The organism is Pseudomonas sp. KK4 (assembly GCF_001984065.1).
GTDB lineage: Bacteria > Pseudomonadota > Gammaproteobacteria > Pseudomonadales > Pseudomonadaceae > Aquipseudomonas.
The window spans coordinates 1-51613 of the sequence record NZ_LYVP01000034.1; the positions used below are offsets into that span (position 1 = coordinate 1).

General features: G+C 61.0%; 44 protein-coding genes, 1 tRNA gene, 1 rRNA gene and 1 pseudogene. 12 read left to right on the plus strand and 35 right to left on the minus strand.

The genetic code is table 11. The features are described from left to right. Positions 1-131 precede the first annotated feature (131 nt). The 6 genes from B0W55_RS13735 to dibA all read right to left on the minus strand — a co-directional run bounded on the left by B0W55_RS13735 (position 132) and on the right by dibA (position 6489). On the minus strand, positions 132-1121 hold the full coding sequence (locus B0W55_RS13735) for a sulfate/molybdate ABC transporter ATP-binding protein (protein ID WP_077046521.1): 990 nt from the start codon (positions 1119-1121) through the stop codon (positions 132-134). 4 nt (positions 1122-1125) lie between these two features. Then, a complete protein-coding gene (cysW, locus tag B0W55_RS13740; RefSeq protein WP_077046522.1) occupies positions 1126-1998 on the minus strand; it encodes a sulfate ABC transporter permease subunit CysW in 873 nt (290 codons plus the stop codon). Positions 1999-2011: 13 nt separating this feature from the next. After that, on the minus strand, positions 2012-2830 hold the full coding sequence (cysT, locus tag B0W55_RS13745) for a sulfate ABC transporter permease subunit CysT (RefSeq protein WP_030131597.1): 819 nt from the start codon (positions 2828-2830) through the stop codon (positions 2012-2014). Positions 2831-3005: 175 nt separating this feature from the next. Next, the gene (locus tag B0W55_RS13750) at positions 3006-4019 is read right to left on the minus strand and encodes a sulfate ABC transporter substrate-binding protein (RefSeq protein WP_077046523.1); all 1014 of its coding nucleotides are present in this window, start codon (positions 4017-4019) and stop codon (positions 3006-3008) included. A gap of 86 nt (positions 4020-4105) precedes the next feature. After that, positions 4106-4288 carry a sulfur starvation response protein OscA gene (oscA, locus tag B0W55_RS13755; RefSeq protein ID WP_022643503.1) on the minus strand — a complete coding sequence of 61 codons (183 nt, stop codon included), beginning with the start codon at positions 4286-4288 and terminating at the stop codon, positions 4106-4108. A gap of 281 nt (positions 4289-4569) precedes the next feature. Next, positions 4570-6489: a phosphodiesterase DibA gene (dibA, locus tag B0W55_RS13760; RefSeq protein WP_077046524.1), complete on the minus strand. Its 1920-nt coding sequence runs from the start codon at positions 6487-6489 to the stop codon at positions 4570-4572. A gap of 147 nt (positions 6490-6636) precedes the next feature. Between dibA and desA the strand changes: the two genes are divergently transcribed. Then, a complete protein-coding gene (gene desA, locus B0W55_RS13765) occupies positions 6637-7818 on the plus strand; it encodes a delta-9 fatty acid desaturase DesA (protein ID WP_077046525.1) in 1182 nt (393 codons plus the stop codon). 229 nt (positions 7819-8047) lie between these two features. Continuing rightward, the gene (locus B0W55_RS13770) at positions 8048-9028 is read left to right on the plus strand and encodes a sensor domain-containing diguanylate cyclase (RefSeq protein ID WP_077046526.1); all 981 of its coding nucleotides are present in this window, start codon (positions 8048-8050) and stop codon (positions 9026-9028) included. Between the two features lie 121 nt (positions 9029-9149). Here B0W55_RS13770 and B0W55_RS13775 read toward each other — a convergent pair whose 3' ends face one another. From B0W55_RS13775 to gabD, 3 genes are all read right to left on the minus strand, one after another. Beyond that, positions 9150-10364, minus strand: coding sequence for a response regulator (locus tag B0W55_RS13775; RefSeq protein WP_077046527.1), 1215 nt, complete (start codon positions 10362-10364; stop codon positions 9150-9152). A gap of 136 nt (positions 10365-10500) precedes the next feature. Then, positions 10501-11778 (minus strand): 4-aminobutyrate--2-oxoglutarate transaminase, encoded by a 1278-nt coding sequence (gabT, locus tag B0W55_RS13780; protein WP_077046528.1) that lies wholly within the window; start codon positions 11776-11778, stop codon positions 10501-10503. Between the two features lie 189 nt (positions 11779-11967). Continuing rightward, positions 11968-13410, minus strand: coding sequence for an NADP-dependent succinate-semialdehyde dehydrogenase (gene gabD, locus B0W55_RS13785; RefSeq protein WP_077046529.1), 1443 nt, complete (start codon positions 13408-13410; stop codon positions 11968-11970). A 348-nt stretch (positions 13411-13758) separates the two neighbouring features. On the opposite strand from gabD, the gene B0W55_RS13790 reads away from it, so the two are divergent. Next, positions 13759-13835, plus strand: a tRNA-Arg gene (locus tag B0W55_RS13790). A 101-nt stretch (positions 13836-13936) separates the two neighbouring features. Here the strand turns inward: B0W55_RS13790 and B0W55_RS13795 are convergent. The 5 genes from B0W55_RS13795 to B0W55_RS13815 all read right to left on the minus strand — a co-directional run bounded on the left by B0W55_RS13795 (position 13937) and on the right by B0W55_RS13815 (position 17792). Continuing rightward, positions 13937-14143 carry a hypothetical protein gene (locus B0W55_RS13795; RefSeq protein ID WP_077046562.1) on the minus strand — a complete coding sequence of 69 codons (207 nt, stop codon included), beginning with the start codon at positions 14141-14143 and terminating at the stop codon, positions 13937-13939. A gap of 81 nt (positions 14144-14224) precedes the next feature. Continuing rightward, positions 14225-14824: a hypothetical protein gene (locus B0W55_RS13800; protein WP_077046530.1), complete on the minus strand. Its 600-nt coding sequence runs from the start codon at positions 14822-14824 to the stop codon at positions 14225-14227. Next, a complete protein-coding gene (locus B0W55_RS13805) occupies positions 14821-15402 on the minus strand; it encodes an RNA polymerase sigma factor (protein ID WP_175645506.1) in 582 nt (193 codons plus the stop codon). Before B0W55_RS13805 ends, B0W55_RS13800 begins: the two co-directional genes overlap by 4 nt. A gap of 29 nt (positions 15403-15431) precedes the next feature. Beyond that, entirely contained in the window at positions 15432-17141 is a 1710-nt protein-coding gene (locus B0W55_RS13810) for a VWA domain-containing protein (RefSeq protein ID WP_077046532.1), read from the minus strand. An 87-nt stretch (positions 17142-17228) separates the two neighbouring features. Continuing rightward, positions 17229-17792, minus strand: coding sequence for a YbhB/YbcL family Raf kinase inhibitor-like protein (locus B0W55_RS13815; protein ID WP_077046533.1), 564 nt, complete (start codon positions 17790-17792; stop codon positions 17229-17231). Between the two features lie 140 nt (positions 17793-17932). Here B0W55_RS13815 and B0W55_RS13820 point away from each other — a divergent pair, with 140 nt between their 5' ends. Continuing rightward, positions 17933-19456 (plus strand): apoptosis inducing factor family protein, encoded by a 1524-nt coding sequence (locus B0W55_RS13820; RefSeq protein WP_077046534.1) that lies wholly within the window; start codon positions 17933-17935, stop codon positions 19454-19456. A 167-nt stretch (positions 19457-19623) separates the two neighbouring features. On the opposite strand, the gene B0W55_RS13825 is transcribed toward B0W55_RS13820, so the two are convergent. The 9 genes from B0W55_RS13825 to B0W55_RS13865 all read right to left on the minus strand — a co-directional run bounded on the left by B0W55_RS13825 (position 19624) and on the right by B0W55_RS13865 (position 28194). After that, the gene (locus B0W55_RS13825) at positions 19624-21129 is read right to left on the minus strand and encodes a YdgA family protein (protein WP_077046535.1); all 1506 of its coding nucleotides are present in this window, start codon (positions 21127-21129) and stop codon (positions 19624-19626) included. Between the two features lie 238 nt (positions 21130-21367). Next, a complete protein-coding gene (locus B0W55_RS13830) occupies positions 21368-22003 on the minus strand; it encodes an NADH:ubiquinone oxidoreductase subunit N (protein WP_077046536.1) in 636 nt (211 codons plus the stop codon). Positions 22004-22096: 93 nt separating this feature from the next. After that, positions 22097-23545, minus strand: a complete 1449-nt coding sequence (locus B0W55_RS13835) for an efflux transporter outer membrane subunit (protein ID WP_077046537.1) — start codon at positions 23543-23545, stop codon at positions 22097-22099. Beyond that, positions 23542-24429, minus strand: coding sequence for an HlyD family secretion protein (locus tag B0W55_RS13840; protein ID WP_077046538.1), 888 nt, complete (start codon positions 24427-24429; stop codon positions 23542-23544). The genes B0W55_RS13835 and B0W55_RS13840 overlap by 4 nt, the downstream gene beginning before the upstream one ends. Continuing rightward, on the minus strand, positions 24426-24635 hold the full coding sequence (locus B0W55_RS13845; protein ID WP_077046539.1) for a DUF1656 domain-containing protein: 210 nt from the start codon (positions 24633-24635) through the stop codon (positions 24426-24428). The genes B0W55_RS13840 and B0W55_RS13845 overlap by 4 nt, the downstream gene beginning before the upstream one ends. Beyond that, positions 24632-26704, minus strand: coding sequence for an FUSC family protein (locus B0W55_RS13850; RefSeq protein WP_077046540.1), 2073 nt, complete (start codon positions 26702-26704; stop codon positions 24632-24634). Before B0W55_RS13850 ends, B0W55_RS13845 begins: the two co-directional genes overlap by 4 nt. After that, the gene (locus tag B0W55_RS13855) at positions 26701-27129 is read right to left on the minus strand and encodes a MarR family winged helix-turn-helix transcriptional regulator (RefSeq protein WP_077046541.1); all 429 of its coding nucleotides are present in this window, start codon (positions 27127-27129) and stop codon (positions 26701-26703) included. Before B0W55_RS13855 ends, B0W55_RS13850 begins: the two co-directional genes overlap by 4 nt. Before the next feature lie 226 nt (positions 27130-27355). After that, positions 27356-27601, minus strand: coding sequence for a DUF2789 domain-containing protein (locus B0W55_RS13860; RefSeq protein ID WP_077046542.1), 246 nt, complete (start codon positions 27599-27601; stop codon positions 27356-27358). Between the two features lie 131 nt (positions 27602-27732). Beyond that, positions 27733-28194 carry an aminoacyl-tRNA deacylase gene (locus B0W55_RS13865; RefSeq protein ID WP_077046543.1) on the minus strand — a complete coding sequence of 154 codons (462 nt, stop codon included), beginning with the start codon at positions 28192-28194 and terminating at the stop codon, positions 27733-27735. A gap of 195 nt (positions 28195-28389) precedes the next feature. Between B0W55_RS13865 and B0W55_RS13870 the strand changes: the two genes are divergently transcribed. Beyond that, positions 28390-28923, plus strand: a complete 534-nt coding sequence (locus B0W55_RS13870; protein ID WP_175645505.1) for an NfeD family protein — start codon at positions 28390-28392, stop codon at positions 28921-28923. 2 nt (positions 28924-28925) lie between these two features. After that, positions 28926-29684, plus strand: coding sequence for a slipin family protein (locus B0W55_RS13875; protein WP_077046545.1), 759 nt, complete (start codon positions 28926-28928; stop codon positions 29682-29684). 9 nt (positions 29685-29693) lie between these two features. On the opposite strand, the gene B0W55_RS13880 is transcribed toward B0W55_RS13875, so the two are convergent. From B0W55_RS13880 to B0W55_RS13920, 9 genes are all read right to left on the minus strand, one after another. Continuing rightward, the gene (locus B0W55_RS13880; RefSeq protein ID WP_077046546.1) at positions 29694-31277 is read right to left on the minus strand and encodes a glycosyltransferase family 39 protein; all 1584 of its coding nucleotides are present in this window, start codon (positions 31275-31277) and stop codon (positions 29694-29696) included. Between the two features lie 104 nt (positions 31278-31381). Further along, positions 31382-32944 (minus strand): efflux transporter outer membrane subunit, encoded by a 1563-nt coding sequence (locus tag B0W55_RS13885; RefSeq protein ID WP_077046547.1) that lies wholly within the window; start codon positions 32942-32944, stop codon positions 31382-31384. Further along, the gene (locus tag B0W55_RS13890; RefSeq protein WP_077046548.1) at positions 32941-34008 is read right to left on the minus strand and encodes an HlyD family secretion protein; all 1068 of its coding nucleotides are present in this window, start codon (positions 34006-34008) and stop codon (positions 32941-32943) included. Before B0W55_RS13890 ends, B0W55_RS13885 begins: the two co-directional genes overlap by 4 nt. Positions 34009-34035: 27 nt before the next feature. Further along, positions 34036-35568, minus strand: coding sequence for an MFS transporter (locus B0W55_RS13895; RefSeq protein WP_077046549.1), 1533 nt, complete (start codon positions 35566-35568; stop codon positions 34036-34038). Positions 35569-35897: 329 nt separating this feature from the next. Continuing rightward, positions 35898-36815, minus strand: a complete 918-nt coding sequence (locus B0W55_RS13900; protein ID WP_077046550.1) for a LysR family transcriptional regulator — start codon at positions 36813-36815, stop codon at positions 35898-35900. Between the two features lie 180 nt (positions 36816-36995). Next, positions 36996-37862, minus strand: coding sequence for an ABC transporter permease (locus B0W55_RS13905; protein WP_077046551.1), 867 nt, complete (start codon positions 37860-37862; stop codon positions 36996-36998). 22 nt (positions 37863-37884) lie between these two features. Then, on the minus strand, positions 37885-38745 hold the full coding sequence (locus B0W55_RS13910) for an ABC transporter ATP-binding protein (protein ID WP_077046552.1): 861 nt from the start codon (positions 38743-38745) through the stop codon (positions 37885-37887). A 5-nt stretch (positions 38746-38750) separates the two neighbouring features. Beyond that, the gene (locus B0W55_RS13915; RefSeq protein ID WP_077046553.1) at positions 38751-39776 is read right to left on the minus strand and encodes an ABC transporter substrate-binding protein; all 1026 of its coding nucleotides are present in this window, start codon (positions 39774-39776) and stop codon (positions 38751-38753) included. A gap of 18 nt (positions 39777-39794) precedes the next feature. After that, on the minus strand, positions 39795-40691 hold the full coding sequence (locus tag B0W55_RS13920) for a TauD/TfdA family dioxygenase (RefSeq protein ID WP_077046554.1): 897 nt from the start codon (positions 40689-40691) through the stop codon (positions 39795-39797). 227 nt (positions 40692-40918) lie between these two features. On the opposite strand from B0W55_RS13920, the gene B0W55_RS13925 reads away from it, so the two are divergent. After that, the gene (locus tag B0W55_RS13925; protein WP_077046555.1) at positions 40919-41284 is read left to right on the plus strand and encodes a tryptophan synthase subunit beta; all 366 of its coding nucleotides are present in this window, start codon (positions 40919-40921) and stop codon (positions 41282-41284) included. A 135-nt stretch (positions 41285-41419) separates the two neighbouring features. Here the strand turns inward: B0W55_RS13925 and lapD are convergent, their stop codons facing one another. Both lapD and lapG read right to left on the minus strand, forming a co-directional pair. Beyond that, positions 41420-43363 carry a cyclic di-GMP receptor LapD gene (gene lapD / locus B0W55_RS13930; RefSeq protein ID WP_077046556.1) on the minus strand — a complete coding sequence of 648 codons (1944 nt, stop codon included), beginning with the start codon at positions 43361-43363 and terminating at the stop codon, positions 41420-41422. A gap of 13 nt (positions 43364-43376) precedes the next feature. After that, positions 43377-44081 carry a cysteine protease LapG gene (gene lapG / locus B0W55_RS13935; protein ID WP_077046557.1) on the minus strand — a complete coding sequence of 235 codons (705 nt, stop codon included), beginning with the start codon at positions 44079-44081 and terminating at the stop codon, positions 43377-43379. 195 nt (positions 44082-44276) lie between these two features. Between lapG and B0W55_RS13940 the strand changes: the two genes are divergently transcribed. The 5 genes and pseudogenes from B0W55_RS13940 (at position 44277) to B0W55_RS13960 (ending at position 51274) form a co-directional block, all read left to right on the plus strand. Beyond that, positions 44277-44987 carry a GntR family transcriptional regulator gene (locus tag B0W55_RS13940; RefSeq protein ID WP_077046558.1) on the plus strand — a complete coding sequence of 237 codons (711 nt, stop codon included), beginning with the start codon at positions 44277-44279 and terminating at the stop codon, positions 44985-44987. A gap of 673 nt (positions 44988-45660) precedes the next feature. Next, positions 45661-46436 (plus strand): annotated as a pseudogene (locus B0W55_RS13945) (DUF3050 domain-containing protein). Beyond that, a complete protein-coding gene (locus B0W55_RS13950) occupies positions 46433-47362 on the plus strand; it encodes a diiron oxygenase (protein WP_077046559.1) in 930 nt (309 codons plus the stop codon). Before B0W55_RS13945 ends, B0W55_RS13950 begins: the two are co-directional and overlap by 4 nt. 10 nt (positions 47363-47372) lie before the next feature. After that, positions 47373-50789, plus strand: a complete 3417-nt coding sequence (locus B0W55_RS13955) for a non-ribosomal peptide synthetase (RefSeq protein ID WP_077046560.1) — start codon at positions 47373-47375, stop codon at positions 50787-50789. Between the two features lie 29 nt (positions 50790-50818). Continuing rightward, a complete protein-coding gene (locus B0W55_RS13960) occupies positions 50819-51274 on the plus strand; it encodes an SRPBCC family protein (RefSeq protein ID WP_077046561.1) in 456 nt (151 codons plus the stop codon). 116 nt (positions 51275-51390) lie between these two features. Here B0W55_RS13960 and rrf read toward each other — a convergent pair. Beyond that, a 5S ribosomal RNA gene (gene rrf, locus B0W55_RS13965) occupies positions 51391-51506 on the minus strand. Between the last annotated feature and the right edge of the window lie 107 nt (positions 51507-51613).

Here is a 51613-nt window from a genome sequence, read left to right on the forward strand (position 1 = left end):
TGGGTGGGGTGCGGGTCAATCCGAAGCGTGCGACTGCGTAAAACGCATTCGCGAGCAAGCCCGCTCCCACAGGGGATTTGTGTCGATCACAGATCCAATGTGGGAGCGGGCTTGCTCGTGAAGCGTTTGATTCAGAGGTTGGCGAGTTTCTGCCAGACCTTGGGCTTGAAGAACAGCGTCTCGCCCTTGGCCAGGCCGATCAGGCTGTCGTGATCCTTGACCACTTCGGCCTCGATCAGGTCGGTCTGGCCTTCTACCTTCAGCGTCACCCGGGTGGTCGCACCCAACGGACGGATGTCCCGCACTTCGGCCGCGTGGTGGTCTTCCAGCTCATGCTTGGACAGCGAGACTTCGTGCGGACGGAACAGCACATGATTGTCTTCGCCCAGGTGCAATCGGTTCGAATCACCCAGGAAGTGATAAACGAAATCGCTGGCCGGGTTTTCGTAGACGTCGCCCGGTGAGCCGATCTGTTCGATCACGCCCTTGTTCATCACCACGATGCGGTCGGCGACTTCCATGGCTTCTTCCTGGTCGTGGGTCACGAACACCGACGTCAGGTTGATGTCTTCGTGCAGGCGCGCCAGCCAGCGACGCAGCTCTTTGCGGACCTTGGCGTCGAGGGCGCCGAAGGGTTCGTCCAGCAGCAGCACTTTCGGCTCCACCGCCAGGGCGCGGGCCAGGGCGATACGCTGGCGCTGGCCACCGGACAGTTGCTCCGGGTAGCGATCGGACAGCCAGTCGAGCTGCACCATGTTCAACAGTTCGTGGACCTTGGTCGCGATCTGGCTTTCGCTCGGGCGCTGGTTTTTCGGCTTCATGCGCAGGCCGAACGCGACGTTGTCGAACACCGTCATGTGGCGGAACAGGGCGTAGTGCTGGAACACGAAACCGACGTTGCGATCACGCACATCGTGGCCGGACACGTCTTCGCCGTGGAACACGATGTTGCCCTGATCCGGGGTTTCCAGGCCGGCAATGATGCGCAGCAAGGTGGTCTTGCCGCAGCCGGACGGGCCGAGCAAAGCCACCAGTTCCCCGCTCTGGATGTCCAGGCTGATGTCATTGAGGGCCTTGAACGCATTGAAATTCTTGCTGACGTTACGCACTTCGATCGACATGAAATCATTCCTCCGCGGCGCTGGCGCGCAGGCGGTTAATACGGTTTTCGCTCCACTGCTTGAGCAGCAGGATGAAGAGCGCCAGGATCAGCAACAGGCTCGCCACGGCGAACGCGGCCACGTGGTTGTATTCGTTGTAGAGGATCTCGACGTGCAGCGGCAAGGTGTTGGTCACCCCGCGAATGTGCCCGGACACCACCGACACCGCACCGAACTCACCCATGGCCCGCGCAGTACAGAGCACCACGCCGTAGATCAGACCCCATTTGATGTTGGGTACGGTGACGTGCCAGAACATCTGCCAGCCATTGGCCCCCAGCAGGCGCGCGGCCTCTTCTTCCTGAGTGCCCTGCTCCTGCATCAACGGGATCAGTTCCCGCGCCACGAATGGCACGGTAACGAAGATCGTCGCCAGCACGATGCCCGGCAAGGCGAAGACGATCTGAATGTCGTGATCCTGCAGCCACGGGCCGAACAGCCCCTGGGCGCCGAACATCAGCACGTAGACCAGACCGGCGATCACCGGCGAGACCGAGAACGGCAGGTCGATCAGGGTCACCAGCATGCTCTTGCCGCGGAACGAGTACTTGCTCACGCACCAGGCGGCACTGACACCGAACACCAGGTTCAGCGGCACCGAAATCAGCACGGCGATCAGCGTGAGCTTCAACGCGGACAAGGCGTCCGGCTCGAAGATCGCCGTGAAGAACGCGCCCAGGCCGTTTTTCAGGCCCTGGGACACCACGATGAACAGCGGCAATACCAGAAACAGCGTGAACACCAGCCAGCACAGGCCGATCAGGATGCGTCGCGAAGTGGCGCTGCCACGGCGGGCAGCGTTGGCCGAAGAGGCGGCCGCAATAGACGATTGGGACATGACGGGCGCCTCCTTATGGGGTTTCGATGCGGCGTTGCAGCAGGTTGATCAGCAGCAACAGGACGAAGGAAACCACCAGCATCAGTACGCCGATGGACGTTGCGCCGGTGTAATCGTACTGGTCGAGCTTGACCATGATCAGCAACGGCAGAATCTCGGTTTTCATCGGCATGTTGCCGGCGATGAAAATCACCGAGCCGTACTCGCCGACGCCGCGGGCAAAGGCCAGTGCGAAGCCGGTCAGCCAGGCGGGCAACAGGGCCGGCACCAGGATATGGCGGAACACCTGCAGGGGTTTGGCCCCCAGGCACGCGGCCGCTTCTTCCACTTCACGAGGGATGTCGGCCAATACTGGCTGTACGGTACGTACCACGAATGGAAGGGTCACAAACGTCAGGGCCAGGGTGATACCCAGGGGGGTGTAGGCGATTTTGAACCCCAGGTCCGCTGCGAACTGGCCAACCAATCCGGTGGGGGTGTACAGCGCAGTCAGCGCGATACCGGCCACTGCGGTGGGGAGTGCGAAGGGCAAGTCGATCATCGCGTCGATGATTTTGCGTCCCGGGAAGGTGTAGCGCACCAGCACCCAGGCCAGCAGCGTGCCGATGATGCCGTTGATGATCGCGGCATACAGCGCGGTGCCGAAGCTGAGCTTCAACGCCGCCAGCACCCGTGGCGCCGAGATGATGGCCCAGAACTGATCCCAGGTGAGTTGAGCGGCATGCACGAACATCGCCGCCAGTGGTATGAGCACAATCAGGCTGAGGTACACCAAGGTGTAGCCCAGCGTCAGCCCGAAGCCGGGTATGACGGGGGAGATACGACGCGACATAAAAGTCCTTGGTTAAAAAAGCGATCCGCTGAACGCATCAATGTGGGAGCGGGCTTGCTCGCGAAGACGCTCTATCAGGCGACATTGACGTTGTCTGATACACCGCTTTCGCGAGCAAGCCCGCCCCCACACAGTACGCGCCCGGCATTAGGCCCGTGGTATGGCTTGAGTCAGATTACTGTGCCTGGTAGATTTGGTCGAATACGCCGCCATCGTTGAAGAATTTCGGCTGCGCGGTTTTCCAGCCGCCGAAGTCTTTGTCGATGGTCACCAGCTCCAGTTTCGGGAACTGATTGGCGTACTTGGCAGCGACGTCCTTGTCACGTGGACGATAGAAGTTCTTCGCCGCGATTTCCTGGCCGGCCGGGCTGTACAGGTGCTTGAGGTAGGCTTCGGCGATCTGCTCGTTGCCTTTTTTCTCGGCGTTCTTGTCGACCACGGCCACTGGCGGCTCGGCGAGGATCGACAGCGAAGGCACGACGATGTCGAACTTGTCAGCGCCGCCATCTTCTTTCAGGGCCAGGAACGCTTCGTTTTCCCAGGCCAGCAACACGTCACCCTGACCGTTGTTGACGAAGGTGATGGTCGAACCGCGAGCACCGGTGTCCAGCACAGGCACGTGCTTGAACAGGGTTTGTACGTATTCCTTGGCCTTGGCTTCGTCACCGCCGTTGGCTTTGAGGCCATAGGCCCAGGCCGCGAGGAAGTTCCAGCGCGCGCCGCCGGAGGTTTTCGGGTTCGGGGTGATCACCGAAACGTCATTCTTGACCAGATCACCCCAGTCCTTGATGCCCTTAGGGTTGCCCTTGCGCACCAGGAACACGATGGTCGAGGTGTACGGCGTGCTCGCTTCCGGCAGACGCTTCTGCCAGTCGGCGGGCAGGGTCTTGCCCAGCTTGGCGATTTCGTCGATGTCACCGGCCAGGGCCAGGGTCACTACGTCGGCGCGCAGGCCGTCGATCACCGCACGGCCCTGTTTGCCCGAACCACCATGGGACTGCTGGATCTTCACCGTGTCGCCGGCATGGTCCTTCTGCCAGAACTTCACGAATTCGGCGTTGTAGTCCTGATACAGCTCACGGGTCGGGTCGTACGACACGTTGAGCAGTTCGTAGTCCTTGGCAACCGCGGAACCCGCAAAAAGGGCGCTGGCCAGAGCGGCCAAAGCGAAATGGCGAATCGACGACATGGTGAAAGCTCCTGGAATTCTATTTTTGTGTTGGCGGGTTCTTATGGATTTCTGCAATCGCGGTGTCGGTTCAACGCTCTACGGCATCAGCTCGGCTTGTTTCCCGGCTGCTGCAGGCGGAATTTTTCCTTGCGTTCGATCTGGACCACCTGGGCGTTGTGCACAGTGATTTCCACGGCGCCAAACCGCAGATCGCGCAGGGCGCTCTGGATTTCACGCAGGATGGTTGCTTCGTCCTGGCCGTCAACGCTACGTAGGGATGCGCTCATGGTGCTGCTCCTTCGACTGTGTGGTTGCCTGGCAGTGGCGGCACTGCTTGCGGCGTGAAACCAATAGTAGAGAGGCGCGGATATTCTTAAAAAGACTATTTAAGAATGTTTATATAACCAGAAGAGATTATTTGGCAGGACAAGGGTTTGCGAGGAGTTGTCTGCCCGAGAAACACACGAAACTCCTGTAGGAGCGAGCTCGCTCGCGAGGGTCGAAGGTGCCCCGCGTTGCTTCAGGCAGCCCTCTTATCCGTTAGCGTCCATCGCGAGCGAGCTCGCTCCTACAGGATTTTTGGGGCATGTAACAAATCCAGCTGCTGCGCCGGCACCGGTCGACCGAACCAGTAGCCCTGGCCCAACTGGCTGCCGTGTTCAAGCAGGAACGCCGCCTGCTCGACCTGCTCGATCCCTTCGGCCTGCACCTGCATCCCCATGGTGTGCGCCAGAGCGATGATCACCTGAACGATCGCCGCATCGTCCTCGTCCCACGGCAACCCGGCGACGAAACCCTGATCGATCTTGAGCTTCTGCACCGGCAGGCGCTTGAGCCGCAGCAGGGAAGAATACCCTGTGCCGAAGTCATCGATAGCCAACTGCACACCCAGCTCACGCAGGCGATGCATCTGCTCCAGTGCCACTTCCGGGTCTTCCATGACTGCGCTTTCGGTGACCTCCAGCTCGAGCAAGGCCGGATTCAACCCGGTGTCGTACAGCACCTGCGCCACCTGCCGGTACAGCTCGCGGCGGGCGAACAAACGCGACGAGATGTTGACCGCGACAAACTCCAGCACCACACCGGATTGTTGCCACTGGCACATTTGCTGGCAGGCCTGGCGCATCACCCAGGCATCGATGTCGGCGATCAACCCGGTCCGCTCCGCAATCGGAATGAATTCGGCCGGCGACACCAGGCCCCGCTGCGGATGCTCCCAGCGCACCAGAGCCTCGACGCCGATCAAGCGGCTGGTCTTGAGCTCATGCACCGGCTGGTAGTAGACCCGCAGTTGCTGGCGCGCCAGTGCATGGCGCAATTGGAACGCGGTCTCGACCCGCTGCTGAGCGTGGGCGGTCAATTCTTCGGTATAGAAGGCGTAGCCATTGCGACCGACACTCTTGGCCTTGAACAGCGCCGAATCGGCATTGCGCAGCCATTGCTCGGCGCTCAGGGCATCGCTGGGGAACAGGCTGATGCCAATGCTGGTATTGATGTACAGCGAATGCCCCTCGATCGGGAACGCCTCCTTGAGCCCATCAAGGATGCGCTGGGCCAGCGCTGCGGCCTCCACCGATTGCGGGCAACTTTCGGCCAGCACGGCGAACTCATCGCCCCCCAGCCGGGCCAGGGTGATGCCCGGCCCGAACATGGCTTTCAGGCGCTCGGCGACTGCCTTGAGCAGTTGATCGCCGATGGTGTGGCCGAGGCTGTCGTTGATCATCTTGAAATGATCCAGGTCGACCAGCAGCAGCGCGCAACCACGCTTGTGAACCTGCGCCAATGCCAGGGCCTGTTCGGCGCGATCGGTGAACAACAGCCGGTTGGGCAGATCGGTCAATGGATCGTGGTGCGCCAAGTGCTTGAGCTCCTCTTCGGAGTTCTTGATGGCGCTGATATCGGAAAACACGGCAACGTAATGGCTGCGCTGCCCTGCATCGTCCTCAATGACGCGGATGGTCTGCCACTGCGGGAAGATCTCGCCGCTTTTGCGACGGTTCCAGATTTCCCCGCTCCACTGGCCTTCGTGGTCGAGGGTCGCGAACATCGCTTGGTAGAAGTCCGTCGAGTGGCGCCCGGATTTGAACAGATTGGGCCGTTTGCCCAGCACTTCTTCGCGCTGGTAACCGGTGATGCGCATGAAAGCCGGGTTGACGTGTACGATCAGGCCGGCGCGGTCGGTCACCAACACCCCTTCGCTCGTGCAATCGAAAACGGCAGCGGCCTGGCGCAATCGCTCACGATCGTCGCTGCGTTCCCGTAACTGGGCGCCGATTCCCAGGCAACGCAGCAATCGTGCACGAAAGATGAAGACATACCCGGCACTGAACAGCACCCAGACATAACCGTTGATCAGTTGCCACCGCGATCGCTCGACGGAGCCATCGAAGAAACTGTTCAATAAATGATCACTGAGCTGCAACCAGACAAGCGACAGCAACAGGTAAAGCAGTGCTGCACGCACGGCATCGCGATAGCTGGCAGGCATAAGACTGTCCATGTCCCTACGAAAGTGCCGGGATTATAGAGTAAAGACCCATCCAGCCACTCTTATCTGAAAGGGCGACTGGTTTTCTGTGTGGGCTTGGTGATAATGCAACGGCTGTTTTTTTCTTTATCGAGGGCCCTATAGCCTATGTGGTACGAAGGTTTTCTCGGCTTGTCGCCCTGGTCTCTGGTGGCGGTCACCCTGCTGATGACTCACGTGACGATTGTCGGTGTCACGGTCTATCTGCACCGTTATTCAGCCCATCGCTCGCTTGAGCTCAATGCCGGCCTGAAACATTTCTTCCGCTTCTGGCTGTGGCTGACCACGGCGCAGAACACCCGCGAGTGGACGGCCATCCACCGCAAGCATCACGCCAAATGCGAGACCGTCGATGACCCGCACAGCCCGGTCATCAAGGGCTTGTCCACCGTCCTGCGCAAAGGCGCCGAGCTGTACCGCGCCGAAGCGGAGAACGCCGAGACGCTGCGCATCTATGGCAAGAACTGCCCCGAAGACTGGATCGAGCGCAACCTCTACAGCCGCTTCCCGCTGCTGGGCGTGGCGATCATGGCCGTCATCGACCTGCTGCTGTTCGGCACCATCGGCATCACCATCTGGGCCATCCAGATGATGTGGATTCCGGTCTGGGCCGCCGGCGTGGTCAATGGCCTGGGCCATGCCGTCGGCTACCGCAACTTCGAGTGCCGCGATGCGGCGACCAATCTGGTGCCCTGGGGCATCCTGATCGGCGGTGAAGAACTGCATAACAACCATCACACCTACCCCAACTCGGCAAAACTGTCGGTGAAGAAGTGGGAGTTCGACCTGGGCTGGGCCTGGATTCAAGTGTTCAGCTTCCTGCGCCTGGCCAAGGTTCAGCGCGTCGCCCCGATTGCCCACCGCGTCGAGGGCAAGGGCAGCCTGGACATGGACACCGCCATGGCCATCCTCAACAACCGCTTCCAGATCATGGCCCAGTACCGCAAGTTGGTGATCGGGCCGCTGGTCAAGCAGGAGCTGGACAAGGTCGATCACTCGGTCCGCCACCAGTTCCGCCGCGCCAAGCGCCTGCTGTCGAGGGAAACCAGCCTGCTGGATGACAAACACCACCTGCGCATCCAGAGCATGCTTGAGCACAGTCAGGCGCTGAAGGTCATCTACGAAAAACGTCTGGCGTTGCAGCAGATTTGGGTCAAGACCAGTTCCAATGGTCACGACATGCTGGCTGCCATCAAGGACTGGGTCCATGAAGCTGAAGCCAGCGGGATTCAATCCCTGCGTGATTTCGCCGATCAGTTGAAGACCTACTCGCTGCGTCCAACCGCGTAAACCGTAAACCTGTGGGAGCGGGCTTGCTCGCGAAAGCGGTGCGTCAGTCACCTAATGTGCCGACTGACCAACCGCTTTCGCGAGCGAGCCCACTCCCACAGTTGCTTGTGACCGCCGCCCGGCGGGAGCAAGCTTCAACACCGCAGATAGCGGGAACTTCGCTGCAAATCCCCCCTCTCAAAGACACTTCGCCATCACGGCGGGCTTATGCCCTTTGAGATCTGTGCCGATGGTCAATAAACATCCGAACGACCCTAACCCTCCAGAAGCTGCACAAACCTTGCTGGCATTGATGCATGCCCAAGGCGAGGTAGCACGCCTGAGCGAGCGCGAGCAGTTGTTGAGCACCCTGCTGGTCAGCGTCAACGCCGTGCTCTGGGCCTTCAATTGGGAAACCCGGCAAGTGCTGTATGTCAGCCCGGCCTATGAACGGATTTTCGGTCGTTCGGCTGACCTGTTGCTGGCCGACTACAACCAGTGGCGAGACAGCATCTACCCCGAAGACATGGAATATGCCGAGCGCAGCCTGGCGCAGGTGCTGGTCGACGGCGCGGTGGAAGACCGCGAATACCGAATCATCGATGGCGCCGGCCAGTTGCGCTGGCTCAGTGACAAATGCTTCATCAACCGCCAGGCCGAACCGGGTCAACCGGTCATCATTGTCGGCATCGCCGAAGACATCACGGAAAAGAAAAGCATGGAAGCCCAACTGCAGCGACTGGCCACCACCGATGCCCTGACCCAGAGCAGCAACCGTCGGCACTTCTTCGAAGGCGCCCACGAAGAATTCGAACTGGCTCGGCAACACGGCACGCCGCTGTCGTTTCTGATGCTGGACATCGATGATTTCAAGGTGATCAACGACACCTATGGCCATCAGGAAGGCGACAACGTGCTGCAACGCATCGCCGACAGTGGTCGTGCAGCGTTGCGTCGCGGTGATCTGTTCGGGCGCATCGGCGGGGAGGAATTCGCCGCGGTGTTCCCGGGCTGCGCGCCAGACATGGCCCTGCAAGTGGCTGAGCGCCTGCAACGGGAGATCCAGCGCCTGAGCTTCAATCACGGCGGCCAGGTATTCGCCATCACCGTCAGCCAAGGCCTGACCAGCCTGACGGACGAGGACGAAAACGTGGAAAGCCTGTTCGCTCGCGCGGACGCGGCAATGTATGAGGCCAAACGCGCCGGCAAGAACCGGATAGTCACGGGCTGACAGAACACAAACCCTGTGGGAGCGGGCTTGCTCGCGAAAGCGTCGTGTCAGTCGACATTGATGTTGAATGAACGAATGCATTCGCGAGCAAGCCCGCTCCCACAGTTTTTTGTGCACGACCCTACTGTTTGCGCATCCGCATCAGCTCCGGCAGCCCGATCTTGAGCAGCCGCGCGGTCCGGCTCCGGGCCAGCTCCTCAACCCCTTCATGCTCGGTCAGGCGCGCCAGTTGCGCCGCCATGTTCATCACCAGCGCTTCGCGGGAATAAACACCGCCACCGAGCTGATAGGCCGCCGCAATCAGCTCTCGCAGTTCCAGCGGCAACCGCCAGCGGGTGCGCAACGCCGAACCGTAGGCGGCGCTGAATTCGGCGAGCGCTTCGCCCACTTCTTCCTGTTCGTCCAACTCGCCACCGGCCTGTTTCCATTCCTGCAGGCACCGCAACAACGCCAGATCCCCAAGACGATGCAGCATGCCGGCGCAATAGCAGCGCGCCTGATCCAGGTCGAGCAAGCGCGCCAGGGTTCGCGCGTATTCAGCGGTGTGCAGCGACAGGTCCCAGTAACGTTCGGCATAGTCCGCCAGATACGGGTCGCTGAGCCGCGCGCTGCGCTTGAGGGCCAGCCCCAGAATCAGGTTCATGCTTTGCCCGGTGCCCAGCCGATGCAATGCCTGGGACAGGGTTTGCACGGCGGCCCCGTGGTGTTGGGCTGCGCTGTTGGCGGCGGCGATCAGCACGGCGGTAATTTGAGGATCGGTGCGGATCTCGTCTTCCAGCTTGGTCAGATCCAGACCGTTGGGATTGAGGCTGCGCTTGACCGCCAGTTGCACGTCGGTCATCAACGGCGCACCTTCGGCCAGCTCACGGCGCCGCTCCAGGTACACCGACAACGTCATGCCCGGCGCCAGCGACGGCACGTCACACAGGACCTCCTCACCGGCATTGAGCAGCAAATCCTGCAAACGGTGGGTCAGGCCTTCCATGTTCAGGGGCTTGGTCAGGTACGCGGCAGGGGCCAGCGGCAGCGCTTCACGCACGCTGGCACTGTCGTTGCGGCTGCTCATCAGAATGAAAGGCAGCGGTGGATTGCGTTTACGCAGACGCACGTTGCGCAACACATTCAGGCCATCGATCCCGGGCAACTCCCAGTCGACGATCACCAGATCGTAAGGATTGGCCGCCAGCAGCTCCAATGCGTGTTGGCCGTCGGCGCACAGATCCAGTCGCGCATCGCAGCGCACGTTCAACAGCACTTCCTTGAGCAGATCACGGGACCATGGGTCTGCTTCAGCAATCAACACTCTTGGAACGGCGGGTAAAATGACAGTCGTCATACGGCTCTCCCTGGCAATGCCTGAACCTTAGCGAATGCTGGCCATTCGATACAGTACCAATACGTCGTATGTGTTTTGGCAGGCATGAAAAAACCCGCCGAAGCGGGTTTTTTGTCGATCAGGTCACACTTGGCAATCAGAGTTCAGCGAAGCACTCTTCGATGATCGCCAGGCCTTTGTCCAGTTGCTCGTCCGGCGAGGTCAGCGGTACCAGGACGCGCAGAACGTTGCCGTAGGTGCCACAGGACAGCAGGATCAGACCCTTGTCGCGAGCCTTGGCCACAACGGACGCCACGGCTGCAGCGTTCGGCTTGTGGCTGTCGCCGTTTTCGAACAGCTCGACCGCAATCATCGCGCCCAGGGCACGGACTTCGCCGATCACCGGGTACTTGGCCTGGATGGCCTTCAGGCCGGTGACCAGACGCTCGCCGACAGCCTTGCAGCGGTCCAGCAGGTGCTCTTCTTCGAACACTTCCATCACGGCCAGGGCCGCGGCGCAAGCGATCGGGCTACCGGCGTAGGTGCCGCCCAGGCCGCCTGGAGCGATGGCGTCCATGTACTCGGCCTTGCCGCACACACCGGCCAGGGGGAAGCCGCCAGCGATGGATTTGGCAAAGGTGGTCAGGTCGGCGGACACGCCCATCTGTTCCATGGCGAAGAAAGTACCGGTACGGCCAGCGCCAGTCTGCACTTCGTCAGCGATCAGCAGGATGCCGTGCTGGTCGCACAGGGCACGCAGGCGCTTCATGAATGCTTGAGGCGCGACGTAGAAACCACCTTCGCCCTGAACCGGCTCGATGATGATCGCGGCGATGTCTTTCGGCTCGGCGTCGTTCTTGAAGATGCGTTCGATGCTGGCGATCGAATCGTCGATGCTCACGCCATGCAGTTCGTTCGGGTACAGCGCGCGGAAGATGCCGCCTGGCATCAGGCCCATGCCGGCCGAGTAAGGCACGACCTTACCGGTCAGGCCCAGGGTCATCATGGTGCGGCCGTGGTAAGCGCCAGTGAAAGCGATCACGCCGGCACGGCCAGTGGCGGCCCGGGCGATTTTCACGGCGTTTTCAACGGCTTCGGAACCGGTGGTGACCAACAGGGTTTTCTTGGCGAAATCACCTGGCACCTTGGCGTTGATTTTTTCGCACAGCTCTACGTACGGCTCGTAGGCCAGTACCTGGAAGCAGGTGTGGGTCAGCTTGTTCAACTGCTCGGTCACGGCGGCGATGATTTTCGGGTGCACGTGGCCGGTGTTCAGTACGGCGATACCGCCGGCGAAGTCGATGAACTCGCGACCTTCAACGTCGGTCACGGTCGCGTTCTTGGCCGACTCGGCGAAGATCGGGTGAATCTGGCCAACACCACGTGGAACAGCAGCGGTACGGCGGGCCATCAAAGAAGCGTTAGTCTTGCTCATTACATTCCTCATTCGCCGCTCATCGGGCGGCGTGGTTCAAGGATTAAGCGGCGGGGAGTCAACGGTGGCAGCATGCGATGATCGACTGCCACGGCGTTCCCGGCCGCAAAGAAAATTCCCGTTTGAAGCGGCGCAAAGGGACAGCGCTCTCGTGCCCTTTGCGCTTGAAGCAATGCCTTGCCGGGCGGCTTAGATGCCCAGGCAGAGGTATTTGATTTCCAGGTAATCTTCGATGCCGTACTTGGAGCCTTCACGGCCCAGGCCCGAAGCCTTGATGCCGCCGAACGGCGCGACTTCGTTGGAGATCAGCCCGGTGTTGACGCCGACCATGCCGTATTCCAGGGCTTCGGCCACGCGGAACACACGGCCCAGGTCGCGAGCGTAGAAGTACGAGGCCAGACCGAACTCGGTGTCGTTGGACATCGCGATCACTTCGGCTTCGTCTTTGAAGCGGAACAGCGGCGCCAGAGGACCGAAGGTCTCTTCCTTGGCCACAGCAGCGTTCTTCGGCACGTTGGTCAGGATGGTCGGTTCGAAGAAGTTGCCTTCCATCGACTTGCCGCCGGACAGCACGGTGGCGCCTTTGGCAACGGCGTCAGCAATGTGCTCTTGCACCTTGGCCACGGCTTTTTCGTCGATCAGCGGGCCAGTGGTGGTGCCCTCTTCCAGACCGTTACCGATCTTGAGCTTGGCCACGGCCACTTTCAGCTTCTCGGCGAATGCGTCGTAGACCGAATCCTGAATGTACAGGCGGTTGGCGCAGACGCAGGTCTGGCCGTTGTTGCGGTACTTGGAGATGATCGCGCCTTCGACGGCCTTATCCAGGTCCGCGTCGTCGAACACGATGAACGGCGCGTTGCCGCCCAGTTCCAGGGAGACCTTCTTGATGTCCTTGGCGCATTCGGCCATCAGCTGACGACCGATTTCGGTCGAACCGGTGAAGGACAGCTTGCGCACGATCGGGTTGCTGGTCAGCTCGCTGCCGATGTCACCGGCGCTGCCGGACACGACGCTGAACACGCCCGCAGGGATGCCGGCACGCTGGGCCAGTTCGGCCAGGGCGAAGGCGGAGAACGGCGTTTGCGAGGCAGGCTTGAGCACCATGGTGCAACCAGCGGCCAGGGCCGGGCCTGCTTTACGGGTGATCATCGCGGCCGGGAAGTTCCACGGGGTAATGGCCGCGGTCACGCCGATCGGCTGCTTGATCACGATCAGGCGCTTGTCTGGCTGGTGGCCGGGAATCACGTCACCGTAGACACGCTTGGCTTCTTCGGCGAACCACTCGATAAAGGAAGCGGCGTAGACGATTTCGCCCTTGGCTTCGGCCAATGGCTTGCCCTGCTCCAGGGTCATCAGGCGAGCCAGGTCGTCCTGGTTCTCGATCATCAACTCGAACCAGCGACGCAGTTTGCCCGCACGTTCTTTGGCGGTCAGTGCACGCCAGGCCGGCAGCGCCTTGTCAGCGGCTTCGATCGCACGGCGGGTTTCAGCAGCGCCCATCTTCGGCACAGTGCCCAGAATTTCGCCCGTTGCCGGGTTGTTGACCTTGATCGTCTGACCATTGTCCGCATCGACCCAAGCGCCATCGATGAAGGCTTGCTGGCGGAACAACTGGGTGTCTTTAAGCTGCATGTCGGCTTTCCTTAACAGCACCGCGCACGCGCGGAGCAAATTATGATTGTAGAAAGGCGCCTCGGTAGGCTGCCGTCAGGGAAATCATTCACCGGGCTGAAGCACATAAATAGCGCACGGATTGAATTCGTGCGGTTCAGCACCCAGACAAGAGCGTTTGAAATCTCAAACGAATCCTAGGATCAAAGGGGGTAAAGGACAATAGGGCGTTCGAAAAAAAGAACGAAAAGCGCTTTTTTGCTACGGATTTCTGATCAACGTAGCCAATGCCCGTTACCGTTTAAAAAAAACGCAAGCGATTCAGCAGCATGGACGCCCGCGACGCATATGCGTATCATGGCGCCCGCTGCACCAGTAGCTCAGCTGGATAGAGTACTGCCCTCCGAAGGCAGGGGTCGTGGGTTCGAATCCCGCCTGGTGCACCATAGACAGAAACGAGAAAGCCCCGGATCGAAAGGTCTGGGGCTTTTTTGTGGATGCTTGGTTTATCCGAACGATGGCTGGTAAAAAACGCAAACGAGATTTTTCATTCTGTCGTCCAATCAAACTCGTCGTACCCATCCTCCTCGTCGTCCTCAAAAAAAGCCTCTTCAAGGTCGTCGTCTTCAGCAATCGCCTCTTCCGGCTGATTCAGCAGAAAATCCTTACGACTCTCGGTAATCGCGCGCCGCAGTTCTTCGCCCTTTTCCGGGCAGTTGAGCATTTGGGCGATGCGGTCGATTTTTTTTGCCACGGTTTTCTCCAACCCCATCGGCGAATGGCTTGATAGTGCGCGTTTTCGGGCGTGGATGCCAAATCGCCGGGGTGGGTGGGGTCAGTTTTTTTGCAGAGCTTTGAGTCGGGCGCTGAGGTTTTGGTCTGGATAGCGCTTGTGCAGATCGGCCAGCAGTTTGTCGGCCGCGTGGGCCTGTCCCGATTTCTGCAGATGAATGACCTCGCGCAGTTGTTCATCCAAGGCTTTAACCGGGACCGCTGCCCGCTTGCTGACTTTGGCCTCATCGGCCATGTCGGCGCTGAAGGATTCGCTTTGCATCGGCGCTGCCGATTCCGCCATGGGCGCTGCGGGTGCCGGGGCTGCCAGTGAACGGGCCGTCGAGGGTTCGGCTTCTTTCTTGGCGAGCGGTGCCGCGGCTTTTGGCGCAGGCGCAAAGTCGTAGCTCGGCAATTGCTCGGGCGTGCGCTGCACCAGTGTCAGCATCAGCGCGACACCGACGAGGCTGGCGAATGCGACTTGCCAGCGCGGTTGTTGGCAGGCGCGCAGCCAGCGTTGCCACAGGTTTGGCTTGGGCTTCGGGGCTTCGCGATGGGCGGCAGACAGGATCAGGGCGTCTAGATGGGCCGACGGCTCGCTTTGCGATTGCTCACGGAAGTGTTTAACCAGTGGGTCTTGCGGTGTAGGACGGGCGTCAGTCATGTCAGTACCTCCTCGGCCAGCAGCCGACGCAGTTTTTGCTGGGCGTAACGCAGGCGGCTCTTGACCGTTTCCAGCGGTGTTTCGGTAAGGGTGGCGATCTGCGCCAGGTCGAGATCGCTGTAGGCCCGCAGCAGGAACACTTCGCGCTGGTCGGCGGGCAAGGCTTGCAGGGCGGCTTCGAGGCGTTGGCTGTCGCGGCTCAAGCTCAGCAATTGTTCGGGGTCATTCTGTTCGTCGGTCAGCGCATGTGTTTGTTCGTCGTAGCTGTCGTGCATTGGTTGATGAATACCGTGCTTGCGCCAGTGATCGATGAGGCGATTGCGGGCAATCTGGAACAACCAGGTACGAAAAGTCGCCCGGCCTTGTGGCTGGCTGCCGCTGCGGATCAGGCTCAACCAGGTCTCCTGATAGACCTCTTCGGCGAGTTCGGTGCTGCCGCTCAGCCCCAGCAGAAACCGGTACAACCCTTGGCGATGGCGGGCGTACAAAATCTCGAACGCCGCGCCGTCACCCTCGCGATAACGGGCCAACAGCGACTCGTCGCTGTTGGTCTCAAGGCTGTTGGCGCCAGTAAACAGCTGGCTGATGAACCCCTTCAGTCCGCTCACTATTCGATCCGTCGCTCAGTGCCAGTTGGGTTCGACGCGGTGGTGGTGCGCAGGCTTTGCGCCAGTTCCACCAACTGCACGAACTCGCTGCGCAAGCCGAAGCGGTCATCGCCCCGTGCGCCACGGGCCAGGGCTTCGGTGTCTTTGAGGCTGAATTCACCGGTGTAACGACCGTCCTTGAGCTGCTGGGAAAACGCTGCCACGGCTGCTGCGAAGCGCAGGTCGTTACTGGCAACAGTCACGGCGTCAGTGATCGGCCGCTCGATCAGACGACTGTTCCCACCTTCCGGCAGCTGATATCGCACACGCAGCATTGCCAATTCCCCGTTATTCCCGGCATCGACAGTATCGGACCGGCGATAGCGCAGCTGCTCGAGCCAACCCTTCTCGCCCGTGGGGACAATTTCATACAACGCCGTCACCGTATGCCCTGCACCAATCTCACCGGCATCGACCTTGTCATTGCTGAAATCCTCACGTTTCAACGCACGGTTCTCATAACCCAACAGCCGATATTCACTGACCTGCGCCGGGTTGAACTCCACCTGCAGCTTCACGTTCTTGGCGACCACCGCCAGGGTCGAGCCAAGCTGATCCACCAGCACCTTGCGCGCCTCGCGCAGGTTGTCGATGTAGGCATAGTTGCCATCGCCGGCATCGGCCAGTTGCTCCATCAGGTGTTCATTGTAGTTATCCACACCAAAGCCCAACGTCGTCAGGGAAACGCCGGTCTTGCGTTTATCCACAGCCAATTGCTTGAGGCTGTCGAAGTCGCTGATGCCGACGTTGAAATCACCGTCGGTGGCCAGTAGTACGCGGTTGATGCCCTTGGGGATGAACGCCTGCTGCGCCTGTTGATAAGCCAGTTCGATGCCCGAAGCACCGGCGGTGGAGCCGCCAGCGGTCAATTGGTCGATGGCTGTACGAATCTTCGTTTTTTCCCGTCCGGAAGTGGGCTCCAGCACCACTCTGGATTCGCCGGCGTAGACCACCAGGGACACCCGGTCTTGCTCGCGCAGTTGATCGACCAACAATTTCAGCGTGCTTTTGACCAGGGGTAAGCCCTCGCGACGGTCCATCGAACCGGACACGTCCACCAGAAACACCAGGTTCGCCGGCGCCAGTTCCGCCACGGCGCGGTCCGAGGCCTTGATGCCGATGCGCAGCAGGCGGGTATGCGGGTTCCAGGGCGTCGCGGCCAGTTCGGTGGTTACGCCGAAGGGCGAGCCATCGGTGGGCAAGGCGTAGTCATAAGGAAAGTAATTGACCATTTCCTCCAGGCGCACCGCACCTTCTGGCGGCAGGCGGCCTTGGTTGAGCAAACGGCGGACGTTGGCGTAGGCCCCCGTATCGACATCGGCGCTGAAGGTCGAGACCGGCGTTTCGGCGACGCTGTGGATCGGGCTGTCCGCCAGGCCCTGATATTGCTCACGCCCCTCGTCACGATAACCCTGTGGATAAATTTCAGCGGCCGGCATCGGCGCGAAACGGGCCAAGGGTGCTGCGCGCACGCTTGGCTTGGCCATCGCCGTATCGGCCATGACGCTTTCGTGCTGTACCAACGCTTCGGTTTTCAACTCCGATTGAGCCGGTGGCGGTACCGCTGCCGACTCAGGTTTCGACGAAACGCCGCAGCCGGAAACGGCCAGCAACAACCCGGCAGCGAAACCCTGGGCGGCCGGACGATAAAAACTCAGCGGAACAAACATGGGGCTGACCTCAGGATGAAATTGACCTGTTCATCCGGTGAGACGGGCAGCCCTTTGGATTCGGGTTAACCCCGCGTGAAAAAATCTTCAGCGGTGATAACGCCGCACCACGCTGCTGTTTCGCAGCACGTGGCCTTTGATTTTTTCAAGGAACTGCGCGCGGGTCAGGCCGGCGGGCAAGGCGTCCGGGGCCAGGTCCAGGGCGTAGATCTGGATGATGTAGTGGTGCGCGCTATCGCCCACCGGCGGGCATGGGCCGATATAGCCCGTGGTGCCTTTGCTGTTGGTGCCGCCCATGCCTTCGAACGCGGATTTGGCGCCCACGCCGGCCGGGATCTGACGGGTGCTGGCCTTGATGCCGTAATGCAGCCAATGATCGACGCCCTGCCCTTTCTGGCCGTCCGGGTCGTGCATGACAATGGCGTAGCTGAGGGTGCCTGCGGGGCCGGCGTTCCAGCTCAGCGCTGGCGAAACGTTGTGCCCGCCGCATCCCTGGGCGTCACTGGCGGCGGCCGACGTGAACAGACGGTCATCCGAAACGCCCGGGATGTTCAGGGTGAAGCGCTCCTGGGCGGCCTGTGCTGGAAACTGCACGCAGAAAACAACGGCCATGGCTGCCAGCAAAGGGTTCAAAGAGGTCAATCGGGTCATACCGGAGCACCTTTGTGCGTGTGGGGCCGTCGTCGGCGTGCAAACTATAGCCGGACCGTTCGCGCCTTGGCAGTGGGATTTGGATGAACCTCACGATTAGCCCCGGACTCTCAAATGAAACGCCCGTCTGGAGAGCGATCATGACCTTGCATCGCGTCGCCCGTTTCACCGATGTCGCCGAAAACCGTGGCCTGGAAGTCCGCATCGCCGACAACAAAATCCTCTTGCTCAAAGTCGGCGATCAACTGCGTGCCTATCAGGGTGAATGCCCTCACGCCGGCGCTCCCTTGGCAGAGGGAGCGCTGTGCAATGGCCGCCTCACCTGCCCATGGCACAAGGCTCAGTTTCGTATCGAGGACGGCGCGTTGTGCCAGCCACCGGCCCTCGACAGCCTCAAGCGTTACCCGCTCGAAGTACGTAACGGGGAAGTCTGGGTCGATGATCAACCGCTGTCGGATGCACACACCCCACCCGCCGATGACCCGCGCACATTCGTGATTGTCGGCGCCGGCGCCGCAGGCACCGCAGCGGCATCGGCGTTGCGAGAGAAAGGTTTCGGCGGCCGGGTGCTGTTGATCGATCGGGAGCCCCAGGCTGGTTACGACCGCACGGTATTGAGCAAATTCGTGATTGCCGGAGAAACGCCGCCGGATGAAATCCCACCGCTGCGTGAGGAAGATTTTTACCGCGAGCAACGCATCGAACGCATGAATGCCGAAGTCGCAAGCCTCGACATCGCCAGCAAAACCCTGCGACTGACCGACGGCCAATCACTGGCTTATGACGCCGCGTTGCTGGCAACCGGTGCCACGCCCAAATCACTGGACTTGCCCGGCGCCGACCTGCCTCATGTGTTTGTCTTGCGCTCCAGGTTCCACGCGCAACAGATTCTGGACAGCGCCCAACCCGGTCAGCGGGCGGTGATCATCGGTGACAGTTTTATTGCCATGGAATCGGCCTCGGCGCTGCGCCAGTACGGGCTCGATGTCACGGTGCTGGCCCGTCAGCCGGTGCCTTTCGTCAAACAGTTCGGTGAAACGGTCGGCAAGGCGATTCTTGCGCGGCATCAGGCCAACGGCGTGATCTATCGCACCGAGGGTGAAGCCACACGGATCGAAGGCACGGACACAGTCGAAGCGGTGCGCCTGAGCAATGGCGAGCGGTTGCCTGCGGATCTGGTGCTGGTCGGAATTGGCGTGAGCCCTGCGACCGCTGTCTTTGCTGACCTGCCCGAGGAAAAAGATCAATCGCTGCGCGTCGACGGCGGCATGCGCGTGTGCGACGGGGTCTGGGCGGTTGGCGACATTGCCACTTTCCCGCTCAACGGCCAGCCCGTGCGCATCGAACATTGGCGACTGGCCCAGCAACACGCACGGATCGCCGCGGCGAACATGCTTGGTGGCGATGAGCATTACCTCGACGTGCCGTTTTTCTGGACCTGGCATTTTGGCAAGAACTACGACTACCTGGGTCATGCCGAGGCGTGGGACGAAGTCGAGTTCAAGGGTGACCCGTTCAATCCGCCCTTTATCGGGCTGTTCGGTAAAAACGGCGTGGTGGTGGCGGCGGTGGCCTGTGAGGAGGAGCGCGCGATGGCGATGCTTGCCGAGCGGATGAAGCAGCCGCTGTCGGTGGATGAGGGATGGCGCTTGATTCGAGGCTGAAAACACACACTGTGGCGAGGGAGCTTGCTCCCGCCCGTCTGCGCAGCAGACGCAAAATCCATGACGATGGTTGTTCAGAAAAAATATCGTCGTGAGAATCGGGTGTCCTTCGGCCACCAGCGGGAGCAAGCTCCCTCGCCACAGAGATCTCGGAGCGGATTTCTTGGTTACTGGACTTCGACAGTCCCACCAAACTTGCTCATCAGGAACGCCACAAACTGTTCGACGGTCATTTTCTGGCCGTTGAAATCCACCTGATTGTTGGCGTAGTGCAGTTTGCTGACGACGTTGTTGCCATCCAGCACCGCCAATTGCGTGCCGACGGCCATGCTGCTGAACATGTCAGCCGTGGCGGTGGCCTGGTCGGCGATCAGTTTGGCGTCGGTCTGGCCATCGATTTGCGATTGCACGGTCAGCACATCAACGATCATCGGCTTGGAGACTTTCACGTTGACGTCCAGCAACGCGATCAATTGGCGGACCAGTTGGTCGGCAGGCAGGTCGATCGACTGCGGCTTGGTCAGGTCGAGCACCAGGTTCGCGCGGCTTTCACCATTGGCGGTGTTGAACGACAGGTTCTCCAGGGCCAATTGCGGGCCGGCGGCGAGTAACTTCTCCAGATTGGTCTTGAGTTGCGCTTCTTCGGCTTCGGTCAGGTTCAGCTCCGGCGCCGGTTGACCGGCGGCCGTAGCCTCGGCGGCAGCCTGTTCGTAGGGCTGCAGTTTGGTCTGGTAAATCTCCATCAACGCCAGGGTCGACGGGATGTCGAGATTTTTCAGGCTCAGGGCCATCTGCGCCGAACCGATGGTTTTGCCATTGAGCGACACCTCGCCCACCTTGTAATCGGCACGCCCCGAAGCGCTGGTGCCCGACTCTTCGGTCTGGTTCTTCATTTCGAAATTCTTGAAGCCCAGCACCGACTGTTTCGGGCCGAAGGTGGTTTTGCTGTTGCTCAGCTCGACGGTGTTCTCGCCGGTGTAGTAACCGTAGGTGCTCTTTCTCAGGTTGCTGGCCAGGGTCAGGCCACTGAGCTCGACCTGCACCGGCGACTGATCTTCGGCAACGGTGGTGAGTTTAAGGCTGTCCATGTAGCCATCGGCCTTGACCTTCTGCGCCTGGGCGCTGGCCGCGACATCGAGCTTCAGACCGGAGAATTTCAGGCTGGACTTGTCATCCAGGGCGCTCTCCAGCGGCAGCAATTCCAGCGAGCCGTTGGTGGAGTTGTCGTAGCCGATGTTGACCACGCCTTTGAGTGGCGAGGCGTCCTTGGTGGCGGCGAACCATTTTTCCGTGAGCGGGGTTTTTTCCAGTTCATAGTTGCTGGTGGCCATGACCGGCAGCCACTTGAGCGACATCAGGCGCGAAAACGGCAGTGGGCCATGCTCGATGTGATCGACGAACAGCAACTCGACCGGCGCTTCGCCGAACATTTCACCTTCGGCCTTGAGGCGATAGTGCGCGGTACTGCTGAATACGTGACGCTCCAGTGAAACCAACTCCACCTTGGCGGTGCCTTTGTGCCCGACCATGGCCGCCTGCAATTGCTGGTTGGCATCGGCCAGGGAGGTATTGAGCACGCTTTCGATTTTGGTCCCGGTGTACCAGGCGCCGCCGGCGCTGACGACGCCAATGGCCACAACAATTCCCAGAAGCACGCCTGCTGATTTATTCATGTATGACCCGATCATTGTCCGTTGTTGAGGGTGTGGTCGTCTTCCTTGAACCCGAAGTGGGTTGCGGTCACGACTGCGCTTTAAGTGGGGTGCAGATTAGCATCAGGCGCGCGGGGTGGCCCAATTGATGTGTGTCTTTGGCGTTGGTTTGTTGATGAAAGATCGCAGCTTCCGACAGCGCCTACAGACTATTCACCAAGACCTGTAGGAGCGGTCGAAAGCTGCGATCTTTTTGCGATCAGGAATACTGTACTTCGATCTCATCAAGCTGATGATCAAAGGTCTTGAGCCGTGCAGTCCAGGTGTACACCAGCACTTCGAAATCGCGATTGATCACCGCCCCGCCCGTGACTTCCCCACGGGGATCGCAGAAATCCAACTGATAGCGCTCGCGGGCCATGGCCGTGGCGACGTCAGCCAGTTCCCGGGCGTTGTTGAGCCAGTGTCGACCGTCGTCCGCCACTTGCCGGTCCAGCGCCAGGCATTGCTTCTTCAGGGTTTCCAGGCTCTTTTCCAGCGGCGTGCCGGTGAGTTCGCCCATGACTTCCTGGAACGTGCGCCCCGGTTGCCAGTAGCTGCCCCAGAAATAGCGATCGAACACCGTTTCGACACGGCGCAGCGCCACCTTGGTGTCCCAGATCAACACCAGGGTCTTGCCTTGTTCGAGTTGTCTTTTCTTGATTCGCTGGTTCTGGACGGACGCCCAGGCCACTACCGCGACGGACATCACCGCGATCAGTGCGACGGCGCTGTCGAGAAACACCATTGCCTTGTCGATCTGATGGGCCAGCATGATGCCGTAGAAATAGGTAGCCGTGAGCAGCACCAGCGCCACGACGGCACACCAGAAGCCGAGAGCATAAGGGTTTTTCATTATTGGTTTCCCCATGACCTGCGCAAGCTTTGTGCGTTGCAGGGCTGCTGTTGCTCCAGCACCCTTGCAACACTTCAAAGCATAGCAACGGCCTCAGGGTTTGCCGGAGTTCGACGCTTGCGTTCGTCCGCTTTCCCAACCACCGCCCAGGGCGAGGAACAGATCGATCTGGCTCATGGCAACTTGGGTGTTCGCCGAAGCCAGTTGCGCCGTGACGTCGGTGTAGGTGCGGGTGGCCTGCAAGTCCGCCAGGAACGACTCGCGCCCGGCCTGGAAGAAGCGATGCGTCTGATCGGCCGCCTGTTTGGCCGACTGCTCGGCGTCCGCCAGGGCATCGCGGCGCTGCAGCAAGGCCGAGTACTGGGCCAGGCTGGTCTGGGTTTCGCGGATGGCGTTGAGCACCACACCATCGAAATGCGCCAGCGTCGCCTGGGTGATGGCTTCTGCCTCGCGGATGCGCGCCCGGGCGCCGTTGGTCGGTACGTTCCAGGTCAGCGACGGCCCGAAGCCCCAGCGATTGGTGGATGGCTCACCGAGATTTTCCAGAATACCTACAGTACCGATGGTCGCACCGATGCGAATGTCCGGATACAGCTCGCCGGTGGCCACGCCGATACCGGCGGTCGCGGCGGCCAATCGGCGCTCGGCCTGACGGATGTCGGGACGACGCTTGAGCAAGGACGCGCCGTCGCCCACCGGCAGCCGTTGGGCGATTTTCGGCAGTTCGGCGCAGGTCGCGGTGCCGGCCGGCAATTGATCCACCGGTTTGGCCAGCAACATCGACAGGCGGAACAGCCCGGCCTGACGCGCCGCTTCATAGCGCGGCATGTCGGCGCGCAGGGATTTGAATTGGGTCTGCGAACGGGTGACCTGGGTTTCATCGCCGCGCCCGGCGTCGCGCAGACGCTGGATCAGTGTGGTGCTCTGGGATTGCAGATCGAGGGAATGCTGGGCGATCTCCCGCTCTTCGTTGGCCGCGCACACCTGGGTGTAGGCGCGGACCACATCGGCCACCAGGGTGATGCGCGCGGTGTCGGCGGCGGCCTGGGTCGCGTCGGCATTGGCCTTGGCCGCTTCGATGCCACGCTGCAAGGTGCCGAACAGGTCGAATTGATAGGACGCGCTGATGCCGATATCGCCGATGTTGGCGACCGGCACCTTTTCCGGCAGCAGAAACGCTTCGCCGGACTCCTGCAAACGCTGGGCGCCCATCTTCACCCCGCCGCTCCAGCCACCGGCCGCCTCGGCCTGGTCAACCTGAGCACGCGCCCGCAACAGGCTGGCCGCCGCCACGCGCAAATCGGTGTTGGACGCCATGGCCTGCTGTACCAACTGGTCCAGCCGCGGGTCTTGATACAGTCGCCACCAATCGGCGGGCACCGGTGCCGAAACCACCGGTTTGCCGTCGACGGCCAGTTCGCCCTGCAAATCCTTGCGCTGGATGGCCGCCTCGTCCGGCAGGTGATAGTCCGGCCCGACCACCTGACACGCCGACAGCATCAAGGCCAATCCCGCGACCGCCACACCCGAGGCCCTGGTCATTGCGCGGGCTCCCGTTGCGTGTCTGCGATGATCGACACAGTGGCGGTACGCCCGGCGATCATGCGGAAGTCTGCCGGCACATCGTCGAAGGCGATCCGCACGGGAATCCGCTGGGCCAGGCGCACCCAGCTGAAGGCCGGGTTGACGTTGGGCAGCAGGTTGTTGCCGCTGGTGCGATCGCGGTCTTCGATACCGGCGACGATGCTCACCACATGCCCACGCAACCGCGCACGGTCGCCGATCACCCGGATGTCGACGCTCTGGCCGACATGAATGCCGTCCAGTTTGGTTTCTTCGAAATAACCGTCGATGTGGTAGGAGTTGCTGTCGACCACCGACAGCACCGGACGACCGGCACTGACGAATTCCTGGGTACGCGGCGCACGGTCGTTGACATAGCCGTCCACGGGGCTGCGGATCACCGAGCGGTCGAGGTTGAGCTGGGCGCTGTCCACCGCGACCTGGGCTTCCATCAACGCCACTTGCGCACGGGCGACCTTGGACTGGCTTTCTTCCATCTGCTCGGTCGGCACCAGGTTACCCAGGCCTTTGTTGCGCTTGGCTTCTCGCTGGGCCTGGGCCAGGGTTTCCTCGCGATCGGCCACCGCCGCTTTCGCCTGGCGCAGGGCCAGTTTGAAGCGGTCCTGATCGATGCTGAACAGCACCTGGCCGCGCTTGACCTGCTGGTTATCGGTCACGTCCACCTGCTGGATCAGCCCGGACACGTCCGGCGCGATCTGCACGATGTCGGCGCGGATGTGCCCATCGCGAGTCCAGGGGGCAAACATGTAATACATCACCATGCGCCACACCACGACGACGGCGAAGGTCACGATCAACAGGGTCAGAACCACTCGGCCGAGGGTTAAAAAAGGTTTTTTCATGTCATCAGGTATCGACTGAGTGAGTCCACCACGCCAAGCAGCAAGGCGTAGAGAGCCACGTTGAACAATGCCCGGTGCCAGACCAGACGGTAAAAGTGCAAGCGTGTCAGCAACCCGTGCACCAACAGGTAAAACAGATAGGTGATGCCCATCAGCACCAGCAGCGTGGGCAGGAATACACCGCTGATGTCCAGATCTCCGATCATAGAGGCGCTCCATCGATGCCATGGGGAAGCGGTTCTTCGAGTTCGGTGGAACCGACGAATTCAACGCCGGGCAACAGCGCCAGGCGCAAGCCGCTCAAGGCGTGCAACAGGTGCAGTCGGGTTTCGTCATCGCCGGCACCGCCGAGGGCGCGACGGGCGCGGTCCATGGTCATCAGCAGAGGGCTTGGCGCCGGCAAGCGCTCGCCGGCCTTGAGGCAGGCCTTGAAGTATTCCCCCACCTCGACCACCACCTGGCGCAGCAGGGCCTGCGGTGCACCTTGAATGCGCGGCGTATAGGCGAGCAGGTCCAGCATGTTCAGCGCCACACGCACTTCGCGCAGGGCGATGCCGGTGTCCTGGCCGGTGATGGCCAGACGCGGCAGGTGCTGCATCAGGCGATCGAGCACCTGTACGCCCAGTTGCCGATGTTCGGCCAGGGATGCAGGTTCCGTCAGGCTGACGATGTCGCGCCAGCTGAATCGGGTCAGGCGCTTGGCCGCCAGTTCGGCGCCGAACGGCCGGGCGATCAGGGTCCAGACAAAGGCGAACAGCAAGCCCACGGGACCGGCCAGGTTGGAGTTGGCAAAACTGAGAAAATCGGCGTCGTAGGCACCCTGAATACTGATGAACGACGAGGTGTTGACCAGCGTCAGCAGCATGCCCAGGTAAAATTGCGGCTTGACCGTCAGCGTACCGACGACGATGAACGGCACCGAAAATGCCAGCACCAGCATCGGGAAATCATGCAGGTTCGGCAGCACCAGGAACAGGTAAAGACTGGCGAACAACACCGACATCGCAGTCCAGAAAAAGAACCGGTAGATCTGCGGCGCCGGGTCGTCCATCGAGGCGAAGAAACTGCACGACACCGCCGCCAGAATCACTGCGGCCCCGCCATCGGTCCAGCCGAGCAGAATCCACAGCACCGAGGCCACGATGATCGCGCTGACGGTGGACGCGGCGGAATACAACATCAGGCCACGGTCGAGAAACGGCGTCAGCCGCCCCAGACGCCAATGCCGGTAAACCGCGCGCCAGCTGTCCTGGTTTTCGCACTCGATGGCGATCTGCAGGCTGCGGCAGTCCTGCCACAGATCGATCCATTCGCCGAGGCGATACAAGGCGTTGGAAAACAGCAGCTGCCTGCGATCCTCCAGCGCTTGGGCACTGGGTTGCAGGGCCTCGAGCTGATCTTTCAAGGCCTGCCAGCGCTCGATGTCGGCATCTTTGTGCTGCAGCCATTCGCTGGCGGCGGCGAGCATGGGCGCGAACTTGTCCACAAGCTCGGGCGTACGTCGTTCGAGGGCATAGAGTGCGTCGTCGAGGGCATCGATGACCGGCAGCAGGTGGATCATGCGCCCGCGCAGTTCCTTGGTGTTGCGCACGGTTTGCGGGCGGGCGCCCTCGTGGGGCAGCTGGCCGATCATCAGCTCCAGGCTGTTGAAGGTCGCGACCATCGATGTGCGCAAACCGCTGACTTCCTCCGGTCGCACATCGCGGCTGAGAAAACGCAGGCTGTAGGTCGACGCCTCGGCAAACCATTTGCTCACCGAGTCCTTGAACACCGGCGCCAGCCGCCGTGGCCAGAACATCGCACTCACCACCGCCGCAACGGCGATGCCGAGGAAGATTTCCTCGGTGCGCGCTTCGGCCACGTCCCACACCGCCAACGGGTTGTCCACCACCGGCAGGGCGATCAGCGGCAAGGTGTAGCCGGCGAGCATGAAAGCGTAATTGTTGGCGGTGCGCAGGTGCAGGGACAGGAACAGCAGCGTGCCCGTCCACAACGCAATGACCAGCACCAGCACATAAGGGCTCTGGACAAACATCGGCACGAACAGCACCGCCGCCGCGGCGCCGAGAAAGGTACCGATCGCCCGGTACAGCGCCTTGGACGTGGTCGGGCCGAGAAACGGGTTGGACACAATGTACACCGTGGCCATCGCCCAATAAGGCCGGGGCATTTGCATGAGCATGGCGATGTACAAGGCGATCATCGACGCGGCGAAGGTCCGCACGCCGTAGAACCAGTCCCGCGCCGGGGGCATTCCGCTGAAGAAACCGCTCACGGTTGGGCCGCCGGAAACTGACTGGCCGACTCGAACGCCTTGAGCACGCGCAGCGCCGCCTCCAGATCGCGCTGGTCGATGCCTTCGAGCACTTCATTGCGCAGGCGCACCAGTTCGATTTCCACTTTCTGCACCAGCGCCCGGCCGGTGTCGGTCAGGCTCAGGCATTTGGCGCGACGGTCCTGGGCGTCTTCGGTGCGGCACACATAGCCGGAATGACACAGCTGATCGAGCAGACGCACCAGGGACGGACTCTCCATCCCCGCCGCCTGCGCCACCGCCACCTGACGCACACCCTCCCCCAGGCGCCCGATCATCAACAACGGGACGGCACAGGCTTCGGAGATGCCATAGTTGACCAGCGTGGTCTGGCAGATTTTTCGCCAATGCCGCGCAGCCACCACCATGGAGCTACTGATGTTCATCTGGAGAGCGTCGAGATTATTCGGCACGAGAAAATGCCCACACTGTTAGTTTGCTAACTATCAATATCGCATTTGCAGGGATTTTTCGTCAAGTTTTGAAATGAATTAGCTGGCTGCAGGAGCGAGCTTGCTCGCGATGAACCTCAGTACGCCGCGGGGTATCAGGCTTTCAGCGTTATCGTTGGCGACCATCGCGAGCATGCTCGCTCCTACAACTGAAGGGCCTCTAAGCCCCCCGCCCCTTCCTCAACATCACATCCAGCTGATCCACCACCTCCGCCCAATCGGCATCATCCAGAATCTCATTGCGCAGCAGATCCGCCTGGCTCGGGCTCCAGAAAAAGGCGTCTGCCAGGTGCAGTTCCGGTTTGAGCGGTGAATGGGTGGCGATGAATTTGTCGATGTTTTCGGCGTCGTCGGGCAGGCCGAGTTGTTTGAACAGGGAGGGGAGGCTGTGGGTCGGGTTTTCCATGTTGGGCTCCAGCGAATTGATTGAGGGACCGCTGCGCGGCCATCGCGGGCAAGCCCGGTCCCACAGGGACATGCGCAAATACTGTGGGAGCGGGCTTGCCCGCGATGGCGGCAGTCAAAGCACTGCAAGACTCAATGACTCAACTCCCGCACCTCCGCATGGGGCACCATTTTCAGGAAGTCGGGCATGTTCATGTGCAGCAGGTTGATGTGGTTGCCGGCCTCCAGGTAGATGTCTTTCTGCCGGGTCAGCAGCGGGTCGATGACCACGTCCAACCCATAGGCTTCGCCCAGGGCGGGCACCGCGCCGCGTTCACAGTCTTCGAACAGATGCGGCAGGTTGCTTTCGCGCGATACCTGCCACTGCCCGCTGCTGCGGACTTTACTCAGGTCCAGGTGACGGCTGGCGGGCAGCACCGCCATCAGGTAATGCCCATGGTGGTCGTCGAGGATCACCGATTTGGCCACCCGCTCGGCCGGAATGCCTGCGACTCGCGCTGTTTCCAGGCTGCTGGCCGAATGGGGGTGGGTGACGATGTCATAGCTGCATTGAGCCTTTTCCAGGCTGCGCTGCACGGTTCTTGCCATACGCATGATGCACCTCGGTGTCCGCCATGACGCTTGGCGGGCGTTGGTTGACGCCTTTGTTCGTAGTGAAAGTCTAGGCCCGAGAGAACAATCCGCCGGGAAATCCGCCCACTGGACACTTCGGTATTTGAGTAAAATTCATACAACCGGCGCGTCAACTAGACTGTATACAGAACCCCACCGACTCTCCCGGAGGGTCACGTGAACACCCGTTGTTGTGCCATGGCCTGGTTGATGGTGGCGAGCAGCTGCGCCCTCGCTGCGGACACGGCTGGACTGACCTCCCCCGCCCCCACAGGCATGTGGCTGATCACCTTCGGCATCGCGTTTCTGATCGCCGAGGCGACCATGCCCAACTATGGCCTGATCGGCCTGGGCGGGATCGTGATGTTCGTGATCGGCGCGCTCATCCTGACCAATGCCGAACTGCCCGTGCCCCTGATGATCGGCCTGGGACTGCTCAGTGCGCTGTTGCTGATTTTCCTGCTGATCCGCGCCCTGAAAACCCGACCACGCCACGCCGTCAGCGGCGATGCCGGATTGCTTGGCAGCGTGGCGCCTGTGCTGGCGGTGCAGGCCGGCGATACCTGCCACGGGTGGGTGCATTTGCAGGGTGAGCGCTGGCAGGTGTCGAGCGCCAAGCCGTTGCAGATCGGGCAGCGCGTGCAGGTGATGGCTCGCAAGGGACTCATGCTGGAAGTGGCCGCGACTGACGCGGTATCGGTTGGAGAATGACCATGGGCCTGCAAGTGGGTTTCGCCGCGCTTCTGTTGTTGCTGATCGCCCTGGCCAGCGCGACGTTCCGCATCCTGCGCGAATACGAGCGTGGGGTGGTGTTCCAGCTCGGTCGTTTCTGGCAGGTCAAGGGCCCGGGCCTGATCCTGTTGATCCCGGTGATCCAGCAAATGGTCCGCGTCGATTTGCGCACCATCGTGCTCGACGTACCGGCCCAGGACGTGATCACCCGCGACAACGTCTCGGTCAAGGTCAACGCCGTGCTGTACTTTCGTGTGCTGGATCCACAGAAGGCGATCATCCAGGTCGAGGATTTCCTCATGGCCACCAGCCAACTGGCGCAAACCACCCTGCGCGCCGTGCTTGGCAAGCACGAACTCGATGAACTGCTGGCCGAGCGGGAACGGCTGAACATCGACATCCAGCAAGTGCTCGACGCCCAGACCGACGCCTGGGGCATCAAGGTCGCCAATGTCGAGATCAAGCACGTTGACCTCAACGAATCGATGATCCGCGCCATCGCCAGGCAAGCTGAAGCCGAGCGCGAACGCCGGGCCAAGGTGATCCACGCCGAAGGCGAATTGCAGGCTTCGGAAAAACTCATGCAGGCCGCCGAAATGCTCGGCCGCCAGCCGGGTGCCATGCAGTTGCGCTACATGCAGACACTGAGCTCGATCGCTGGCGACAAGAGCTCGACCATCGTCTTTCCGCTGCCGATCGAGTTGCTCAAGGGCATGGCGGACTTATCTGCGAAACCTTGAACATTGCCATCAGCGCGGTTCGGAGCCCATGACGAACAGGCGTGCTCGATTGTTTCCCGCCTCGGTCTCGCACACTTTCTGCCATCCAATCGGCAGCGGCGCGAATTCGTCCGGTTGATCGGCCGTGCTGATCAACCAGACACGGCCGGTTCCCATGGGTAACTGACTGAGATGATCGAGGTAGATCCGGCTCGCTTCATTGACCACCAAGGTACCGAACCCGTAGGCGTTCGGCCGCCTGGAAGCCCCCGTTGCCGAGGGCGGCGTGTAGAGCATTGGCACCGCATCGGTGCGGTTGTAGTAGACGTAGCTCAGGTACCAGAGCATGTCACTGATGACGATCCGGTCGCCCGGTACAAAGCGCTGATTCACAAACTCGACCATCACACTCGTCTGGTCATTCACATCCACCGTGGTATTGATTTTCAGCCCTATCAATTCGGTCCCGACAAAGAGTGCCAGCAACCCGAACGCCAGCACGCGAAACCCATGGAGCAAGCGGTCGATCACCAGCCCCATGAGCAGCGGCAGCCCCAGCGCATAAGCCGTCAGATAGCGCTCGATGAACACCGGCGAAATGAACGAAATCAGAAAAATCAGTACCAGCGGTAACAGGGTGTAGAGTGCCAGCAGGACACTCCCGCGATAGCGACTGCGGTCACGCATCACTGTCAGCAAAATCACTGCCAGCAACAGCAGCGGCATGGCGCCGAATAGCAGCCAGGGCAGGCTTTCCCCGTCGTCCTGAATCAGGAAACTCCACGCCATCGATGGCAGGGAGCTGAACGTCACCGGCAACTCCCAGCCTACATCTCCGTTGGCCTTGAGCTGGTCCATATGCTCGATCAGGTCGATCAAACCGGGCACCCACGGTGCAAACAGTGCCACGATGGTGATATTGGCGACCCACCAGGCCGGACGATTGATGTGTTTCAGAGGATGGCCGGGCTGCAAGCTCAGCACCAGCAGGTACGCCCAATGGACCAGCACGCACAACGCAGTGAAATAGTGAGTGTAAAACCCGGCGCTCATCAGCAGCGTGTAAACCACCAGTGCCCGCTTACGGCGAGGTTGCTTGACCCAGTACACCAGCGCAATCGTCGCGCCGAGCAGCCACATGCCCAGTAACGAGTACATGCGCACTTCCTGGCTGTAGCGCACGGCGGTTGGCAACAGCGCCAGCATCAACCCTGCCAGCAGTGCCGCACGAGAAGTGGCGATCAGTCGCACCAGCCACACGCCCAGCACGACGGCGACAACGCCCGGCAACGCGCTCAAGCTGCGTATCGAGAACATGCCATCGCCAAACAGCTCGATCCAGGCATGGAGCAGCATGAAATACAGCGGCGGGTGCACGTCGTGCGCAGCATGAAACCAAATGCCGCTGAGGGTGTAGCGGCTCATCAGCAGGCTGGAGCCTTCATCACCCCAGATCGCTGAAGCCGTCAGATCATAAAACCGCGCCACCACGGCCAGCATCAGGATAAGCACAGCGCCCAGCCAGGCGTGCGGCCACACCTGGCAGCCAGGCACCGGGCGGTTGGCGTCGGATCGGCGGGGCTTGACCAGAGGCGCCTTGCTTTGCCCATCCATGATCGCTTTTCACCCACACCGTCGAATATTCAGCTCACTCTAGGCCACTGCTCGCGCAACGTCGCCGTCCGGGACGGTGAATCGATGAAGTGAGCACTGGGCACTCAGCGTTGCGCCGCCAGCGGATACACCGACTGCCATCCGCCGCCCAGTGCCTTGTACAACCCGACCGCCGCCAGTGACACGCCGGTGGAGCTCTCGACCCACTGCTCCTGGGTCGTCAGTAACGCACCCTGTACGGTGAGTACGTTGACGAAGTCCACCACACCCTCGGTGTATTGCCGTTGTGCGGTTTGCAGCGCGATCTGGTTCTGGCGCACGGCTTCAGCCAGGCTGTCGCGGCGTAATTGGCTGGCGTTATAGGCGCTCAACTGGTCGTCGATTTCATGCCAGGCACGCAGCACGGTTTGCTGGTAGGCGATGGCCGCTTCCTGTTGCTGGGCTTCGCGCAGGTTCAGCACGCCGCGCAAGCGTCCGCCGTCGAACAACGGCAGTGAAAATTGCGGGCCGATGCCGAATGCGCGCGAGCCCCACGAGCCGAAATCACTCAACTGCATGGCTTGCGAACTGATGCTGCCCGACAGGGTAATACGCGGATAGAAATCCCCTTTTGCCACGCCGATGCTAGCGGTCGCGGCATGCAGGCGGGCCTCGGCCTGGCGGATGTCCGGGCGACGCTCGGCCAGTTGCGACGGCACGCCGATGGCGACCTGGCGCGGCGTTTGCGGTACTGGCGCGTCGGCCGACAATTCGGACGCCAGCGCCTGGGGCGGTTCGCCCATCAGCAGGCTCAAGGCGTTGATCAATTGAGCCTGGCGTTGCTCCAGCGCCGGCAGGCGCGATTCGATGGCCGCCACTTGTGCGGCGGCTTCGGCTACGTCCAGGTCAGTGGCGACGCCATCGCCCAGGCGCAGTTGCGACAGCTTCAGGCTGTGACGGGCCACCTCGAGGTTCTGCTCGGTAACTGCCCGGGTGTTTTGCACGCCGCGCAACTGGATGTAGTCCTGGGCGGTTTCGGCGAGGACCGACAGCAGTACGCCACGCCGATCGTTTTCCGCGACCTCTAAGGTGGCATCGGCAGCTTCGGTTTCGCGGCGCACCCGGCCCCAGAAGTCCAGCTCCCAGGACGCGGAGAAACCGCTATCCCAGAGGTTGAACGCCGAGTTGCCATTGTGTCCGGAAGGGTCGCTCAAGCCTTTGCCGCTGTTGCGCTCACGACTGTAACTGCCCGTGGCGGCTGTGGTCGGATAACGGTCGGCGGTGGTCACCTGACGCACGGCGCGGCTTTGCTCCAGGCGACTGCTCGCCAGTTTCAGGTCGAGATTGTCAGTCAGGGCGCGCTGGCTCAGTGCCGACAGTTTCGAGTCGTTGAACACTTCCCACCAGCGTTCGTTCAGGGTCTCGGCGACGGCCTGGCTGGCGGCGGGTTTTGAGGGTTTGGACCATTCGCTGACTTGTTGGGCTTCGGGCTTCAGGAAGTCCGGGCCAACGGTGCAGGCGCTCAATGCAAGCAAGCTCAGCCCGATGGTCAATGCCTGAATGGGCAACTTGTGGCGAGGGAGCTTGCTCCCGTCAGAGTGCGCAGCACTCCGGGATGTTGGGGCCGCTTCGCAGCCCGACGGGAGCAAGCTCCCTCGCCACAGGGAACGGTGATTATTGAGGATCATTGCTGCGCCACCTCATGTTTGGCACCGGTGCTGGCGGTATCAATGTTCGCCACCACCGACATCCCCACCCGCAACCGCTCGGCCAGTGGCTGGCCCGGTTCGAGCACGATCTTCACCGGAATCCGCTGCACCACTTTGGTGAAGTTACCGGTGGCGTTGTCCGGCTTGACCGATGCAAAGGTCACGCCGGTGGCCGGTGCAATGCTCTCGACACGCCCGTTCAACGCGGCGCCGCCAAAGGTATCGACGCGAATCTGCACGTCTTGTCCCGGCTGCACGTGGGTCAATTGGGTTTCCTGGAAGTTGGCCACCACATAGGCCTGGGCCAGTGGCACCACCGCCAGCAGTTTGCTGCCCGGCGTGACATAGGCGCCGACCCGCACGGCGCGCTCGCCGATCATGCCGTCCTGCGGCGCGACGATGCGTGTGTAGGACAGGTCGAAACTGGCGATTTCCAGCTTGGCCTGCGCCCGTTTCAAGCCACCTTCGGCGGCGTCGCGCTGAGCGGTGAGAATGTCCACCTGCTTGCGTTCGGCGGCCAGCACCGCCGTGACATTGGTCAAGCGGGCACTGGCCTGATCGATGCGGGTACGGGCCTGTTGCGCGTTTTGCACCGTACCGGCGCCGACGCCGGCGAGGTGGTCGTAACGATTGAGCTCGTGTTCAGCGAAGGCCAGTTCAGCCTTGGCCGACACCACTTGTGCCTGGGCCTGGGCAATCACCGACGCCTGACGTTCAAGGGTCGCCCGGGCATTTTCCAACTGCGCCTTGGCCACCAGCGTTTCGGCACTGACCGCATCGGCGGCGGCACGCAGGTCGCGGTCGTCGATCAGCGCCAGCAACTGGCCGGCCTTGACCTGTTCGTTGTCTTCGACCAGCACTTGCTTGATGAAGCCGGCCACGCGCGGCACCACCAGGGTGTAGTCCGCCGAGACGTAGGCGTCATTGGTGGTTTGCTGCGTGCGCTGGCCGAACAGGCCGGGCACCATCAGATAAACAAACGCGCCCACCGCAATCACGACGGCAACGCCCACGGCCACTTTTTGCTTCGATTGAGTCGTCATAAAAAACCTTCAGTTTCAGTGGAGCATTCAAGTCGGTGCGCGGGGCGGAAAGATCCGCGTCGGCATCCAGAAAATCAGCAGGATCAACGCCACGGCGATGCCGGCCATGCACAGGTAGAGGTCCGAGGCGGTCAGCACCACCGCCTGTTCATGCAATTGGTGGGCAAGGCCGGCGCTGTCGGATTCGGCCAGCGGTGAATTGCCCAGGCGATCGACCAGCATCGTCGAGTGAAAATGCAGCCGCGCGGTGGTGAGGGTGTCCAGTACGCCGGTGGCAATCACTGCGGCCATGCCTTTGACCGTGTTGAACCAGGCCGAGGCGAACGGCCCGTCCATCGGGTTGATGCTGCCGGTGGAAAGCATCAGCAGCGGCAGCACCGACATCGGCTGGCCGAAGATCTGCAACAGTTGCAACACGTAGAAGTCGTCGCGAATCCATTCCGACGTCAGCTGCGATCCACCGATGCAGGACAGGATCAGCATGCTCAGGCCGATGCCCAGCACCCAGCGACAATCGACCCAGCGCAGGTTGCACAGCGCCGCCACCAACGGCAGTGCGATCAACTGCGGCAACGCCGCCAGCAGGGTGATCGGCGCGGTATGCACCGGGCGATAACCCTGGACCTGCGCCAGGTAGCTCGACGGAATGATGACCACCGCCGACAACACCACCAGCACCCCGGACAGGGTGATCAGGGCGAACGACAGGTTGCGGATGCCGAGCATCTGCATCTTGAAAAACGGGATCGGTTGCGACCACTCGTTGATCAGGAACGCCACCAGCAGCAACGAGCCACAGACCAGCAACGCAGTGATCAGGTCCGACTCGAACCAATCCAGGCGATTGCCCTGGACAATGCCGATCACCAGCATGCAGATCGCCGGAAAACCCAGCAGCAGACCACGCCAGTTGAACTGCTTGAAACGCTCCAGCCGCAGTGGGTCCTGGGGAATGCCATAACCCACCGCGACCATGGCGATCAGGCAGGGCACGACGATCTGCCAGAAGGTCCACTGCCAGCCGACATACTCGGTCCACAGCCCCGCCAGCGGCGTACCCAGGCCCGGGCCGAACGTGGCGGTGAGGGTGTAACCGGCCAGGCCGTAGAGCTTCACGCCCGGTGGCAGAAAACGCAGGGCGACGGTCATCAGCATCGGCGGCAGCGCGCCACCGGCCAGGCCTTGCAAGGTACGCAGCACCAGCAGGCTTTCGTAGTTCGGCGCCAGCGGGCACAGCACCCCCAACAGGATGAATGCGCTGATCGCATAGAGCGTGAAGCGGCGCAACGAGAAGGTCACCGAGCACCACGGGGCGAAGGCTGCGGCGGCCACTGAGGTCGCGGCGTAGCTGGCGACCAGCCAGGTGCCCTCGTCGTAGCCGATGCCCAGGTTGCCGCGAATATCAGCCAGGGCGACCTTGGTCACCATCTCGTTAAGGCCCGCCACCAGCACCGCCAGCAGTACGCCCACCAGGCCGATGATGATCCGGGGTCCAAACACCATTGGTGCGGCGGCTGGCGTTGGCGCAGCCAAAGGCGCCGTGGCCGTCAGAGAGGTCATCGGTTCAAGACTCCAAAAAAGATTGGCGCCAGTCTACGAATACCGACCCGTTACGAAAACTGACTTATTGGCAATTTATAAGTGCGTCGTGCGCAGCAATCAGTGGATGGCTGCTTATGAGCAAGGGAAAGGAAACTAACATCGGCGTGAGCGCCTGAACCACCATCCATAGGTGTTAGCGCAGTGGCCTCCATGCAACAAAAAAACCTTGTTGTGAGGGGATTTATCCCCGCTGGGCTGCGAAGCGGCCCTCGCTTTTCAGGGCCGCTTCGCGACCCGACGGGAGCAAGCTCCCTCGCCACAGGTTTGTCGCCGTTCACAGGATGGGCTCAGCCCTGCGCCGCCTGCCACGTCTCTTCGCAACAGCGCTTGAGTGTCTCGCGCAGCCAGCGGTGGGCGGGGTCGTTGTCGAATCGGGGGTGCCAGGCCTGGGTCAGCATCACGGTGGGCAATGGCACCGGCAGGGTGAACGAGCGCAGTTTCATGCCCAGGCGCCGCACGCTCAGAATGGTTTCCCTGGGCACCGGCAGAATCAGGTCGGTATCGGGCAGGGCGAACATCGCCGCATGGAAACTCGGTGCGATCAGCGCCACCCGCCGCTCCAGCCCCAAGGCATTGAGGGCCGTATCGATCGGCCCGCGGGCGATGCCGCGCCGGGACATGCTGATATGCGAATACCGGGCGAAGCGCTCAGGGGTGATTTCTTCATCGAGCAGGGGATGGTCTTCACGCACCAGGCCGACGAACACCGTGGAAAACAGGGTCTGCACTTTCACTTCCGGCATCAGCGGCCGATTGTTGCTGACGCTCAGGTCGATGCGGCCCTCACGCAAGGCTTCGTCATCACCGTCGCCTTCGGGCACGAAGCGCAATTCGCAGTGCGGCGCCTGGCGATCGAGCGTGTCGAACAGCTTGCCGCCGTAGATGCCGATGAAAAAATCGTTGGCCCTGATGTTGAAGCGCCGACGCAAATTGCTCAGGTCCACCACACGGGCCGAGTGAAACAGATGCGCGGCTTGCTCCACCACATCCCGCACCTGCTCGCGCATCTCCAGCGCCTTGGGGGTAGGTACCAGGCCACGACCGGCGCGCACCAGGATCGGATCGCCGATGGCCTCGCGAATGCGCGTCAGGGTCCGGCTCATGGCGGCCGGGCTGAGGTTCATTCGTCGCGCCGCGCCGACCACACTGCCCTCGTCGAGCAAGGCATCGAGGGCGATCAGCAGGTTCATGTCTGGGAGTTGCATGGCGGGCACTCGTGTCTGATCGGAGATGATTCAGACGCAATGCTAGCAAACATGCTCGCTGGATCGGCGGTGATTGGTCGGCCGCTTTCGCGAGCAAGCCCGCTCCCACCATTGAACCGAGTTGGCCCAACTGTGGGAGCGGATTTGCTCGCGAAGAGGCCGGAACAGGCGCCAGAGAACCTAGCGCTGCATGCCCCAACGCTTCACCGTCACCCGCTCCAGCGAATCAAACACCAGGTTCTCCACCAGCAAGCCAATCAGAATCACCACCGCCAACCCGGCAAATACCTTGTCGGTGTACAGCTCGTTGCGATTCTGGAAGATGTACCAGCCCAACCCACCCTTGCCGCTGGTCGCACCGAACACCAGTTCTGCGGCAATCAGCGTGCGCCAGGCAAACGCCCAGCCGATCTTCAGGCCGGCGAGGATCGACGGCAGCGCCGCCGGGATCAGGATGAACAGCACGAAGCGCATGCCCTTGAGGCCGTAGTTGCGCCCGGCCATGCGCAGGGTTTCCGACACACCCAGGAACCCGGCATAGGTGTTCAGCGCCAGCGCCCACAGCACCGAGTGCACCAGCACGAAAATCAGGCTGTTCTGCCCCAGGCCAAACCACAGCAGCGCCAGCGGCAACAGCGCGATGGCCGGCAGCGGGTTGAACATCGAGGTCAGGGTACTGAGCAGGTCGCGACCGAACTGGGTCGACACCGCCAGGGTGGTCAGGCCGAACGCCAGGACGATGCCGATCAAGTAGCCCTTGACCAGTACCACCAGGGAAATCCACACCTTGCCGAGCAACTCGCCGCTGAGCAGACCGTCGTACAGCGCACTGGCGGTTTGCAGAAAGCTTGGCAGCAACAAGTCGTTGTTCTGCACGCGGGCGATTACTTCCCAAAGCACCGCGAGCAATATCAGGATCAGGCTTTTGCGAATCCAGCCCTGTTGCCACAGGCGCTGACTCAGAGGCAGTTCACGCTCCAGCGGCACGCTGGTGAGTGGCTGCAGAACGGTTTCGAACTCTTCACGCGGGGATGATAAATGGCTCATCGGGCCCTCCTCGAACACTGGCTCAATAAGCGATGCGGATGTCGGCGAAATCCAGTTCGCGCTCGGTTTGCGGCGACTGGCCCTCATCGAACAACAACCGGTGAATGCGCCGCGCCGATTCCTGGAATGCCACGCCACCGAGGCTGTGCAGATCGTACTGGTGACTGTGCACCTCTGCCCTCACCCGCCCCGGGTGCGGCGACAGCAACAGGATGCGGTTGCCCACCACCAGCGCCTCTTCGATCGAGTGGGTGACGAACAACAGCGTGAAGCGCACCTCTTCCCACAGCAACAGCAACTCTTCCTGCATCTTGCGCCGGGTCAGCGCATCGAGGGCGGCGAAGGGTTCGTCCATGAGGAGGATTTTCGGCTGCATCGCCAGGGCTCGGGCGATCGCCACTCGCGCTTTCATGCCGCCGGACAAGGTATGCGGATAAGCATCGGCAAACGCCGCCAGACCGACCTTTTCCAAGTAGTGGAGCGCTCGCTCTTCGGCCTCTTTGCGCTTGAGGGTTTTGGAAGCCAGCAGTGGAAACATCACGTTCTGTTTGACGGTTTTCCACGGCGGCAATTGATCGAACTCCTGGAACACCACGATCCGGTCCGGCCCCGGCGCTTCCACGCGCTGGCCTTGCAGACGAATCTCGCCCTCCACTGGCTGAATGAACCCGGCAGCGGCCTTGAGCAACGTCGATTTGCCGCATCCCGATGGGCCGAGCAATACAAAACGGTCCGCCGGGTCGATCTCGAAACTGACTTGATGGGTCGCCCGCACCACACGCTGGGGCGTGCGGTATTCGAGGCTGACGTTATCGACCGACAGCAACGCCTGGGTTGCTGCGTTCGGTTTGCTGACCGTGTGGCCTTGCAAAGGGGCGTTCATGACGGTCAGCTCCCTTGCAACGGTTTGGCGTCCTGGAAGAAGTAATCCTTCCACGAGTCCGGTTTGTTCTTGATCGCGCCGACGCGGTAGAGGAATTCGGCCAGCGGATAGGTGTTTTTCGGCGTGACGCTGAATTCGAACTGCGGGTTGTCGATGATTTTCAGCAACGCGGCGCGGTCGATTTTCGCCTTGGTGACACGCAAGTAGGTATCCGCCGCGGCGCCCTTGTCGTTCTGGGCGAATTGCGCCGCTTCGGTCAACGCGTCGACGAAGGCCTTGTAGGTTTTCGGGTTTTCGTCACGGAATTTCTCGGTGGCGAACAACACGGTCGGCGAGTTCGGGCCGAGCACGTCGTAGGAGTTGAGCACCACGTGCACGTTGGGGTTTTCCAGCGCCTGATCCTGGAACGGCGGGTTGGAGAAGTGCCCGGTCAACTCGGTGCCGCCAGCGATCAGCGCCGCCGTGGCATCAGGGTGCGGTACGGCGATGGTGTACTTGTCCAGGCGATTGAATTCCTGGTCGCCCCACTGTTTGGCGGCGGCGTATTGCAGGAAGCGCGACTGCACCGATACCCCTACCGCTGGCACCGCGATGCGGTCCTTCTCGGTGAAATCGGCAATGGTCTTGACCTTCGGATTATTGCTCACCAGGTAGTACGGGAAGTTGCCCAGCGAGGCCACGGCCTTGACGTTCTGCTTGCCGTGGGTGCGGTCCCAGATGGTCAGCAGCGGGCCGACACCGGCGCCGGCGATGTCGATGGACCCGGAGAGCAAGGCATCGTTGACCGCCGCGCCGCCGGACAGCTGAGTCCAGTCGACCTTGATGTCGATGCCTTCCTGCTTGCCGTACTTCTCGATCAGGTTCTGATCGCGCACCACGTTGAGCAGCAGATAAACGATGCCGAACTGCTCGGCGATGCGGATTTCACCTTCGGCGTGGGCCACGGTCGGCGCCGCCAGGCTGCCGGCGATCAGGCTGAAACCCAGGCCGATGGCCGCGGCCAGCGGTGCAAAGGGAAGACGTTTGGACATGATCAAATCTCCGACAAATCAGAAAGGCGCGTCGCCCTGGATGGTGGTGCGATACAGCTTGCGGCGCAGATGGCTTGGGCACCCGGCGGCAAGGTGGATCAGCGAACGGTTGTCCCAGAACACCAGGTCGTGGGGCTGCCATTGATGGCGGTAGATGTTTTGCGCCAGCACGCTGTGGGCGTAGAGCTCGTCCAGCAGTTGCTTGCTCTCGTCTTCCGGCAGGCCAACGATGCGGGTGGTGAAGCCTTCGCTGACGAACAGCGCCTTGCGGCCGTTTTCCGGGTGAGTGCGCACCACCGGGTGGATAACTTCGGCCACTTGCGCCAGTTGCTCCGGGGTCAGGGTCGGGCGCCAGTTGCCTTCGAATTTGGTTTCGCTGTAGCGGGCCGTGTAGGAGTGCGCAGCGGAGCGTCCCTCGACGGCTTTGCGCAGTGCATCAGGCAGGCTGTCCCAGGCCTTGTGCATGTCGGCGAACAGCGTGTCTCCGCCCTCGGACGGCAACTCCTGAGCGTGCAGCATCGAGCCCAGGCTCGGCAGTTCCTTGTAGGACAGGTCGGAGTGCCAGAACTTGCCGGCATCGCCCAGGCCAATGTTCTGGCCGTTCTCGACGATGTTGGAAACGATGAGGATTTCCGGGTGCCCGGCCAGCAGGAACTGCTTGAGCACGTGGATCTGCAACACGCCGAATCGGCGGCTGAAGGCGATCTGTTGTTCGGGGCTGATGCGCTGGTCGCGGAACACCACGACATGATGATCCAGGTGCGCGCGGTGAATGCGGGCGAAGTCCTGGTCATTGATCGGGCGGGACAAGTCCAGGCCAATGATTTCGGCGCCGACGGCACCGCTGAACGGACGGATTTCGAATGCTTGCGGCGCGATGGTCGCGGCGCTTGGGCTAGCAGTGGCTGCAGACATTAATTACTCCCACGCACGGCACGCTCAAGGGCGCGCGCGTCGATCAGAAACTCACGGATGTCGTGTTGGTTCGTGTCGTGCGGCGCGCCGATTGGTCGGCAGGTACGCAGGAGTGTGACTTTATAGCTATAAGAAGAGGATTTTAAATACCGTTAGCGAATAACCATATGGCGTATTTCACCTATGCTGCTGACAGCATGACGCGGTTCTTTTCCGAGGGATGATCCATGTTCTACGTGCAACGCAATGCAGAAGGGCAACTGATGCGCGTCGAAACAGAAGCCTATGCAGACGCTACGGAGACGCTGCCGGCCGACCACCCCGACCTGCAGGCCTGGTTTGCCAATGAGGTCATGGCCACCAGCGTCAAGCAGCTCAAGCAGATCAAACAACTCAAGCAGCTGCGCCAGAGCGACCTGGAAATGATCCGGGTACTCGACGACTTGATCGAGGTGTTGATCAGCAAAGGCGTGATCCTCGTCACCGACCTGCCGGCGCCGGCGCAGGCCAAACTCATGGACCGGTCCCAGGCCCGGGAGGCGTTGGGGGGGTTGAGTCATTTGGTCGATGATGATGAGGAAGGGTTTATCTAGGTCAGAAGATCATTGCCTGTTCGGACGCCTTCGCGAGCAAGCCCGCTCCCACAGTTGTCCGAGTTGCCTGGGCGCGTGCGATCGAATGTGGCTTGCTCGCGCAGGCGGACTCATTGACGGCACGGCTTCAACGGCTTACCAAGGCTTGGGCTCGCCGATCAACCGCCCCTGAACCCCATACACCCCCATCTCGCGAATCACCGCCAGCTCGCCCTCGGTTTCCACCTGCTCGGCAATCAGCGGCAGGTCGATGCTGTGGGCCGCACGCTGGATGGCTTCGATGAACAGGCGCTTGTCGCTCTCCTGATCGATCGCACGGATATAGCTGCCGTCGATTTTCAGGTACGCCAGTCCGAGTCGCGCCAGGTTGCCGATCATGCTGAAGCGCCCGCCGAAGTGTTGCAGGCTCAGCGAGAACCCGAGGCCACGCAAACGCCGTGTCAGGTCTTCGAGCAGAGCCTGCTCCGGCAGTTGCTCCTCGCCGATTTCCAGGGTCAAGCGCGACCCCAGATTGGAATGTGAGCGCAGCAATTCAAGAAGCGCATTGAGCGCCTGCGGATCTTCCAGGCTGGCTGAAGACAGGTTCAGCGCCAGCGATGCCTCGTGGTCGGCCATCTGCTCCAGCACCAGCTCCAGCATCAGACGATCCAGCCGCGCAGTCCAGCCGAAGCGCTGCAGCCAGGGCAGGAAGCGCCCGGCCGTGACGCTCTGGCCGTGGTCGTCGATCAGCCGGGACAGCACTTTGTAATGCAGCACCAGTTGCGTGTCCTGACTGGCCACCACCGGCTGGAAATACAATCTGAAACGGCGTTGATTGAGCGCCTGATCCAGCAGGTTGTGCCAGGCATGATGATCATCGCCGACATCCGCCGACGCGCTGTGATCCAGGCAGACCCAATGGCTATCGACCTGGCCCTCGGCCTGCGCCAAGGCCTGATCCGCCAGCCCCAGCACCGCTTGCGGTGTGTCGCCGTGAACGAACGGCGCCAACCCGATGGCCGCAACCGAGGCCACGTCGGTCGCGCCCGTGGCGTGCAGGCTGGCCAGGGCCGTGTCGAGGTGTTGCGCCAGTTGCAGCGCTTCTTCGCGCATCAACCCCGGCGCCAGCACGGCAAACTCGCCGCCGCGAATACGCGTGACCAGGTTTTGCGTCACCGGATATCGCGCGCACGCACGGGATAACTGTTCGCCGACCGCCTGCAGCAGTTCGTCGGTGCGCTGCCCGCCCAGGCGTTGGTTCAGCCCCGCCAGGTCCTGCACCCGCAACAACAGCAGGTAACCGGAGCTGGCCTGTTCCGGGTTGCTGACCCGGGCGTGCAATTGCATCTCGAAATAGCGGCGATTGGCGAGCCCTGTCAGGTTGTCCTGATAGGACTCGGTGCGCAGTTTTTCGCTGCGCTCGGCCTGCTCCTGAAACAACGCCTTGAGCTTCTCGACCATCTGGTTCATGGCTTGCACCACGCGCCGCAATTCCGGCGTGCGCGGCAGCTCGGGCAGGCTCAGGAACTCACGACGGGCGATGGCGTGGGACTGTTGCACCATGTAATCGAGTGGTTTCAGCTGCCGACGCAGCAACAGCGCCCCCAGTATCGCGCTGACCACACCGCAGATCAGCAGCCACGCCAGGCTGCCCAGGGCGCTTTGCCACAACTTGGACAGGGCGAACATCGGATGGCTGACCACCTCGACCCGCGCCGCCTGCTCCCAGCCACGGCTGACAATCGCATCGCCACCGGCAGGCTCCAGGCCGATCAGCCTGACGAACCAGTCCGGGACGTGGGTATCGGCAGGAATGCCGTTGCGCTCCACCAGGGTCTTGCCGTTGGCCAGATCCACTACCCGGATGCTCGCGTAGTAACCACTGTCGAAGATCGAGCTGACCAGCAGTTCGGTCATCGCCGGGTCGTCGATGTTGGGCGTCAGGGACAGCGCCAATGCCGTCGCGGCGTCCTGGGCATGGGAGCGCAACTGGTTGACGTACTGGGTACGCGAACTCTCCAGGCTGACCATGAAGCTGCCGGTGAAGGCGACGACCAGGAACAGACAGATAGCGAGCAACAACTGTTTGAACAAGGACATCTGTGGGCAGCTCCTAGTTAGTGGTCTCGACCGGGAATCCTTCGGCCTGCATTCTCTTGAGCAGCTCCTGCCAGCGGGACAGGCGCTTGGTGTCACCGACCTTCTGGTTGCCCTTGGCACCGGGCAGCCACAACCCTTCTGCATTGAAAGAGTAGACCGGCAGCAAGTCGGTTCGTTGGCTGGCCGGCTGGATATCGTCGATCAGGCTGTCTAGCACCAGCGGCATGGCGTCCGGGCTGGCGTAGTAAGTCAGCACCATGTGCGCCCGGTTCAGGCGCAATGCCTTGACGTAGGTGATGCGCAACTTGTCGCTGGCAACCCCCAGATGACGCAGGCTGAAGTACTTGGCGATAGCGTAGTCCTCGCAATCGCCAGCGCCTTTCCACAAGGCTTCGATCGGGGTTTCCCAATAATCGACCTGATGCCAGAGGTCGACGTCCTCAACGTAGCGCACCCGCTGGTTGAAGAAGCGGTTGACCCGGTTGAGCAGGTCCACATCGCCGGCGGGTGTGCGGTTGGCCAGCAGCCGCTGCCAATCATCAATACGCTGCTGACCTTCGCCCAAAGGTCCGTACAATGCCTGCGCCCGACTTTTGATCAGGGCAAAGTCCCAATCGACCGGTGCATCGCCCAGCACATCGCCCAACATCATGCCGACGAGCAGCAATGCGCCACACAGCCAGCTGAACGTCCGGGGAATGGGGATAGGTAACGCCAATGCGAGACATCCTGGGAAGGCAGGAGAAAGTCGTTTGATGGTGTAGGTTAGCCCGTTAAAAAACAATGGCACGGTGCGATCACCGCCAGCGGGCTAAACTTGAATGCAGGCGCTCTGCGCTGCGTTTGACAAGCCGTCACGCCGTACTAGTGTCAGTTGGATCCAAATTTATTCAGTCAATCAGGGTGCGTTGTAGTGACACAAAAGCCCAACCCTCTCAGCAGTATCAAGGTCAACGGGCCGATTCCCGCTCACCTGGCGCGGTCGGTGATCGAAGAAACATTGCGTGCGGCGATTCTCGATGGCCGCCTGCCCTGCGGCATTGCCCTGCGCCAGCAGGATCTGGCCGATCTGTTCGGGGTCAGCCGCATGCCGGTGCGCGAGGCCCTGCGTCAGTTGGAAGCCCAGTCGCTGCTCAACGTGATCGCGCATAAAGGCGCAGTCGTTGCGCCGCTGGTCCAGGGGGACGCCGCAGAAACCTATGCGCTGCGCATTCTGTTGGAGTCCGAAGCGTTGCGCCTGTCGGTCCCGTTGCTCGAGGCTTCGGACCTGGAACAGGCAGTTCGCTACATCGACGAACTGGAAACGGAAACCGACTACAGCAAAATCGGCCGGCTCAATCGTTTGTTTCACATGTCGCTTTACAGCAAAGCTCCCAACCAGCGTCTGCTGAAGCTGATCGATGAAGCGCTCAATGAGGAGGAGCGCTTCCTGCGTTTCAACCTGCAAGCCATGGGATTGGGCAAGTTGTCCCAGGAAGATCACCGAGCGCTGTTGCGCGCTGCAGAAAATCGCGATGTCGAAACCTCGATGAATCTGCTCGTGCATCACCTTAATCGTGGGGTTGAGGTGATGACTCGCTACCTTGCGAGTCCTGAAGCTCAAAATCGAAAAGCTCTGAAGTAACGCCTACGATCATCCCAGACCTGCAGGAGCATGCGGGCAAGTCGGCACGCCGCCCGCAAACGCCTACAGAACGCACCTACACGAACGATCCGCTTACATTTTTCCCCTCTCCAGGCCCATCTCCGATTCCCGGTTCCCGGTGATAGCGGCTGCCTTGAATTACGCTCAATCCTGGGTCGACAACGAACCATGAACGGGCGACACCTGCAGCAGTGGCGCAGACCCCATACCAAGAACCAACGGAAGGAGTCTTGCCCCGGGATCGGAAGGGTCGATGTCACCCTTGGCCCACTTCCGCCCAAAGATATCTCCTCACAATTTCATCCAGAAAGTTGCTTCGAGTGAGGCATTCACTCTTTATAAAAATTCTGACTTATCTAAGCCGGAAGGAGCAGCCACGCCTAAATAAAACTTTATATAAAAGTCTTATCGGAAGTTATCGCGCCTGAAAAAGTCAAACTTTTAAATACCAACAAAATAACTTGCCCGATACTTGTTTTGTGTATTAGCTTTTTTTACGCCGCCCGCTGTCAGCGCCTTACGGCCTTATCACGACGAACTTACCGCACGTTACGAATATCAATTCGTACGAAGCGCTGGCTTGCCAACCTAGAAGTTCATACAGCAATTAACGCCTATCAGAACATCAGTCCAAAACACTTGAGGGTTATTCATGAACGCTACTAAAGAACGTCTTGCCCAAAAGAAAGCAGAACTGAGCACACACCCGATTTTCTGCGAAATCAATTCACTGTCGTTATTACAGCGGTTTATGGAAACCCATGTGTTTGCCGTGTGGGATTTCATGTCGCTGACCAAACGCCTGCAGCAAGAGCTGACCTGTACCCATTTACCCTGGCTGCCACCGAGTGATCCACAGGCGGCACGTCTGATCAACGAAATCGTACTGGGTGAAGAGTCTGATGAACGCCCGGCCCAGGGTCACTACAGCCATTTCGAGCTGTACCTGGAGGCTATGCGCGAAGTCGGCGCCAGTACTGTCGCCGTCGAGCGCTTCGTAGCGCTGCAACGCGAAGGCGTGAGCTATGAGATGGCGTTGCAGAGCGTGGATGTCGACCCGCAAGCGGCGCGTTTTGTAAGGCATACGCTGCACACGGCGTTGAACGCTCCGCGACACAGTGTCGCCGCGGCGTTCCTGCATGGGCGCGAGAGCGTCATACCGCAGATGTTCCAGCGCATTCTCGACGACTGGGGCATTGGCATCGACCAGGCGCCGACCTTCCGTTACTACTTGCAACGGCACATCGACGTCGATGCCCAAGACCATGGCCCTGCGGCGGAAAAACTTCTCGCAGGTTGGTCGATGGTGATCCGCAACGGCAGGCCGACGTGTACGCCAGCGCCCTGGCCGCCGTGGAAAGCCGCATCGCCCTGTGGGACGGCTTGCGCCTGAGCATGCGTGAACCTGTGTTGGAGGTGAACGCATGAACGCCGCCGACTACCTGTCGTTCGCCGAAGCCTGGGAGAGCCGCGCCACCATCCGCACCCGCCCGCGTCGCGTGCTGGAGAACGACGATAAACTGATCTACCCCATGAGTCGCCAGCCACTGGTGCTCAGCGAAACCTTCCTGCGCGAATGCCCGGCGCAGCGCGACTTTGCCCTGGTGCAGACGCTGTACAAATTCATCAACGACGTGGTGATTTTCGAAACCGAGATCGTCGACAAGACCGCCCGCAGCATCGCCAAGAATCGCTTCGAACTGACCTTCCCTTTCGCCTGTCGCTACGACGCCATGACCGTGGTGGTCGATGAGGATTACCACGCACTGGTGGCCATGGATTTCATGCAGCAGACCGTGGCCATGACCGGCATTGCGCCCATCGAACTGCCGGATCAAATCGAGTTGAGCCGGGCTATCCCTGCGGCGGTCAATCTCGCGCCTGCGCATCTGCGCAGCGCCGTGGAACTGATCTGCGTGGCCATCGCCGAGAACACCGTGACCGGCGATGTGGCGGCCTTCGCCAAGGACGACACGATCAAGCAATCGATCAAGGGTTTGATGGCCGACCACTTGCTCGATGAGGGTCGGCACTCCGGCTTCTGGTCGCAGATGGTGCGCATCTACTGGCACACCGCGAGCGAAGACGATCGCCACTGCATCGCACAGATCCTGCCGGTGTTCATCGGCCATTACCTGACCAATGACATCCAGAAGTCTTTCGACTTGCGCCTGATCGACGCCTTGCCGATCAGTGACGCGGCACGTCAGGACCTGAGACGTGACGTGTCGCGGCTGGCCTTCCCGATTAATCACCATCACCCACTGCTGGCCAACATCGTGCGGTTTTTGCGCAGCAGCACGTTGCTCGATTCGCCGTGCGTGCAAAGCGCCTTGCGCGACTACCTGATCTGAGGAGCACATCATGAGACGTCTCGACATTTTGCTGGTTGGACGAAGCCAGGGGTTGGCCGACCTGGGGCTGGAGCTTGAACGACACGGACATAGGCTGGCGCGGGTGACGACGTGCGACGCCCGTGCGCCGACTCGTGCGGATCTGCTGATTGAAGATGCAAGCCTGCATTGGCAGGAGCTCAGTGGCGTGCAGCGCCTGCGATTGCAATTGGGAGTCGACGTTGTCGGCGCGTCCGGCCTGCCATCACTGGAGTTGTTATTCAGCGTCGATTCCAGGCTCCTGAGTCGAGTGCCAATCGCCGATGAGCCTTCGGGTAACGGGCAGACACTGCGTCTGCGCGCGCTGGCGCAGCTGGTGGATCATGTGGCTTTGCTGGTGAGTCGCTACTCGCGGGATGCGGAGTATTTCAGCGGCGCCGAACCGATCGCCCGTGCTGACTTCGAGAGGGTCGAAAACCTGCTGTATCTCGACAGTCTGGCCTTTGTTCACCGGCTTAATGCGACGACTGAACCTCGTCTGCTGGCGCTGGCTCAAGGGCCGATGATCGAGCGCCTGGAACAAAGCTTTGTTCGGTATGCCGAGCGGCCGGCGCTGAGGGTTGCAGGCAGTAGCCTCGACTATCGCCAGTTACATGCCCTGAGCCGGGCTATCCAAGAGCGTTTGCAGCCGTTGCTGGATCAGCATGAAGGGCCGTCGGTGGTGGGCATCTGCCTGCCGAAATGCGGTGTGCTGTATGCGGGGATTCTGGCAATCCTGGGCAGCGGTGCGGTGTACCTGCCGCTGGAGCCGAGTCATCCGCTGCAGCGTCAGCAATACATCCTGGCGAACGCTGGCGCAGTGTTGCTGCTGCATGACGGACAGCATCCTCTGGCGGCCGACATGCCGGGGCTGGATATCAGCCTTATTGGTGCCGATGAAGGCGACGTCGACCGCCCCCTGATGCGCCACCGTCCCGATCTCGGCGCGCCGTGCATGGCCCTCTACACCTCGGGTACCACTGGCCATCCCAAGGGCGTATTGCTCAGCCAGGCCAATCTTGCCCACTTCACGGCGTGGTACGCCGATTATGTGCAAGTGACCGAGCAGAGTCGGGTGTTGCAGTTTTCCTCGCTGAGTTTTGACTCGTCGCTGATCGATATTTTCCCGACCTTGTTGCAAGGGGCGCAGTTGATCGTGCCCGACGAGGAACAGCGTCGCGATCCGCTGCAACTGGTGGAGCTGATCCGCAGGCAGCATCTGAGTCACGCGTTTCTGCCGCCTGCACTGTTGAGCATCCTGCCGCTGGAGCAACTGCGCGGCCTCGATCATGTGATGACCGGAGGCGATGTCTGCGAGCCTTGGGTCATCGAGCAACTGACATGCCAGGGCAAGCTGTACAACCTTTACGGCCCCACCGAAGCCACGGTGCTGATCACCGCGCGGAAAATGCAGCCAGGCGATCTCAATCGGACCCTGGGCGGGCCTATTGCCAACAGTCAGGTGTTGATTCTCGATGAAGATTTGCAGCCGGTTCCTGATCGGGCAGTGGGCGAGTTGTACATCGTCGGGCCTGGGGTTTGCCTGGGTTATCTGAATAACCCGCACCTGACGGCCGAGCGCTATGTTCACGTGACGCTGCCCGATGGCCGGAGTCTTCGCGCCTATCGAACTGGCGACATGGCCAAGTGGGCGGCGAACGGCATTGAGTTGTGCGGTCGCCGGGATAATCAGGTGAAGATCCGCGGCTTTCGGGTCGAGCCGGAAGAAATTGAACGCTGCCTGCGTGACAGCCAGTTGTATCGTCAGGTGGCGGTGGTGATCGACAGTCAGCGGCGGATACTTGCATTTCTCGCCAAGCCCCGGGAGAACAGGGTTGGTGTTGCTCGTGAGACGCTGAGGGCACATGCGGCGCAGTACTTGCCGGACTATATGCAGCCTCTGGCATGGACCGAACTGGCGACCTTGCCGTATGCCAGCAACGGCAAGGTCGACCGCAAGGCGTTGCTGGCGCTGCCAGTCAGTTGTGGCGACAACGTTGCGCGACGCTTACCGGTCAACGCCGACGAAGCGTTGTTGCTTGAGATCTGGGCTGACCTGCTGGATCTGCCAACCCGTGAGATTTCCACTGACGAAAGCTTTTTCAATCTCGGCGGCCATTCGATCCTGCTGTCGCGGATGCTGCTGCGCTTGCGAGAAGCGTTCGGGCGAAGTATTTCGATCAACCGCTTCATCGAACAGCCCACCATCGCGAAACTGGCAACGCTGCTAAGGGGCTCAGGCACTGAAGAGGTACTGAGTGAACAGGCGATGGCAGATGCCTGCCGCGAACTTCAGGTACAGCCATTGCCCGCCGCGCGTATGGGCGATGTGCATAAGGTGATCGTCACCGGTGCTAACAGTTTCGTCGGGGTACACATTGTCGAGGCGCTGCTGGCGTGGGGCGCCAGTGAAGTGGCTTGCCTGGTGCGCGATGGTCATGGGCAATCGGCGGCGGAGCGCTTCTGCGAGGCGCTGCGGGAGAACCGTTTGGAGCATCTGGACATGAGTCGGGTGCGGGTTTACGCGGCGGATATGACACAACCGTCGCTGGGACTTTCGGTTGCGGCTTACGAGCGGCTGGATCGGGAGTTCGGCGCTTTGGTGCATAACGCTGCCAACGTCAATCACGTGCTCGATTACGAGTCGCTGGTACCGGACAACGTCGAACCGATTTTCGAGTGCCTGAGGCTGTGTGAAGGACGGAGCAAGAAAATCTTCAATTTCGTCTCGACGCTTTCGGCCTCCAGCACAATTACCAGCGAAGGCCGAGTGCTCGAACTGCCTGCGGCGCAGACACCGCCAATCTACATCAGAAATGGCTACAACCTGTCCAAGTGGGTGGGCGAGCGGGTTCTTGAACGTGCCCGCCAGCGTGGTGTGTGGGTCAACCTCTATCGTCCCGGCAATATCAGTTTCAACAGCCTCACCGGGGTCTGCCAACCGCACAAAAATCGCTTGATGCTGATGCTCAAGGGCTCGATTCAGCTCGGCCAGGTGCCGGAGTTCGCGCTTAATTTCGACTTGATGCCGGTGGACTTCCTCGCCCGCTTCATCGCCTTCCATGCCAGCCGTTATCAGCTGGAAAAATCGGTGTTCAACCTGCACAACCCCGAGCCGCTGAGTTGGGACAACTATGTGGCGTCTTTTCGTGAAGCCGGTCGGGATTTTGCCCTGGTCAGCGTCGCTGATTGGCAGCGGCAACTTGTCCGGGTCGACAGCGATAACGCGTTGTTCGGTGTGCTGGGGTTCTATCTCAACGGCTTTGAGGAAGACATCGGCGACATCTCGCTGATTGGCCATGAAAACGCACAGGCGGGCGTTCGGCAGATGGGCGCGCGTTACCCGGAAAAATCTCCGGCGCTGCTGCGGCGGGGTTGCGACTACCTCAAGCAAATCAATTTCATCTGATGTGCCACAACCAACAACGGAGCAAAACCATGAATACGCTGCAACCCGATACCTTGATCAAGAATCCCCAAGGCTGCCAGGTCGTCTCTTCGGTGGAAGTGCCCGCTGATGCTATGCAGGTCTGGGCCGTCGTCGGTGACTTTGCCGGCTTCGATCGGTTCATTCCCGCGCTGTCGCATATCGAAATGACTGGCGAGGGTGTGGCGTCCTTGCGAAAGAAGTTTTTCAAGGACGGCAACCTGGTGGTCGAGCAACTCAACTCCCGTGATGACCAAACCCTGAACATGACGTGGACCACGATCTACAACACCCTGGGGGTGGCCAATCTGTGGGCGGCGATGCAGGTCAAACCTTCGGGCCCGCAGAGATGCGTCGCGACCTGGAGCATCATTGCCGAGCCGGTAGAGGACGTGCCCGGGTTCAAGGATTTCGTTCAGGGGTTTGCCGATGATGCGATGGGGAATGTGCTGAAGCTATTTGCTTGAACACTTGGTGAAAAGCCAGCCTCTGAGGTCGGGGCTGGCTTTTCATGTCTGCGTTTTTTAATACCCCAGAAAGACAAAACCCCAACTGCTTTCGCAATTGGGGTTTCGGAATTCAATCTTGACGATGACCTACTCTCACATGGGGAAACCCCACACTACCATCGGCGATGCATCGTTTCACTTCTGAGTTCGGGATGGGATCAGGTGGTTCCAATGCTCTATGGTCGTCAAGAAATTCTGTGACCAGCCCGTTACGAGTAACGATCCGGTGAAAATTGGTGACTTCTACTAAAAACAAAACCCCAACTGCTTTCGCAATTGGGGTTTCGGAATTTAATC

What these genes read in the sequence shown, in the direction of transcription:
- B0W55_RS13880 (WP_077046546.1), bottom strand. Translation starts at nt 31,277, where the DNA reads ATGGATGGGCAAAGCAAGGCGCCTCTGGTCAAGCCCCGCCGATCCGAC.
- B0W55_RS13920 (WP_077046554.1), bottom strand. Translation starts at nt 40,691, where the DNA reads ATGTCTGCAGCCACTGCTAGCCCAAGCGCCGCGACCATCGCGCCGCAA.
- B0W55_RS13910 (WP_077046552.1), bottom strand. Translation starts at nt 38,745, where the DNA reads ATGAACGCCCCTTTGCAAGGCCACACGGTCAGCAAACCGAACGCAGCA.
- B0W55_RS13925 (WP_077046555.1), top strand. Translation starts at nt 40,919, where the DNA reads ATGTTCTACGTGCAACGCAATGCAGAAGGGCAACTGATGCGCGTCGAA.
- B0W55_RS13900 (WP_077046550.1), bottom strand. Translation starts at nt 36,815, where the DNA reads ATGCAACTCCCAGACATGAACCTGCTGATCGCCCTCGATGCCTTGCTC.
- B0W55_RS13885 (WP_077046547.1), bottom strand. Translation starts at nt 32,944, where the DNA reads ATGATCCTCAATAATCACCGTTCCCTGTGGCGAGGGAGCTTGCTCCCG.
- B0W55_RS13750 (WP_077046523.1), bottom strand. Translation starts at nt 4,019, where the DNA reads ATGTCGTCGATTCGCCATTTCGCTTTGGCCGCTCTGGCCAGCGCCCTT.
- gabD (WP_077046529.1), bottom strand. Translation starts at nt 13,410, where the DNA reads ATGCAGCTTAAAGACACCCAGTTGTTCCGCCAGCAAGCCTTCATCGAT.
- B0W55_RS13815 (WP_077046533.1), bottom strand. Translation starts at nt 17,792, where the DNA reads ATGACCCGATTGACCTCTTTGAACCCTTTGCTGGCAGCCATGGCCGTT.
- B0W55_RS13810 (WP_077046532.1), bottom strand. Translation starts at nt 17,141, where the DNA reads ATGTTTGTTCCGCTGAGTTTTTATCGTCCGGCCGCCCAGGGTTTCGCT.
- gabT (WP_077046528.1), bottom strand. Translation starts at nt 11,778, where the DNA reads ATGAGCAAGACTAACGCTTCTTTGATGGCCCGCCGTACCGCTGCTGTT.
- B0W55_RS13890 (WP_077046548.1), bottom strand. Translation starts at nt 34,008, where the DNA reads ATGACGACTCAATCGAAGCAAAAAGTGGCCGTGGGCGTTGCCGTCGTG.
- lapD (WP_077046556.1), bottom strand. Translation starts at nt 43,363, where the DNA reads ATGTCCTTGTTCAAACAGTTGTTGCTCGCTATCTGTCTGTTCCTGGTC.
- dibA (WP_077046524.1), bottom strand. Translation starts at nt 6,489, where the DNA reads ATGCCTGCCAGCTATCGCGATGCCGTGCGTGCAGCACTGCTTTACCTG.
- B0W55_RS13800 (WP_077046530.1), bottom strand. Translation starts at nt 14,824, where the DNA reads ATGACTGACGCCCGTCCTACACCGCAAGACCCACTGGTTAAACACTTC.
- B0W55_RS13735 (WP_077046521.1), bottom strand. Translation starts at nt 1,121, where the DNA reads ATGTCGATCGAAGTGCGTAACGTCAGCAAGAATTTCAATGCGTTCAAG.
- B0W55_RS13905 (WP_077046551.1), bottom strand. Translation starts at nt 37,862, where the DNA reads ATGAGCCATTTATCATCCCCGCGTGAAGAGTTCGAAACCGTTCTGCAG.
- B0W55_RS13895 (WP_077046549.1), bottom strand. Translation starts at nt 35,568, where the DNA reads ATGACCTCTCTGACGGCCACGGCGCCTTTGGCTGCGCCAACGCCAGCC.
- B0W55_RS13770 (WP_077046526.1), top strand. Translation starts at nt 8,048, where the DNA reads ATGGTCAATAAACATCCGAACGACCCTAACCCTCCAGAAGCTGCACAA.
- desA (WP_077046525.1), top strand. Translation starts at nt 6,637, where the DNA reads ATGTGGTACGAAGGTTTTCTCGGCTTGTCGCCCTGGTCTCTGGTGGCG.
- B0W55_RS13950 (WP_077046559.1), top strand. Translation starts at nt 46,433, where the DNA reads ATGAACGCCGCCGACTACCTGTCGTTCGCCGAAGCCTGGGAGAGCCGC.
- B0W55_RS13775 (WP_077046527.1), bottom strand. Translation starts at nt 10,364, where the DNA reads ATGACGACTGTCATTTTACCCGCCGTTCCAAGAGTGTTGATTGCTGAA.
- B0W55_RS13865 (WP_077046543.1), bottom strand. Translation starts at nt 28,194, where the DNA reads ATGCGTATGGCAAGAACCGTGCAGCGCAGCCTGGAAAAGGCTCAATGC.
- cysT (WP_030131597.1), bottom strand. Translation starts at nt 2,830, where the DNA reads ATGTCGCGTCGTATCTCCCCCGTCATACCCGGCTTCGGGCTGACGCTG.
- cysW (WP_077046522.1), bottom strand. Translation starts at nt 1,998, where the DNA reads ATGTCCCAATCGTCTATTGCGGCCGCCTCTTCGGCCAACGCTGCCCGC.
- B0W55_RS13860 (WP_077046542.1), bottom strand. Translation starts at nt 27,601, where the DNA reads ATGGAAAACCCGACCCACAGCCTCCCCTCCCTGTTCAAACAACTCGGC.
- B0W55_RS13825 (WP_077046535.1), bottom strand. Translation starts at nt 21,129, where the DNA reads ATGAATAAATCAGCAGGCGTGCTTCTGGGAATTGTTGTGGCCATTGGC.
- oscA (WP_022643503.1), bottom strand. Translation starts at nt 4,288, where the DNA reads ATGAGCGCATCCCTACGTAGCGTTGACGGCCAGGACGAAGCAACCATC.
- B0W55_RS13845 (WP_077046539.1), bottom strand. Translation starts at nt 24,635, where the DNA reads ATGATCGGAGATCTGGACATCAGCGGTGTATTCCTGCCCACGCTGCTG.
- B0W55_RS13840 (WP_077046538.1), bottom strand. Translation starts at nt 24,429, where the DNA reads ATGAAAAAACCTTTTTTAACCCTCGGCCGAGTGGTTCTGACCCTGTTG.
- B0W55_RS13820 (WP_077046534.1), top strand. Translation starts at nt 17,933, where the DNA reads ATGACCTTGCATCGCGTCGCCCGTTTCACCGATGTCGCCGAAAACCGT.
- B0W55_RS13955 (WP_077046560.1), top strand. Translation starts at nt 47,373, where the DNA reads ATGAGACGTCTCGACATTTTGCTGGTTGGACGAAGCCAGGGGTTGGCC.
- B0W55_RS13875 (WP_077046545.1), top strand. Translation starts at nt 28,926, where the DNA reads ATGGGCCTGCAAGTGGGTTTCGCCGCGCTTCTGTTGTTGCTGATCGCC.
- B0W55_RS13960 (WP_077046561.1), top strand. Translation starts at nt 50,819, where the DNA reads ATGAATACGCTGCAACCCGATACCTTGATCAAGAATCCCCAAGGCTGC.
- B0W55_RS13915 (WP_077046553.1), bottom strand. Translation starts at nt 39,776, where the DNA reads ATGTCCAAACGTCTTCCCTTTGCACCGCTGGCCGCGGCCATCGGCCTG.
- B0W55_RS13830 (WP_077046536.1), bottom strand. Translation starts at nt 22,003, where the DNA reads ATGAAAAACCCTTATGCTCTCGGCTTCTGGTGTGCCGTCGTGGCGCTG.
- B0W55_RS13835 (WP_077046537.1), bottom strand. Translation starts at nt 23,545, where the DNA reads ATGACCAGGGCCTCGGGTGTGGCGGTCGCGGGATTGGCCTTGATGCTG.
- B0W55_RS13855 (WP_077046541.1), bottom strand. Translation starts at nt 27,129, where the DNA reads ATGAACATCAGTAGCTCCATGGTGGTGGCTGCGCGGCATTGGCGAAAA.